52 protein-coding genes and 1 other annotated feature (1 of these 53 running past the window's edge) are annotated in these 57,671 nt (G+C 44.7%); of the genes, 21 read left to right on the top strand and 31 right to left on the bottom strand.

Features of this window, described 5'->3' with window-relative positions; translation table 11 throughout:
- A protein-coding gene (locus ACPW7N_RS19290) for a sporulation membrane protein YtrI (RefSeq protein ID WP_425652762.1) crosses the window boundary here: on the bottom strand, positions 1-453 show its 5' portion. The gene continues 33 nt to the left of window position 1, outside the view; only the first 453 of its 486 coding nucleotides appear in the window; the start codon lies at positions 451-453; its stop codon lies beyond the left edge, outside the window.
- Positions 450-782, bottom strand: a complete 333-nt coding sequence (locus ACPW7N_RS19285) for a YtrH family sporulation protein (RefSeq protein ID WP_425652760.1) — start codon at positions 780-782, stop codon at positions 450-452. The genes ACPW7N_RS19290 and ACPW7N_RS19285 overlap by 4 nt, the downstream gene beginning before the upstream one ends.
- Before the next feature lie 151 nt (positions 783-933).
- On the opposite strand from ACPW7N_RS19285, the gene ACPW7N_RS19280 reads away from it, so the two are divergent.
- Positions 934-1,083, top strand: coding sequence for a YfhD family protein (locus ACPW7N_RS19280; RefSeq protein WP_425652758.1), 150 nt, complete (start codon positions 934-936; stop codon positions 1,081-1,083).
- Positions 1,084-1,163: 80 nt separating this feature from the next.
- On the opposite strand, the gene ACPW7N_RS19275 is transcribed toward ACPW7N_RS19280, so the two are convergent.
- Together ACPW7N_RS19275 and ACPW7N_RS19270 are read right to left on the bottom strand one after the other, a co-directional pair.
- A complete protein-coding gene (locus ACPW7N_RS19275) occupies positions 1,164-2,981 on the bottom strand; it encodes a bifunctional metallophosphatase/5'-nucleotidase (RefSeq protein ID WP_425652791.1) in 1,818 nt (605 codons plus the stop codon).
- A gap of 213 nt (positions 2,982-3,194) precedes the next feature.
- Positions 3,195-3,404, bottom strand: coding sequence for a hypothetical protein (locus ACPW7N_RS19270; RefSeq protein ID WP_425652757.1), 210 nt, complete (start codon positions 3,402-3,404; stop codon positions 3,195-3,197).
- Between the two features lie 330 nt (positions 3,405-3,734).
- Here ACPW7N_RS19270 and ACPW7N_RS19265 point away from each other — a divergent pair, with 330 nt between their 5' ends.
- Both ACPW7N_RS19265 and ACPW7N_RS19260 read left to right on the top strand, forming a co-directional pair.
- On the top strand, positions 3,735-4,982 hold the full coding sequence (locus ACPW7N_RS19265; RefSeq protein ID WP_425652755.1) for an MFS transporter: 1,248 nt from the start codon (positions 3,735-3,737) through the stop codon (positions 4,980-4,982).
- Between the two features lie 271 nt (positions 4,983-5,253).
- Entirely contained in the window at positions 5,254-6,615 is a 1,362-nt protein-coding gene (locus ACPW7N_RS19260; RefSeq protein ID WP_425652753.1) for an HD domain-containing phosphohydrolase, read from the top strand.
- A 71-nt stretch (positions 6,616-6,686) separates the two neighbouring features.
- Here ACPW7N_RS19260 and ACPW7N_RS19255 read toward each other — a convergent pair whose 3' ends face one another.
- The 8 genes from ACPW7N_RS19255 to ACPW7N_RS19220 all read right to left on the bottom strand — a co-directional run bounded on the left by ACPW7N_RS19255 (position 6,687) and on the right by ACPW7N_RS19220 (position 16,360).
- The gene (locus ACPW7N_RS19255; protein WP_425652751.1) at positions 6,687-7,808 is read right to left on the bottom strand and encodes a Ger(x)C family spore germination protein; all 1,122 of its coding nucleotides are present in this window, start codon (positions 7,806-7,808) and stop codon (positions 6,687-6,689) included.
- A complete protein-coding gene (locus tag ACPW7N_RS19250; RefSeq protein WP_425652749.1) occupies positions 7,805-8,893 on the bottom strand; it encodes a GerAB/ArcD/ProY family transporter in 1,089 nt (362 codons plus the stop codon). The genes ACPW7N_RS19255 and ACPW7N_RS19250 overlap by 4 nt, the downstream gene beginning before the upstream one ends.
- A gap of 24 nt (positions 8,894-8,917) precedes the next feature.
- On the bottom strand, positions 8,918-10,369 hold the full coding sequence (locus tag ACPW7N_RS19245; RefSeq protein ID WP_425652747.1) for a spore germination protein: 1,452 nt from the start codon (positions 10,367-10,369) through the stop codon (positions 8,918-8,920).
- Between the two features lie 179 nt (positions 10,370-10,548).
- Positions 10,549-11,703, bottom strand: a complete 1,155-nt coding sequence (gene trpB, locus ACPW7N_RS19240) for a tryptophan synthase subunit beta (protein WP_425652745.1) — start codon at positions 11,701-11,703, stop codon at positions 10,549-10,551.
- 269 nt (positions 11,704-11,972) lie between these two features.
- Positions 11,973-13,142, bottom strand: a complete 1,170-nt coding sequence (locus tag ACPW7N_RS19235; protein WP_425652743.1) for a hypothetical protein — start codon at positions 13,140-13,142, stop codon at positions 11,973-11,975.
- A gap of 159 nt (positions 13,143-13,301) precedes the next feature.
- Complete coding sequence (locus ACPW7N_RS19230; protein ID WP_425652741.1) at positions 13,302-14,684, bottom strand: PstS family phosphate ABC transporter substrate-binding protein; 1,383 nt, start codon at positions 14,682-14,684, stop codon at positions 13,302-13,304.
- A 77-nt stretch (positions 14,685-14,761) separates the two neighbouring features.
- Positions 14,762-15,265 carry a hypothetical protein gene (locus ACPW7N_RS19225; protein WP_425652740.1) on the bottom strand — a complete coding sequence of 168 codons (504 nt, stop codon included), beginning with the start codon at positions 15,263-15,265 and terminating at the stop codon, positions 14,762-14,764.
- 18 nt (positions 15,266-15,283) lie between these two features.
- The gene (locus tag ACPW7N_RS19220) at positions 15,284-16,360 is read right to left on the bottom strand and encodes a M42 family metallopeptidase (RefSeq protein WP_425652738.1); all 1,077 of its coding nucleotides are present in this window, start codon (positions 16,358-16,360) and stop codon (positions 15,284-15,286) included.
- 174 nt (positions 16,361-16,534) lie between these two features.
- Here ACPW7N_RS19220 and ACPW7N_RS19215 point away from each other — a divergent pair, with 174 nt between their 5' ends.
- The gene (locus ACPW7N_RS19215) at positions 16,535-17,374 is read left to right on the top strand and encodes a GNAT family N-acetyltransferase (protein ID WP_425652736.1); all 840 of its coding nucleotides are present in this window, start codon (positions 16,535-16,537) and stop codon (positions 17,372-17,374) included.
- A 91-nt stretch (positions 17,375-17,465) separates the two neighbouring features.
- Positions 17,466-18,572: an o-succinylbenzoate synthase gene (gene menC / locus ACPW7N_RS19210; protein WP_425652734.1), complete on the top strand. Its 1,107-nt coding sequence runs from the start codon at positions 17,466-17,468 to the stop codon at positions 18,570-18,572.
- Between the two features lie 75 nt (positions 18,573-18,647).
- On the opposite strand, the gene narI is transcribed toward menC, so the two are convergent.
- Genes narI through ACPW7N_RS19190 form a run of 4 tightly spaced genes read right to left on the bottom strand, consistent with a single transcriptional unit; the run spans position 18,648 to position 25,115 of the window.
- Positions 18,648-19,352 carry a respiratory nitrate reductase subunit gamma gene (gene narI / locus ACPW7N_RS19205; RefSeq protein ID WP_425652733.1) on the bottom strand — a complete coding sequence of 235 codons (705 nt, stop codon included), beginning with the start codon at positions 19,350-19,352 and terminating at the stop codon, positions 18,648-18,650.
- A gap of 40 nt (positions 19,353-19,392) precedes the next feature.
- Positions 19,393-19,923, bottom strand: a complete 531-nt coding sequence (narJ, locus tag ACPW7N_RS19200) for a nitrate reductase molybdenum cofactor assembly chaperone (RefSeq protein ID WP_425652731.1) — start codon at positions 19,921-19,923, stop codon at positions 19,393-19,395.
- A complete protein-coding gene (narH, locus tag ACPW7N_RS19195) occupies positions 19,898-21,445 on the bottom strand; it encodes a nitrate reductase subunit beta (RefSeq protein WP_425652730.1) in 1,548 nt (515 codons plus the stop codon). Before narH ends, narJ begins: the two co-directional genes overlap by 26 nt.
- Complete coding sequence (locus tag ACPW7N_RS19190) at positions 21,435-25,115, bottom strand: nitrate reductase subunit alpha (protein ID WP_425652729.1); 3,681 nt, start codon at positions 25,113-25,115, stop codon at positions 21,435-21,437. The genes narH and ACPW7N_RS19190 overlap by 11 nt, the downstream gene beginning before the upstream one ends.
- A 263-nt stretch (positions 25,116-25,378) precedes the next feature.
- Here ACPW7N_RS19190 and ACPW7N_RS19185 point away from each other — a divergent pair, with 263 nt between their 5' ends.
- Together ACPW7N_RS19185 and ACPW7N_RS19180 are read left to right on the top strand one after the other, a co-directional pair.
- Positions 25,379-25,792 carry a hemerythrin domain-containing protein gene (locus ACPW7N_RS19185; RefSeq protein WP_425652727.1) on the top strand — a complete coding sequence of 138 codons (414 nt, stop codon included), beginning with the start codon at positions 25,379-25,381 and terminating at the stop codon, positions 25,790-25,792.
- Between the two features lie 106 nt (positions 25,793-25,898).
- On the top strand, positions 25,899-27,185 hold the full coding sequence (locus ACPW7N_RS19180; protein ID WP_425652726.1) for a BaiN/RdsA family NAD(P)/FAD-dependent oxidoreductase: 1,287 nt from the start codon (positions 25,899-25,901) through the stop codon (positions 27,183-27,185).
- Positions 27,186-27,386: 201 nt separating this feature from the next.
- Here ACPW7N_RS19180 and ACPW7N_RS19175 read toward each other — a convergent pair whose 3' ends face one another.
- Both ACPW7N_RS19175 and ACPW7N_RS19170 read right to left on the bottom strand, forming a co-directional pair.
- Entirely contained in the window at positions 27,387-27,920 is a 534-nt protein-coding gene (locus ACPW7N_RS19175) for a hypothetical protein (protein WP_425652725.1), read from the bottom strand.
- Positions 27,921-27,935: 15 nt separating this feature from the next.
- Positions 27,936-29,033 (bottom strand): MBL fold metallo-hydrolase, encoded by a 1,098-nt coding sequence (locus ACPW7N_RS19170; RefSeq protein WP_425652724.1) that lies wholly within the window; start codon positions 29,031-29,033, stop codon positions 27,936-27,938.
- Between the two features lie 220 nt (positions 29,034-29,253).
- On the opposite strand from ACPW7N_RS19170, the gene ACPW7N_RS19165 reads away from it, so the two are divergent.
- From ACPW7N_RS19165 to ACPW7N_RS19145, 5 genes are all read left to right on the top strand, one after another.
- Positions 29,254-29,937 (top strand): YjjG family noncanonical pyrimidine nucleotidase, encoded by a 684-nt coding sequence (locus ACPW7N_RS19165; RefSeq protein WP_425652722.1) that lies wholly within the window; start codon positions 29,254-29,256, stop codon positions 29,935-29,937.
- Between the two features lie 343 nt (positions 29,938-30,280).
- A complete protein-coding gene (locus ACPW7N_RS19160) occupies positions 30,281-30,493 on the top strand; it encodes a DUF3951 domain-containing protein (protein ID WP_425652721.1) in 213 nt (70 codons plus the stop codon).
- 4 nt (positions 30,494-30,497) lie between these two features.
- The gene (locus ACPW7N_RS19155; protein WP_425652719.1) at positions 30,498-30,881 is read left to right on the top strand and encodes an HIT family protein; all 384 of its coding nucleotides are present in this window, start codon (positions 30,498-30,500) and stop codon (positions 30,879-30,881) included.
- A 112-nt stretch (positions 30,882-30,993) separates the two neighbouring features.
- Positions 30,994-31,575 (top strand): RNA polymerase sigma factor, encoded by a 582-nt coding sequence (locus tag ACPW7N_RS19150; RefSeq protein ID WP_425652717.1) that lies wholly within the window; start codon positions 30,994-30,996, stop codon positions 31,573-31,575.
- Positions 31,550-32,473, top strand: coding sequence for a hypothetical protein (locus ACPW7N_RS19145; protein WP_425652715.1), 924 nt, complete (start codon positions 31,550-31,552; stop codon positions 32,471-32,473). Before ACPW7N_RS19150 ends, ACPW7N_RS19145 begins: the two co-directional genes overlap by 26 nt.
- A gap of 51 nt (positions 32,474-32,524) precedes the next feature.
- Here ACPW7N_RS19145 and ACPW7N_RS19140 read toward each other — a convergent pair whose 3' ends face one another.
- From ACPW7N_RS19140 to ACPW7N_RS19120, 5 genes are read right to left on the bottom strand one after another with little or no spacing between them, the layout of a single operon-like run.
- The gene (locus ACPW7N_RS19140) at positions 32,525-32,947 is read right to left on the bottom strand and encodes a cytidine deaminase (RefSeq protein WP_425652714.1); all 423 of its coding nucleotides are present in this window, start codon (positions 32,945-32,947) and stop codon (positions 32,525-32,527) included.
- 13 nt (positions 32,948-32,960) lie between these two features.
- Positions 32,961-33,167, bottom strand: a complete 207-nt coding sequence (locus tag ACPW7N_RS19135; protein WP_425652712.1) for a hypothetical protein — start codon at positions 33,165-33,167, stop codon at positions 32,961-32,963.
- Positions 33,167-35,686 carry a septation ring formation regulator EzrA gene (locus tag ACPW7N_RS19130; RefSeq protein WP_425652710.1) on the bottom strand — a complete coding sequence of 840 codons (2,520 nt, stop codon included), beginning with the start codon at positions 35,684-35,686 and terminating at the stop codon, positions 33,167-33,169. The genes ACPW7N_RS19135 and ACPW7N_RS19130 overlap by 1 nt, the downstream gene beginning before the upstream one ends.
- Before the next feature lie 16 nt (positions 35,687-35,702).
- A complete protein-coding gene (refZ, locus tag ACPW7N_RS19125) occupies positions 35,703-36,356 on the bottom strand; it encodes a forespore capture DNA-binding protein RefZ (protein ID WP_425652708.1) in 654 nt (217 codons plus the stop codon).
- Positions 36,328-37,050, bottom strand: a complete 723-nt coding sequence (locus ACPW7N_RS19120) for a TVP38/TMEM64 family protein (protein ID WP_425652706.1) — start codon at positions 37,048-37,050, stop codon at positions 36,328-36,330. The genes refZ and ACPW7N_RS19120 overlap by 29 nt, the downstream gene beginning before the upstream one ends.
- A gap of 158 nt (positions 37,051-37,208) precedes the next feature.
- Between ACPW7N_RS19120 and ACPW7N_RS19115 the strand changes: the two genes are divergently transcribed.
- On the top strand, positions 37,209-38,072 hold the full coding sequence (locus ACPW7N_RS19115) for an endonuclease/exonuclease/phosphatase family protein (protein WP_425652705.1): 864 nt from the start codon (positions 37,209-37,211) through the stop codon (positions 38,070-38,072).
- A 30-nt stretch (positions 38,073-38,102) separates the two neighbouring features.
- On the opposite strand, the gene ACPW7N_RS19110 is transcribed toward ACPW7N_RS19115, so the two are convergent.
- The 4 genes from ACPW7N_RS19110 to ACPW7N_RS19095 all read right to left on the bottom strand — a co-directional run bounded on the left by ACPW7N_RS19110 (position 38,103) and on the right by ACPW7N_RS19095 (position 43,105).
- Positions 38,103-38,996: a hypothetical protein gene (locus ACPW7N_RS19110; RefSeq protein ID WP_425652703.1), complete on the bottom strand. Its 894-nt coding sequence runs from the start codon at positions 38,994-38,996 to the stop codon at positions 38,103-38,105.
- 79 nt (positions 38,997-39,075) lie between these two features.
- A complete protein-coding gene (locus ACPW7N_RS19105; RefSeq protein WP_425652702.1) occupies positions 39,076-40,080 on the bottom strand; it encodes an MBL fold metallo-hydrolase in 1,005 nt (334 codons plus the stop codon).
- A 130-nt stretch (positions 40,081-40,210) separates the two neighbouring features.
- Positions 40,211-42,469, bottom strand: a complete 2,259-nt coding sequence (locus tag ACPW7N_RS19100) for a diguanylate cyclase (RefSeq protein WP_425652700.1) — start codon at positions 42,467-42,469, stop codon at positions 40,211-40,213.
- Between the two features lie 42 nt (positions 42,470-42,511).
- Complete coding sequence (locus tag ACPW7N_RS19095) at positions 42,512-43,105, bottom strand: histidine phosphatase family protein (protein ID WP_425652699.1); 594 nt, start codon at positions 43,103-43,105, stop codon at positions 42,512-42,514.
- A gap of 141 nt (positions 43,106-43,246) precedes the next feature.
- Between ACPW7N_RS19095 and ACPW7N_RS19090 the strand changes: the two genes are divergently transcribed.
- From ACPW7N_RS19090 to ACPW7N_RS19080, 3 genes are all read left to right on the top strand, one after another.
- Positions 43,247-45,508, top strand: a complete 2,262-nt coding sequence (locus ACPW7N_RS19090) for an S-layer homology domain-containing protein (RefSeq protein WP_425652698.1) — start codon at positions 43,247-43,249, stop codon at positions 45,506-45,508.
- Between the two features lie 258 nt (positions 45,509-45,766).
- On the top strand, positions 45,767-46,363 hold the full coding sequence (rpsD, locus tag ACPW7N_RS19085; RefSeq protein WP_425652697.1) for a 30S ribosomal protein S4: 597 nt from the start codon (positions 45,767-45,769) through the stop codon (positions 46,361-46,363).
- A 100-nt stretch (positions 46,364-46,463) separates the two neighbouring features.
- Complete coding sequence (locus ACPW7N_RS19080) at positions 46,464-47,375, top strand: aminoglycoside phosphotransferase family protein (protein WP_425652696.1); 912 nt, start codon at positions 46,464-46,466, stop codon at positions 47,373-47,375.
- Here ACPW7N_RS19080 and ACPW7N_RS19075 read toward each other — a convergent pair whose 3' ends face one another.
- Together ACPW7N_RS19075 and tyrS are read right to left on the bottom strand one after the other, a co-directional pair.
- Positions 47,376-48,128 (bottom strand): GNAT family N-acetyltransferase, encoded by a 753-nt coding sequence (locus tag ACPW7N_RS19075; RefSeq protein ID WP_425652695.1) that lies wholly within the window; start codon positions 48,126-48,128, stop codon positions 47,376-47,378. It abuts the gene before it with no gap.
- 254 nt (positions 48,129-48,382) lie between these two features.
- On the bottom strand, positions 48,383-49,651 hold the full coding sequence (gene tyrS / locus ACPW7N_RS19070) for a tyrosine--tRNA ligase (RefSeq protein ID WP_425652694.1): 1,269 nt from the start codon (positions 49,649-49,651) through the stop codon (positions 48,383-48,385).
- 103 nt (positions 49,652-49,754) lie between these two features.
- Positions 49,755-50,049, bottom strand: a binding site (T-box leader).
- A gap of 143 nt (positions 50,050-50,192) precedes the next feature.
- On the opposite strand from tyrS, the gene ACPW7N_RS19065 reads away from it, so the two are divergent.
- The 4 genes from ACPW7N_RS19065 to ACPW7N_RS19050 all read left to right on the top strand — a co-directional run bounded on the left by ACPW7N_RS19065 (position 50,193) and on the right by ACPW7N_RS19050 (position 55,986).
- Complete coding sequence (locus tag ACPW7N_RS19065; RefSeq protein ID WP_425652693.1) at positions 50,193-53,291, top strand: transglycosylase domain-containing protein; 3,099 nt, start codon at positions 50,193-50,195, stop codon at positions 53,289-53,291.
- Between the two features lie 244 nt (positions 53,292-53,535).
- Positions 53,536-54,168: an N-acetyltransferase gene (locus ACPW7N_RS19060; RefSeq protein ID WP_425652692.1), complete on the top strand. Its 633-nt coding sequence runs from the start codon at positions 53,536-53,538 to the stop codon at positions 54,166-54,168.
- A gap of 22 nt (positions 54,169-54,190) precedes the next feature.
- Complete coding sequence (locus ACPW7N_RS19055) at positions 54,191-54,835, top strand: CBS and ACT domain-containing protein (RefSeq protein WP_425652691.1); 645 nt, start codon at positions 54,191-54,193, stop codon at positions 54,833-54,835.
- Entirely contained in the window at positions 54,832-55,986 is a 1,155-nt protein-coding gene (locus ACPW7N_RS19050) for an acetoin utilization protein AcuC (protein ID WP_425652690.1), read from the top strand. Before ACPW7N_RS19055 ends, ACPW7N_RS19050 begins: the two co-directional genes overlap by 4 nt.
- Positions 55,987-56,039: 53 nt before the next feature.
- Here the strand turns inward: ACPW7N_RS19050 and ACPW7N_RS26795 are convergent, their stop codons facing one another.
- Positions 56,040-56,129 (bottom strand): hypothetical protein, encoded by a 90-nt coding sequence (locus ACPW7N_RS26795; protein ID WP_482758853.1) that lies wholly within the window; start codon positions 56,127-56,129, stop codon positions 56,040-56,042.
- The gene (locus ACPW7N_RS19045) at positions 56,102-56,554 is read right to left on the bottom strand and encodes a suppressor of fused domain protein (protein ID WP_425652689.1); all 453 of its coding nucleotides are present in this window, start codon (positions 56,552-56,554) and stop codon (positions 56,102-56,104) included. The genes ACPW7N_RS26795 and ACPW7N_RS19045 overlap by 28 nt, the downstream gene beginning before the upstream one ends.
- A 144-nt stretch (positions 56,555-56,698) precedes the next feature.
- Between ACPW7N_RS19045 and ACPW7N_RS19040 the strand changes: the two genes are divergently transcribed.
- Complete coding sequence (locus tag ACPW7N_RS19040; protein ID WP_425652688.1) at positions 56,699-57,472, top strand: exodeoxyribonuclease III; 774 nt, start codon at positions 56,699-56,701, stop codon at positions 57,470-57,472.
- The last annotated feature ends 199 nt before the right edge of the window (positions 57,473-57,671 follow it).

Below are 57,671 nucleotides of genomic sequence, written 5' to 3'. Positions count from 1 at the left end.
GAGGAAGAGAACTTTGGAGATGACTGCTGTTTTGAGTCTGACTTCCGTGACCTTCCCGTTAATCACGTATTCTCGCCGATATAGCATTTCATGGAGGATCAGGTGAACTTCTTTCACCTGATCTACTTTCTTCCCTTTCAACGGTGCCAAATCCTTCTCCAATAAGCGAACCACTTCTGCTTCAGTAAAAGCATCCGGTCGTGGATCAAGCAGCGTGACCTGAATCTCTTCAATTTGAATGTCCTGCTTTTTTCTTGCCACCTTTTGTGAGTGCCTTAAATTTAGCAACTCTTCTTCCAATCGTTCATTTCTTAGATCCAAATTCCGATTAATCAACATTAGGTGCTCCATCTCTCGCCCGTACAAAAAAAGAAACAGCCCACTTCCTACCAGCATGCCAAAGACAAACAGTACCAGATATCTCTTCCAGTAAGTGATCCGATCTGATTTCATGTACGTACCTGCACAAGCCAATGAATCGTAATCGTTCCCACATGAGCTCCGACAAAAGCAGCAAGGATCAGGATCAACTGTTTGAGCACAGGTGAGAAATTACCGAGAAATATTTTTTCAATTTGTAAAAACGAATCAAACGTTCCACCAAGGGCACCCACCAACCCCCAAATCTTGAGTTGGTTTGCCAGTTCCATCATCTTTACCAGTGGAGGTTGTCTTGCATCAAATGGCGGCTGATCAGCCAGAAAAGAACCAATCCCACCAAAAATGGAACCACCAATCACAATCCCGTAAGCAACAAAAAACGTGAGAACCACCTGGAACATTCGCACCGCACTCCCCCGGAAGCGTATGATTACACTTACGCAACAAGTCCGACTTTTATGAGCGCAAATACCCAAAACACACCAGTCAAGTTTCAGGTGATAACCAACCATACTAATGAATAGCTTGCATACTGATAAGGGGGTGTTGAGCATGGCCAAAACGGGCAAAATCGCTGATAAAAACATGCCGATTGGAAAAAGCGAAGATGTACAGTACAACTCAAGAATGGCAGATGCAGATGATGTAGAAGCCCAAAAGCGGGCAGATGCGGCCGACAACAGGCAAGAGATTCGCCCATAATTTCGAGAAACAATGGAAAGAAAAGCTCTTACGCTGTGATAACCTTCATGACGTAAGAGCTTTGTCTACAGTTGAAACAATTATTTTTTTACTTCAACGATACGTTTTTCCACTTGCGGTTTTACTACTTTTTGTTGGATTAACGCTTCTTCTACCACGCTGAACAGCGTCAAGCCGGTGTTGAATGCATTTGCCTTTTTCAAGGAAGTGTATCCATCTCCGCCGGAAGCAACGAAGTCATTAGTTGCCACTTTGTATGTTTTCGCAAGATCAAGTGGTTGACCCCCAACTTTCACTTCGATCACACGTTGTCCTGCTGGTTGAGCCGGGTCGTAGCTGAATGACATGCCGCTCACTTGCGGGAAGCGACCTGCGCCTTTCTCTACTTCACTTACTCCACTTTCCAACGCCTGTTTCAATTCTTCACCCGTTACTTCCACTACTGTGAGTGTATTCGGGAATGGAAGGAGCGTGTACAGACCTTTTTTGGTAATATCTCCTGCTTTCAACTGCGTGCGGATACCACCTGCATTGGTCAAAGCAACATCTGCCTCATGACCTTTGATCGTTTTCGTACGAGCAAGCATAATATCGGTAATCAGGTTTCCGACATTCGTCTCACGGGTACGAACAAGCGCACGATCTCCGTCCAAATCCACTTCAGACTTCGCAATGACCACATTCATGGAATCGTCTACTTTTTTCACGATGTCTTTAACCATTTTATCTACTTCTGGATCTGGTTGTACTTTCTCGTTGTACTCGGCAATTCCACCACTGAATGTAACCAGTTCATTTTTGTAATAGAACAAATCTGCACGTCCAATGGATTTGCCGTACTCCCAGTCTTGGACAATGTATGTACCGTTAACTAACTCAGGCTCCTTGATTTGTGTATGGGAGTGACCACCAATAATCAGATCGATTCCCGGTACGTTTTTGGCGATTTCACGGTCCACATCAACACCCACGTGAGAAAGAAGAATGACGTGGTCAGCTTCTTTTTTCAGTTCTGGTACAACTGTTTTCGCAATTTCAATTGGATTTTTGAAAGTTAAGCCTTTTACGTTATCCGGGTGAGTCAAAATTGGTGTATCCTCTGCTGTCATGCTGAAGAACACGAATTTTTTACCGTCAATTTCTACTTTGTAAGTTGGAACCAACAGTTGTTTGTTATCTTGTGTAAAGATGTTTGCAGAAAGCAATGGATATTTCAAACCATCTTTCAACTTGAGCAATTGCTGGTAACCGAAGTCAAATTCATGGTTACCTGCAGCCATTGCATTAAATCCCATGTGATTCAAGATAGGAAGGATCGATTCGCCCTTCATCTGATTGACAAAAATCGTACCCTGGAAGGTGTCACCTGCATCCAGCAACAAGAAGTTTGGATTTTCTGCACGCCATTCTTTAACCAGCGTGTTCATTTTTGCATAACCGTACTCTTTTCCACTTGCATTCTCTTCAATATGCCCATGAACATCGTTTACGTGTGCAATGGTAACTTGTGTCGTAAGTGCGTCACCCAAGGCAGTAAAGAAGTTGCCTCTCGTTACGTGTTTTGCTTCTGCCAATTCAAGAGTAACTCCGAGTTTTTTCCCAATTTCGTTTAATTCTGCTGCAGAAACAGGAGCCATCGGAGTTTTGGATTGCTTGTCCGTCAATGCACCTTTGGACACGGCCCAATTAATGTAAGGAGCTGACCAGTGTCCCCCTTTTACAGGAGTAACTGTTGCACCGTTTGCTCTAGCAAAAATGGTGATTGCTTCTGCCAGAGAAATACTTTTATCTAGTTGGTAATCACCTGTTTTGGATTCACTAATGACGCCCTTTTTAACGAGCCAGTCCACGTGATTCACAGGTGCGAGTGGTGCTGCCAAAATAGAGCCCGCCATCATGCTTGTACCAAGTACGCTGGCAAGAAGTGCAAAACCTACTTTTTGATTAAATCTGCTCACTGCTACTTTTCCCCCTTTAAGATGGAAACTAAAGATCATTGTCCTTCCAGTGGCACTTTTCAGACAACTATAACAAGTATAGCAAATTTTGGATAGAGAAACAGCCCTCAGTTGACAAGTTTCGTCAATTGAAGGCCGTTTCTTAGGAGGTTTTCATTTGTCTGATAATCTGCTTTTAATATTCGCTGCATTCAACATCAACACATCAATGAACAGATTGACCATGTTGGGGTCTTGAACCACTTCTTCAAAAACTGCCGGATTCTGCTGAAAAAACTGCTCGTTTGCCTTCACCCACTGGCGAAATCCCGGATTCTTCTTGTAGTAGTTATTCAATTGATGAATTGGTTTTCCCGCTCGCATAACATCCACTCCTGTCAATACTGGGCTTTAATCAATGTCATCATCGAAAAAGAAGATGGAAATCAGGAAGATGATCAGCAAAATCCAAATAATGATTTCGAACCCATCATTGTCAAACAGTCTGCCCATGCCCATCACCAATCCCTCCTTGCTGCGTAGTAATTGGCTTTTTCGCACATAGCTATTTGAACAGTATAGGTATATGTGAATCCTTCTGGGTTGGTCTAGACATCTGCCCTGAATCGCCTACAAAATCCGCTCTAGCCCAGATTAGGTCTGCGTGACCTTTCAACCTGCATAAAAGCTTCTCTTCTTTCCCCATACTAACGTATGACTACTTCTACCAAGCGGCTACTTACAAACCGAATCTTCCTGATCCTGATGGCAACGTCACTGTTTATGCATCTGGCTACCTATCTGGTCATTCCGCTGTTTCCCATTTTTCTGGAGAAAACCCGGCATTTCTCATTGGCAGAAGTCGGCATCATTCTCGGTGTGGGAAGTGTGGCTTTTCAAATCGGCAGTTTGTTTGGAGGCTTTTTATCTGACCGCTTTGGCCGAAGAAATGTCATGGGACTGGGAACTCTCATCCAGTTAGGTGCAATGATCGGGTACAGCAGAAGCATTACGTATGTATTTTTTATGTTGTTCGCCTTCGTCAATGGAATCGGAGTGGGTCTCTTAGCACCTACATTGAAAGCAATGATTTCCCAGGTTGTGGACGAATCACAACGTACGACTGCATTTTCATGGCGGGGCATTGCAGCCAACATCGGAATCATTGCAGCTGGCATTATTATCACGATCTTCGCCATCGGCGCAACGGAGCAGATTTTTATTTACGCCGCGATTGCACATGGCTTGCTAGCTTTGCTTACATTTTCGGTACTGCCTAATGATCGCTGCCAAGGAGAAAAATGCCGACCGATTCCGCTCAGTGAATACCGGGAAATCTTGTCTCACCGAAGCTTTCTCTTGTTCTCGGTCGTCTCCTTGTTCATTTGGGCCCTCTATGCCCAATTCGCATTTATTCTGCCGATCCGAGGGGAATATGTTTTGCACTCGGCAACCTCGATTGGACTGATTTGGACCATCAATTCTATCTGCGTAGTTTTGTTTCAGGGCCCTATATCCCGGTTTGTGCTGGAGAGAATCAATCCCTATATTGCCTTGATTGTCGGTACATTATTTCTCGGTACGGGGCTTTTTTTGCTTGGAAGAACAAGTAATTTCGTCCAACTGAGCGGATCAGCCATTCTTTTTATCACAGGAGAAATGCTATTCCTGCCGGTACTGGACAGTTTGGTTGGTCATTTCGCAAGTCCCAAATGGATGGGCGCTTACTTTGGCATTTCGAATGTGGTATCGGGAATCGGAGGAGCCATCGGCAATGTAGCAGGCGGTTCCATTATGGAGAGGTTTGGTGGTGTAGGAAGCCAGCTTCCCTGGTTCATTTACGGATTTTTTACGCTCGTTATCTGTGCAATCCTCGGTTTGTTCGCTGCTTATGCGAAACAGAAAAATCGTGAAGCGAAATCAGTTTCTACCTGGGCCACCAAAAAAGAAAAGGCGAAATAAATAACAATGAAGAAACGGAGCGATTTGGATGGCAAACGATAAGAAGCAAAAGTCATCAAAGCCTGTACCAAATGAAGAGAAACGCCCAGGGTACGGAGATAAAAAACTGGAAGGACCCAATCGCCCTGCTGAATAAGGATAATATATCTGCGCTCTCGGAACCTTTTCGAGAGCGTATGTTTTTATGGTAACAGTTGCTCGTTTCCAACATTTCGCCTATTATGAAAGAAACGACATTTTGTGACAATTCGCACGGAAAGGGAGTGAATCTTTGACAGTAACCAAATCTCGATCGATAACTTACTTGTTTATCTTTCTACTCCCTATCCTTTTTACCTTTATAGTAGTAATTGGTTACTCACAGGCGAAAGTTGAGTACCTCCGAGCTGGTATCAGGAGCATGGACAAGCAGCTTAACGTAGTCGTTCACATGATCAACCAGATCGACAAACAAGCGAAAGAGCATCACACCCCTTTAGAAGATGCCCAAAATCAATTAAAACAGCTTCTTTCCGGCCCCAAGTTGCCAAATGGCACACGTGATTTATCCAGTGTAGACATTACCCTAGGCCCTGGCGACTACTTGTTTATTACAAACTCCCAAGGCGATCTACTCATGCATCCAAAATTGGAAGGACAAAATCTGTACAAGGTACAGGGACCAGACGGAAAGTACATAATCCAACATATTATTAACCAGAAGCAGGGTGAACTGCATTATACATGGCAAAACCCTGATGATCCGGATCCTCGCAAAAAAATTGCTATCTTTCAATATTTTCCTGAATGGGACTGGTACGTTGCCATTTCCACCTACGAAGAAAATTTCTATGGACATTATAGTCAGATCAAGTATTTATTAATGTTTCTGGTTATCGGCAGTTATCTGATTACTATCATCTTGTTTACAAGTGCTCGCAGAAAAGAGCAGGATCTCCTCAAATCTACCATCGTAAGCAGGCAGCTTGCCCAAGCGAATCAAAGCATTTTGAAAACATTGGCTGTCGCTCTGGAAGAACGGGACGCCTATACACTTGGTCATTCCCAACGAGTCGCGTATTATATGAAGGTCATTGCCCGCCAAATGGGATTGGATCAAGATCTGGTTGAAACCATTTACACGGGTGGGTTACTGCATGATATCGGGAAAATCGGAATCGAAGACAGCATTCTGCTCAAGCCGGGCCGATTGACGCAAGAGGAATTTCAAATTATCAAAACTCATCCGATACGCGGGGAAGCGTTGTTGCACCGATTGTATGCCCAGTTAAATGAAAAAGAGGACAACAACATCAAGCTGATTCTGCAAATCACCCGCAATCACCACGAACGTTATGATGGACGAGGGTATCCAGATCAGTTGAAAGAGCTGGAAATTCCTTTCGTAGCTCGTATTTCAGCGGTTGCCGATTCATTTGATGCCATGACTTCCAATCGGGCTTATCGAAAGGGACTCTCTTATCAGCAAGCATGTGCCGAAATTGCTAACAACAAAGGAACGCAGTTTTGTCCAGAAGTGGTTGAAGCCTTCCATGTTGCGATTACAGAAGAAGAGTTCATGCATGCCCACCATATTACCAGAGTAGATGATCTCTTGCTTGAACGGATCGCTCCAGAAAATCAGATTGTCTAGAAATTCTTACCCTTTTTCACAAAGATGCCCCACCCTTCCGTTCGGAGAGTGGGGTTTTGTTTTTCATTTCATTATTTCTCTACTCCATAGCTCATGATTTTGACCTTCGGCGTAACCGTAACTTTTGCTTTGGAAAATGCTTTTCCCCACTCTTTTTCTACCTTTTTCCATTCTCTGTAATGAAATGCCTGTACGTACTGCCCAAGCCCCACTGGATCGATTTGGTGCTGTTGAAACTTACGAATGATCTCTTCACAATCTTTTTTCACAGCGATCTCCACCGCTTTTTTGAACTGTTTTCCCTTTTTCTCGGAATCGAATTTAAAGGGGCGCTCCGTTACGACTACGCCTATATCCAGCTTTATATCGAAATGAAAAGTACCCTGTTGAACCTTTGTCGTTATCTTTCTTTTTGCCGATCCGATATTCAAGTTAATCCGATAAACCTGTTTCTGCTTTTTGTCCTCAAGTATATCGGGAGGAAGGATGAAGGAAACAGGAATAGATCGTTGCAATTGCTTTTTCATCAGCAGAAAAAGGGAACTCTCCTTCAAACCAACGGAAGTGACATACTTCCCCTCATGGTTTAGAAAAGCCGTACCTGTTACGATGATTTCATTACTTCCAGGCTTAATTTGGGTTAAATAGGGAGTGACTCCAGGCTCAAGCATCTGACGATGGTATTGCTGCAAAGTCGTGCGAACAGTAGAACGCCCCTCATAAGAGGTTTCGACCTGTTCTTTTAACACGACACCTGGCCTTCCCTTGTCTTTCATATTCATATATACAATATCCTTGACTTCTCCATCTACGACCATCACAATCCCGTTGACCTCGTTTTTAGGGTCCCGAAAAAAGGAATCCAGATAAACAAATACGTTTTTCGTTTGAAGCAGCTTTTTCGAAATGACGATATTTTGTACCTTGCCACCAACCAGGCTGCCAATGCTCATCGCATCAAGTCTTTTCCTTGCCTGTCTGGCCGTATTCGCATACGTTCCTGTGATATTATATTTTTGACTCGCTTCCGGACTAAATACAGGGGACACCGAATAAAATCTTAGTTCATCGCCTTTTCCCACATCCAACCCAAGCAGCAGTGTCATTTGTTGTTCCTCCAAGTTGGTCTGATCACCGCAACCCGGTAACAGAAGGGCAGCCGACAGTATTAGCGAGAGATGTCTTTTCTTCATTCAGACAGTTCCTTTCTTCTAAAGATGCGAAAGATCTTCTGATAAAGGAAGAACACAACAGGGAAACCAAAAGCGAGATAAAGACCAAACTGACCCCAAAATTTCCCTATCTGAATAATCTCATCATAGGTAGGGATGAAAAAAAAGGAGGCTACGATCCACCCAAGGACAATTACCCGCAAAGAGAGTTGATTGTATTTTCCCCCAAACAGGCGGCTCGTTCCTTCAATTGCAAAGTAAGCATAGGGAATGATCGTCTTAAATAAAATGAACAGGTAAAACGAAAGAAAAATGATTTCAAATCTCTCCAAAAAAGGAAGACGAATCAATTTGAGCAGGTTAAGGGTAGGCCATACGTAAGCCTCCACTTCTAACGGACTGAAACGAAGATAGCTAATAATGGTTACCACAACAAAAACCAGCATGGACATAGTATTGGCAATCAGTATGCCTTTAACTGCTTTTTCTTTCTTGATTAGATAGGGATAGAGCAGAAAAGCAAGCTCAAAGCCTAGAAAAGAGAGTACCGTAGATTTCACTGTTTTGATAATGGGCATCCATCCCTCCTTGAGAACGGGCAGCAGATGCAACCAGTTTAGGTCTGAAAGGGTAAACAGCAGAAAGACAGGTATCCAGGGCAAAGTAAAATACGCTAACTCCGCAAATCTGGCAATTCCTTTTAACCCTTGAACCGTAATCATGTAAAGAGGGATGGAAAACAGCAGCATGAGGATGTATTGCTTGGTGTTGGGCAGTATCCACTGATTGATTACATGGAGTGTGGTGAATAGTACAACCGTAGAGCCACTCAAACCATAGAGGACCCAAATGACGATAAATAACTTGCCAATCCATTTTCCCAGGTATTTTGGCAAAAGCTCAAAAATGGTGCTTGAAGGGTCTTTTTTCATGATGGATATGACGATGATGCTGATACCCATGGATATGATCCAGCCAGGAAAGATAGCAATCCAACCGTCAGTCCCCGCTTTTTCCATCAAGTCACGAGGGAGTGACAAAATACCAATACCAACCTGAGCCATAAAGATTAACAAAACGTATTGGATATATGATATTTGTATCATTTCGTAAACCTCATTTAGGGGATTTTACGGTCTGCGTCGCTTCTGCCGAATAAGTTGTTTCGGCTTTGTTGATAACGGCCGATTAATCATGTATCGCAACGGTACACGGATCCATGTATCCTTCCAGTCAGGCGCTCTCACTGGTATGATCGGACTTCCAAATGGCACTTGCAGTGATTCCAGAGAAATAATATGAGCAATGATGATCATCAGCCCGATCGTGATACCCACCATTCCAAAAAAGGATGAAACCAGCATCATCGGGAATCGAATAAGCCGCAGAGATAGTGCCATGTCCTGATTGGGAATAATAAACGATGAAATAGCTGTGATAGCGACAACGACAACCATGATGTTACTGACAACTCCTGCCTGGACAGCAGCCTGACCGATAATGATCCCCCCAACCACCCCTATGGTTTGTCCAATCGGAGAAGGGACACGTAGACCAGCCTCTCGCAGCATTTCGATGGCCAACTCCATAATCAACGCTTCAACGATGGGGGGGAAGGGAACTCTTGCTCTTGATTCACCAACAGATATCAACAGGTCAACTGGTATTACCTCATAATGAAAAGAGATCATGGCAATGTAGGTTGCAGGCAAACAGGTAGCGATCAAAAATGCAATAAACCGTAACACTCGCAAAAAAGATGAAATCACCCAGCGTGAGCTGTAATCGTCCACACTTTGAAAAAAAGTAGCAAAACTAGCCGGAAGCACAATGGCAGAAGGAGAATGATCAACTACCAGAGTCACCCTTCCTTGTAATAATTGAGATGCCACCGCATCCGGACGTTCAGTAAGAATCACCTGGGGAAAAATACTGAACGGCCGATCCTCCAGAAACTCCGCAAGCTCACCTGTATTTAATACGGCATCTACATCAATCTGGCCCATCCGTCGTTCTAATTCCTTTAGATAATCTGAATTAACAATGTCCTCCAGGTACATCATAAATATTCTTGTCTTTCCTCTTCTGCCTATCGAGTAATTGCGGATTTTCAGCTCACGATTAGGGAGATAACGGCGAATCAACGAGATATTCTGATCGGCCGTCTCCGTAAAGCCCTGATGCCCACCTTTCAAGGAGGATTCAATTTGTGGCTCCTTAATTGCCCGCTGGGGCCAACCTTGTGTATCAAACATCAGTGCATGTGGCTGTTGATGAACAAACAGGACACTGATTCCAATAAACAGGGAATACTCGATTTCCTTCCACTCATTGGTTATGCTCATTTTCCCGATTGGCAGGTGTATTTGGTCGATCTCATCATTTTCGATTTCAAAGATCAAAGGCTTCAGCAAATGCTCGTTCACCGATAGCCGATCAACCAAACCGTCAAAATAGACAAGCGCAGCATCTGTTCCAGAACGCAGTTTGAATCGTCTGATCACAAAATCAGTCATTTTCGAAAACTGTCCCAGAAGGATTTCCGTATTCTCTTCCAGATTGTCTGAAATCGTATCGCTCATCGTTTCACCTCTGTATCATCTGGCCTGTGATCTTAGGTTTTCCTAATTTGCCCTAAACTTCCAAAAGAAAACCGTAATCTTTATATAGCAGATGAACTTTCCGATAATACAAAAAAACTCCACGTCACTTGGGGGGACTGGGATCAGTCCCCTTGGACATGGAGCCTAATTGATTCTTATTATTTCAGCATGTGATATACCTGTTCTACATCCTTGTCGCCACGGCCGGAAATGTTGATGATCACGATATCGTCCTTCGCCAAGGTTGGTGCCAGCTTCAGCGTATGGGCAACTGCATGAGCGCTTTCAAGCGCTGGAATGATCCCCTCTGTTTTCGCCAGTACCTGGAAAGCTTCCAATACTTCTTCGTTTGTAACAGTCACGTATTCGGCTCTGCCGATTTCTTTGAGATAGCTATGTTCAGGGCCGATGCCAGGATAATCCAATCCCGCTGCAATAGAATAAGTCGGTTTGGGATTCCCTTCCTCATCAAGCAGGACGAGACATTTAAATCCATGGATGACTGCAGGAACACCCTCTGTGAGTGACGGGGCCTGGTCAGGTTCTACCCCAATTAATCGGACATCGGGTTCAGCGATGTAGTGAGCAAATGCACCAATCGCATTACTGCCACCACCTGCGCAAGCAATAACTGCTGTAGGAAGGCGGCCTTCTTTCTCCAGAATTTGCTTTTTGGATTCTTCACTAATCACGGACTGGAAGTGCTTGACCATGCTGGGGAACGGATGCGGCCCCACCGCCGAGCCAAGCAAATAAAACGTATTCGCATAATTTTGCACCAGATCGCCTAATGCCTCATCGACTGCATCTTTTAGCCTGCCTTGGCCTTTGGTAACGGGAACAACCTTTGCACCAAGCAGCTCCATGCGAAATACGTTAAGTGCCTGTCTCTTGGTATCTTCTGCCCCCATGTAGATGACACAATCGATTCCAAACATGGCGCAGACTGTTGCTGTAGCCACACCGTGCTGTCCTGCTCCCGTTTCAGCGATCACTCGCTTTGCTCCCATTCGTTTGGCGAGCAGGATTTGACCAATTACATTATTAATTTTATGGGCACCTGTATGGTTCAGGTCTTCCCGTTTGAGATAGATTTTGGCACCATTCAGTTTCTCTGTCAGATGTCTGGCGAAAGTTAACGGATTTTCTCTACCAACAAACTCTCGCAAGTAGTACCGAAATTCCTCATTGAACTCCGGATCATCTTTATATTTCTCAAATTGCTCTGCCAGGTAATCAAGAACCTCTTGAAGATCGGGTGGAACAAAGCTTCCACCAAATTGTCCGAAATACCCTTTTTCTACTCTGCTCATCTCATCTAAGCCCCTTCCTTGTCTCAGCTATTTCTTCCCATTTTATTACAACACTCATGCAGGAACAATTGATTTTTTTCTGACAAATGAAAAGTTTCATGATAAATAGACACATGCTGCTGGAATACCGATGAATACCAGAGTACACAACCACACAGGTGCTTCTGTTTGGTTCAAATAGCATTTTATAAGGTTGTATTTGTGACAGGAAAAAATAAAAAAGAACAGCCCCATACAAATGAGACTGCCCTGACGTTTCTGGTGCTTTATTATTCTATTACTTTAGCTAATGCTATATCGAGAGAGGTTAACAAACTCTTATGCAATTTTTCTGCTTTTGCTTTATCGTTTGCATTGATTGCATTAACTAGTTGTGTTCCTGTTTTTACAAGAGCATTATAGCTTGTTTTCCCGAGTTTTTTTTGCAGATCTGTCTCCATGAGATTAATGAAAAGGAGTCCTTCAAGAGCAGTTATTTTGGATTTATCTTTGCCCCAGTTGGCTTCTTCAAATGAAGCGGCGAATTCACTTTTGGTAACTCCGATAAAACCACGAACCATTGCTTTGTTAATTTTATTGGAATCAATCGTTTTAGGGTCGGTAGCATTGTCAAACATACTGTTGATATAGTTTGCGTCTTCAGCCGTTTCCCCTTCTTTAACAATGTAACTATGAAGCACTTGATATGTAGCCCACGCTGCAGCTTGTTCTGCCTTTACATTGGCATCTCCCGCTTTTGCTAATTTTTCGATATCAACTGCGTATTGATTGGTATGGAGATAGAACGCCTTCATCATAGTCTTGTCGACCACTTGTCTTGCTAAGTTGTAGTTCAATGTGTTACCTTCATCAATTGCCTTTGCTAAGTCAGCAATTCCACCATTGATCTTATCTTGCAATGTAACACCAAATTTGCCGTCTGTTGTTTTTACCCAATCTTTTAAACCAGCGAAGTACTCAGTAGCACGTGTATAATCGGCTTTGGCTTTTTCTTTATCTTGCCAATCATCACTAACTTTTCTCAATTCTGCACGCATAAATGCAAATGTTTCTTTAATAAGTAACTTGTCAAAAAGCTCAGCTACATATTTTGCAGTTACTTTACCGTCTTTTCCATCTTGCAATGCTGCCATTAATAATGAATCTACTTTCTCTTTCAAAGCGGTGTCACGCTCTTGAACAAGACTTTGCAGATTCGTTTTATAGAGTTTTTCAATGCCTTTGTAGTCTAATTTATTTTGATCAGCTTTCTTTAGTAATTTTTTTATTGAATTGATTGCAGTTACAGCTTTCTTTGCTTCTGATTGGACAGCACTGACTTCAACTGAATCAGAATGCTGGTACTGTGCATGGGAATTGGCTTGGTTTGCAAATACTGGTGTTGCGGATAACAAAGAACCTACTAATGCCAGACTACTTAATACTTTTACGGATTTCACTCGGATATTCCCCCTTGATGAAATGATGAAAATGATTATCATTATTAATGAAATCGATTATCATTATCACTTCTTCTCATATCATTTGTCAATATATAAAACAGAAACATTTTCAAAATAAAACCCCTTGGCAAGTTAGCCAAGAGGTTTCTGGTAGTATTACTTGCCGTTAACGGGGATAAACCCACCTTCAACAATCGCCTTGCTTCCCTCATCACTCAAAATCCAGTTCAGCAACTGATTCGCAGGACTCTCCGCAGGCTCGCCCTCTCTTGTCACTGCGTAAAGGATAGCCGTATAGGGATAACGGTCATTTCGAATGTTTTCCTTGTTTGGCTCTACTCCATTGATCGCAAGGAATTTTACATTTTCATTTTGATGCATTTCATTGGCAAAATAGTAGAATGAATATCCGATGGCACTCTTTGAATTTTGATAATCAGCAACCGCTTCAATCAAGCCACCCATCCCTCCTGCTTTTTTGGTTTTGGGAGGGTCGGCAAGCTCCACATCCTTCATAACCTTCTTTTGCATGAAGGTTTGACTTCCTGAATTCTCTTCCCGTTGAAAAGCGATAATCGGATAGTCTTCTCCCTCAACCTCTTTCCAATTGGTGAGTTTTCCTGAATAGATGTCTTGCACTTGTGAAACCGTCAGTTGATTCACCTGGTTTTCACGGTGTACGAGAAAAATAAACGCATCCTTACCGATGGGAGTCAGTTTCAGCTTAACACCATTTTCCTCAGCCAGTTTCAACTCTTCATCCGATGGACCCGAGACAAAAATGATATCTGCCCCTTTTGTGATCAGGTTTACGTAGGCTTCATGGGACTTATTGAAACGGACGAATTGGTCAGCCTTGGGTTTGCTTACTCCAGTTAACTCACGCACCAACACCTGTCCGAAGGGAATGGCTGCCGTCGCTCCGTCTACTCTCGGATACGTCTCCAATGTATAGACTGTTCCCCGTGGCAACAACAGCGTAACAATCAAGCTGACGATCAGGACACCGTACGTGGATGCCACAGGGATGATCAGCTTATTTCTTTGTCTACTCTTCCAGTAATCTGCACTCTGTAACCCGAGATAGGTAAAAATACTAGGAACGAAAATAAGCATCAACCCGACAATCTTTACTTCATTGCTGGAAAGATAATGCTCCAACGTCTCGAAAAAGGGCATTGCCCAAAATGCAAACAGATTAAAAAACAACCACGTCAAGCTCCCTATATCTGAAGTTGCTCCAGCAACACTTCGATATGTTAGAAACCAGATGACAAACCCCACTACGACAACCGGCAGGACGACAATCAGCTTGGAAAAGCGATGTACAGGAATCTTTGCTGAATTGAAATATCCATAGAAAAAGAAAATCGTGGCAATCACACATAGATAAAGAGCAAGTGAAAGGCAAATACTTGCGTTGTTCCATTCCAGATCGAGAAAAAACGGGGAACTGCCAGCACCGAGTAATCCGCTTATGATTGTAAATGCGACATAAAAAAAGTAAAACAAGATTCCCCATAATATAGAATTTCTCACTTCGATACCTCCTCATCAAACGAAAAGCAGCCTCTAAACTGATGAGACTGCTCCGAAGTAGGTCTTTTATGTGTACTCTATTTTGTACGGATAAGTTTGTAAGGGACTTGAGCGTTAGTCAGTTCCTGATAAAAATTCTCTTCTTCTGCAAGAGGAATCTGCAACTCAAGGTATTGACTGAAGTAAAAATGGACTCTGGTCACATCCTCTTCCAAAAAGGAATAGTGCGCCAGCCTCGCCAAATCGTCAAAGTAATACAGATAACTGTACCGATCCTCTGTTAACTCCGACCGGAAAATTCGGCTTACAATGGTATCTCCGCTTCGATTCTCTCGCAGATTATCTTTGGTTGCCCCGAGTCGTTGGAGCACTTCTGCTGCCCGTTTACCCAATGTCTCTGCCACCATGAGATCATTGTACTCGACTTCGATATGTGAAAGCCTCTGCTCGACACTAGTGAGCATGGCCATATACAATTTACGGACAACCAGATTGCCGGAAGCGAACTTGTTATCGTAGAAGCTGTATGTGATGATTGCTTCACCTGCATGTTCTTTCCTTTGAAGGACTATCCCTTGCATCGTGACTTTGCCTCCCCTCTAGCGGGAACGAATGGCTTCGAGCGTAGCTGCGTCCATTTTTTTGATTACAGCGAAAAGCAGGCGTTTCGCAGCTTCATAGTCATCACGGTGCATGATTGCCGCATGACTGTGGATGTATCTCGCCGGAATTCCGATAACAGCCGACGGAACCCCTTTTCCCTGCATATGAACGGCCCCGGCATCGGTACCGCCTTGCGAGATAAAGAACTGATATTTAATTCCTTCCTGCTCACACGTCTCAATCAGGAAATCACGCAAGCCTGGCATCATAATCATCGTGCGGTCATAGATGCGCATCAAAAGGCCGTCCCCCAGCTTGCCCATTCCATCCGTTACACCTGGAATGTCACCTGCCGGGCTCGCATCAAGAGCTAGGAAAAGATCCGGTTCAATTAAGGCAGAAGCCGTCTTGGCACCACGTAAGCCCACTTCTTCCTGTACAGTGGCCCCTGCATACACGACATTCGGATGAGCAGAATTCTCGTGCAACTCTTTCAATAACTCAACTGAAAGTGAGCAACCATAGCGATTATCCCATGCTTTTGCCATAAGCTTCTTCTCATTGGCTAGTACCGTAAACGGACAAATCGGCACGACTTGCTGCCCCGGTTTAATCCCGATTTTTTCAGCATCTTCCTTGGAATCTGCACCGATATCAATGTACATGTTCTTGATATCCATCGGACGGTTGCGCACTTCGTCACTTAATACATGAGGTGGAATTGAGCTGATTACTCCTACAATCGGTCCATTGTCCGTAATGACCTGAACCCGTTGTGCCAAAAGAACCTGCCCCCACCAGCCGCCTAACGGTTGGAACGAGAGGAAACCTTTTTCGGAAATACGGGTAACCATAAATCCAACTTCATCCATATGTCCTGCAACCATAATACGTGGGCCTTCTTCATTGCCTCGTTTGATCCCGAAGATGCTGCCCAGGTTGTCAGTTACAATTTCATTGGTATATCCCGCTATGTATTCGTGCATAATTTTACGAACTTCACCTTCAAAACCTGGAGCTCCTGGCGCTTCTGTAAGGCGCTTCCACAGTTCTAACTGGAATGTTTCTGACATGTATCATTCTCTCCTTTATCAACAAAATATTGTAAATCGATCAATCCCTTTTCATTATCGTTCACTCGAAACGTGATTGCAACTTGTTAATAGCAGGAACTGCATCAGCCCAAACCGAATAGTAGAAAGAGCAACAACTAGAAAGGTTCAAGCTTTGGATATGAGGTGACCGCAATGGCCATACAACTTAAAAAACTGACTGAAAAATCAGAACTGCTGGAATTAGAAAGATTGGAAGCGGCTGTCTGGAGTGAAGCATCTGTAATTCCGTTACATATGACTTTGACAATGGCGAAATTCGGGGGACTTTTCCTCGGTGCGTACGATCAGAAAGAGATGATCGGTTTCTTGTACAGCTTCCCGGGATATACCGAGGGGGAATTCCATCTATGCTCTCATATGCTAGGATTTCTTCCCGAGTATCGCAAAATGGGACTGGGTGTCAAGATGAAGTGGCTCCAACGGGAGGAAGCACTCCAGATGGGTTATCAAAAAGTGACGTGGACTTATGATCCGCTGGAAACTGTTAACGCCTATCTCAATATTGCCAAGCTGGGCGGAATTGTCCGACGCTATCTCCCCAACTGCTATGGCGAACTGCAAGATGAGATGAATAAAGGATTGCCGACCGACCGTTTTTTGGTGGAGTGGTTCATTGCGAGTGATCGTGTGGAGCAGTACTTGCAAGGAGAAGCTTCTCAGATACTTGAATCTGAAACACCCTCGATGGTACTAGGGTATACCCTTTCTGAGCAGAACATGCCTGTTCCCGGCGATGCTTCTCTCAACCAAACAGAAGAACTGATCGGAATCAACGTTCCTGCTCATTTCCAGGAAGTGAAAAAGAGTGATATGAATCTGGCCGCCAACTGGCGCCAAATCACACGAGAGTTGTTTCAACACTACTTTGCAGCAGATTATGCAGTTGTCGATGTAAAACGCCACGAGACAGACCCGATTGTAACCTATCTGTTAAAACCCACCCGACACAAGCTATCGCTGGCGGTCGACTAATCGCAACATCCTTGTTGCATCGTCGACACTCGCACGTCCTGTGTATCGTAGCTTGGGGCCCCAAACTTATAAATAAAGGAGCTGATTTATCATGAAAATTGTGCGTATCGTATTGAGGCATCTTGCTATGAAGCTGAAAGCTCCATTCAGTACCAGCTTCGGCACGACGACAGAAAAACAGTTTCTGGTACTGGAAGCGTATGATGAAGACGGAAATGTGGGTTATGGGGAATCAACAGCGATGAGTGATCCCTTTTACAACGAAGAAACACTCAAGTCCAATCACCATATCCTGCGTGATTACCTGATTCCTCTCGTATTGCATAAAGAAATAGCTCATCCTGATGATTTGATCCCGCTGTTTCACCCGATTAAACGCAACATGATGGCCAAAGCAACGATTGAGGGTGCTGTGTGGGATTTGTACGCCAAAAGAGAACAGAAAAGTCTTTCCCATGCTATTGGCGGTGAGAAGACATCGATTCCTGTCGGGGTCAGTATCGGCATCCAATCTGACATCCCTGCCATGCTTAAACAGGTAGAAGGATTTGTGGCAGACGGATATCAGCGGATGAAAGTAAAGATCAAACCTGGTTTTGACGTGGACGTGATTGCGGCAATCAGACAGCACTTCGGTGATATTCCACTGATGGCTGATGCCAATTCTGCTTACACCCTTGCCGATATTAACCACCTCAAACAACTCGATCAATTCAACCTGATGATGATTGAACAGCCGCTCTCGCATGATGATATCGTTGACCACTGCATCCTGCAAAGACAACTTGATACACCCATCTGTCTCGATGAGAGTATCCACACAGTCGAAGATGCTCGCAAAGCGATTGAATTGGAGAGCTGCCGGATCATCAACATCAAGGTGGGGCGTGTCGGTGGGTTAAGCTTGTCCAAACAAATTCACGACTTGTGTCAGTCGCACAACATCCCTGTCTGGTGTGGTGGCATGCTTGAATCTGGCATTGGCCGTGCTCATAACGTTGCGATTACAACCCTTCCCGGATATACGCTACCGGGTGATACATCTGGTTCCAACCGCTATTGGCACGAAGACATTATCGAGCCTGAAGTGGAAGTGCACAACGGCTTCATTCACGTGCCGACTACGCCGGGACTCGGTTATCAAGTGAACCACAAGAAGCTGGACGCTGTAACGCTAGCCAGTGAAACATACAAATAGATAACACGCAGACTACCCATTCGATGGTGGTCAGTGGTCACAAGTAACGAACGAGGGAGATTTTTCCCTCGTTTATTATGTGGTCCCTTTCATTTTTTTAGGCCCAACCCTTCGATATACAATGTAATTTCTGTTCAAATAGGAGAGAGGAACACTCCATACATGAACGAGTCGGGTAAATGGCCAAATGCCAAACAACAAGAAGGCAAAAAAGACATGGATACGGAAACCGAGCGGAGCCCCAACCATTAGTTCTGTCAGTGGTTGAAAGATAAACAGGCTGCGGAACCAGGGACCGATCGCAACACGATAATCGAATTCTCCACCTGTTGCTGTGTACCCCACCGTGTTGGTAAACCCAGCTAAAATCACAATCGACAATACTGTCAGGACGAGGTAATCACTTGGGCCACTGTTTGCGATTATCCGTCTAACTGACAGGCGTCGAATGAACAACAAGACAACCCCGATAACCGTAGCTACTCCCGCAAGTCCCCCGATCCAGACTGCCCCGAAGTGATACAGCTCGTCAGATATGCCAATCGCATCATAAAAACCTTTGGGAATCAGAATTCCGGCTACATGCCCCAAAAACACAAACACAATTCCCCAATGAAACAGCATACTGGCCCACCGCAGTCGGCTTTTCTCCAGAAATTCACTTGATTTTGCAGACCAGCCGAACTGGTCTGTATTATAGCGATAGATATGTCCGACAATGAAAATCGTTATGATGATATAGGGATAGATCAACCAGAGAAATTGATCAAGAAAACTCATGGAAACCCTCCACTCACTGTGCGGTTTTTTAATCCTTTTCTTATGATGCTTTTCTGTCCTCCAAAAATGAATCAATTGCCATTGTGCACGCTTCCAGTACCCATTGATAAGGATTTCCGCTCTGTACAAGCTCTGTCAACAATTGGTCGATAGCACGCTTATGAATCAAAAATACTTTCTGCGTAAAATCGTCCCTGGCAATGGAGGCAAACTCCAGGATTAAAGGCAGAAAATCAGGCAGCTCGTCGTCTTCCAAGGGTAGATCTGCTGCATAGAATTCGTCCTTTAACTTGAGAAATGCCGACCCTCGCTCCTGATTCTCACCAAAAATCGTGTAGGTGAGATAAAGAGTCGTTTTATCGTTCAAATCAAAGGTATCCACGTAATTTTCACATATCCCTTCCATCGGTGTCTCTTTCAGGTAGGCTAGGAAATGTGAAAACTTTTCACGCACAGTGCGGTTCTCTAAAGCTTGTACTTCCCACCACAAATCCTCGTCCGCTACCCACTCTTGATCCGGATAATGCAGAAGAATTGATGCAAGCTTAAACACTCTCTGATGCTCTTCCACTCGTATCCCCCCAGTAATCATAGCCGAATTTGTAAAACTCGGTTCCGTCTTTAGGGCCTATACTGCAGCCTGAGCAGCCTTCCATAAAGTCATAGCCAACCGAGCCTTGGCCCAAATACATATTGTCTGCCTCTTCACGATGAGAAGGCGGTATGACAAAGCGATCAGAGTATTTCGCAATCGCTGCCAGCTCGTACATGTCACGTATGGTTTGCTCTGTCATCCCTACTGCATCAATCACTGCCTGATCGGGTTCTTGCCCCAGATTGACGCTGCGCATGTAACTTCTCATCGCCACCAACCGCTTCAAGACATTGCGAATAATAGTGGTGTCGCCTGCCGATAACAAATTGGCCAGGTACTCGATTGGAATGCGTAATTCATCAATCGCCGGGAAGATGACATGAGGGTCAATGGTATCCTGTTTTCCATTGAACGCCCCCATGATTGGGCTAAGCGGCGGAATATACCAGACCATTGGCAGTGTGCGATATTCTGGATGAAGAGGAAGTGCAATTTTTTGTTCTACGGCCAGCTTGTAGACCGGCGAACGTTGTGCTGCTTCAATCCAATCCTCGGCAATGCCCTGTTTTCTCGCTTCTTTGATGATTTCAGGATCATGCGGGTCAAGAAATACGCCGAGATGGGCATGATACAACTCTTTTTCATCTGAGACAGAAGCAGCCGCTTCGACTTTATCCAGATCATACAGCACAATCCCGATATAGCGGAGCCGTCCCACACAGGTTTCCGAGCATACCGTTGGGAGCCCTGCTTCAATTCGGGGGAAGCAGAAGGTGCACTTCTCTGCCTTGTTGGTTTTCCAGTTGAAGTACACCTTCTTGTAAGGACAACCCGTCATACAAAAGCGCCAGCTTCGGCAAGCATCTTGATCCACGAGGACAATGCCATCCTCTTCCCGTTTGTAGATGGCTCCAGATGGACAAGAAGAGAGGCACGATGGATTAATGCAGTGCTCGCAGATACGCGGCAGATACATCATAAAGGTTTGTTCAAATTCAAACTTCACTTTCTCTTGAATCCCCTGGATGTTGGGATCTCGCTTGCCTGTTTGATACACACCTGCCAAATCATCTTCCCAGTTGGGGCCCCACTTGATATCCATATACTCGCCCGAAAGCTGTGAAACGGGGCGAGCCACTGGTTGGTGTTCTTTTTCCGTACTCTTGATCAAATTTTCATAGGTATACGTCCATGGTTCATAGTATTCGTCAATTGGCGTCAAATCCGGGTTGTGAAAGATCTGCAACAGCTTGTTTAATCGACCGCCAGCACGAAGCTCCAGTTTACCGTTCTTGAGAATCCAGCCACCTTTATGTTTGTTCTGATTTTCCCACTCGATTGGATAGCCGACCCCTGGTTTGGTCTCAACATTGTTCCACCACATGTACTCAGCGCCTTGCCGGTTCGTCCAGGTGTTGTTACAGGTAATGCTGCATGTATGACAGCCAATACACTTGTCGAGATTCATCACCATCCCAAACTGCGCTTTAATTCTCAAGCCAATTCACCTCATCTCTGGACAAGCGACGAATGATCACCTGTTCATCGCGCTGATTGCCTGTTGGACCGTAATAATTAAAGCCAAAGCTAAGTTGCGCATAGCCACCAATCATCTGAGTTGGTTTCACATGGATCCTTGTCGGGCTGTTAAATGTACCGCCTCGCAGTTTCGTCGTTGGTGAACCCGGCACGTTGATATGCCGCTCCTGAACGTGATACATAAAAGCAATTCCCCTCGGCAGGCGATGACTGACAACGGCTCGTGCCACAACGACACCGTTACGGTTATACATTTCCAACCAATCATTGTCAGTAATCTCCGCTTCAGCTGCATCCTCATTGTTCATCCAGACGTGTGGGCCACCACGGAACATGGTCAGCATCGGCAGTGTATCACCGTATGTGCTGTGGAAGGACCATTTGTAATGCGGAGTCAGATAGCGAAGGGCAATTTCTTTTCCTCTTGCGACCGGGCGATGATCACTGGCATAAAAAGCTGCTTTGCGCAACGGCCCTTTAAACGTGGGCAGTTCTTCACCAAATTCAATCATTGTCTCATGATCCAGGTAAAAATGCTGACGACCTGTCAGGGTGCGCCAAGGGATCAGCTTTTCCACGTTGGTGGTAAAAGGTGAGTATTTGCGATTGCCTGTCTCCGTTCCGCTAAAAACGGGAGATGAGAGAACTTTTCTTGGCTGAGCAGTGATTTCGTTAAATTTCATATGTTCTTCTGCTCGTTCCTCCACAAGATCAGCCAGCTTTTGCCCCGTTATTTTCTCAAGTGCTTTCCATGCCTTGAGTGCAAGGGAACCATTGGTCGTACTGGACAAGGTCAAAATTGTCTCAGCAGCATTGCGGTCAGTGAATAGGCTGGGGCAATCTTTATAATCGGCTGTTTGTGTGGACGTACCGATTAAGGCTTTTAATTTGTTATACTCTTCCTCAGCCTTCCATCCCATTCCCTTGGAACCAATCTGTTCTTTCACCATTGGTCCAAGCGAAATGTACTTGTCGTACACTTTGGTATAATCACGCTCGACAATGTGCAATCGAGGGAAGTTCACTCCGGGTACTGGTTCGAAGGCGCCATATTTCCAGTCCATGATTGCCCCATTCGGTTGTGCTGTCTCATCTCTTGAATCATGCAGGAGCGGCGTTGCCACAATGTCTTTCACTTTCTCCGGGAAGTACTTGCCCGCCATTTCCTGGAACGTATAGGCCAGCTTTTTAAAGAAATCCCAGTCTGATCTGGCTTCCCATGGAGGTGTAATCGCCGGATTAAATGGATGGATAAACGGATGCATATCTGTGCTGCTGATGTCGTATTTCTCGTACCATGTCGCTGCTGGAAGGACAATATCGGAGTACAAGCCAGTCCCGCACATGCGGAAATCCACGTTAATCATCAGATCAAGCTTGCCTTCTGGCGAGTTCTCATCCCATTTGATCTCTGTCGTTCTCAGCTCATCATTCTGTTCGCTCAGATTGGCGTGATGCGTACCTAGCAAGTGCTTCATAAAATACTCATTGCCTTTAGCCGAGCTGCCGATCAGGTTGGCACGCCAGACAAACATCACCCTCGGAAAGTTCACCGGGTCTGAAGGATTCTCAATGGAAAAAGCCAATTTCCCTTGCTTCACCTGATCAACGACATAGGAAATCGCTTCTTCGTTCGTACCGGCCTTCGATTGCTCAAACAGCTTGGTTGAATTCTGATCAAACTGAGGATAAGAAGGCAGCCAGCCCAAACGTGCAGCCAAATAGTTGTAATCACCACTATGCTGATAGCGTGGTTTATCGATCAGTGGCGAGATTTGATCACTGATCCTCTGATCCTCGTATCGATGTTGTTCTGTTGCGAAGTAGAAAAAGGAGGTTCCGTTTTGCAGCCGTGGCGGTCCTCCCCAGTCACGAGCCATCGCTACTGTTTGCCAGCCTTCCAACGGTCTGCATTTTTCTTGGCCGACATAATGTGCCCAGCCCCCACCATTCACTCCCTGGGAACCGGTCAACAGAACGAGATTCAAGATGGCTCGATAAATCGTGTCGGAGTGGTACCAGTGATTGATTCCAGACCCCATAATAATCATCGAGCGTCCTTTGGAATCGATCGCATTTTGGGCAAACTCCCGAGCAATTTGTGCTGCAAGATGGCGATCCACTCCGGTGATTCCCTCTTGCCATGCAGGCGTATATGGCATCAGATCATCGTAGTTCGCAGGATAATCGCCGGGCAGATTGCGAGATACGCCGGTTTTGGCCAACAGGATGTCAAAGACAGTGGTAACGTAGACGGTTTCACCATTTTGCTCGATTGCTTTTACTGGAATTCCCCTCTTCAGCACCGTTCTATCTTCTAGTTCAAAATGTGGAATCTCTAATTGCACGATTGTATCTTCTTCCCCCAAAAAAGTTAACGCAGGTGTAATTTGAGCTTGGCTGTCTTCATCCTGCATGTGCAGGTTCCAGTTTCCTTTATCCTCCCAACGATGTCCGATTGTGCCATTCGGAACCGCAAAACCTTTTGCCTGACTATCCCAGACAACTGTTTTCCAATCAGCGTTGGAATGCGGCAAACCAATGTCATTGGCACGCAAAAAGCGTTCAGAAACGTAATTGTCTCCCCGTTTTTTTAACGTAATCAGAAAAGGCAGGTCCGTATATTTCTGGACGTAATTGGTGAAATACTCTACTTGCTGGTCCACATAGAATTCTTTCAAAATGACATGCGTCATCGCCATTGCCAATGCAGCATCCATTCCGGCCTGAACGGGCAACCAGTTATCCGCAAACTTGACGAATTCTGCGTAATCAGGACTTACCGCAACCACTTTTGTTCCACGATAGCGAGATTCCACCATAAAATGAGCATCTGGCGTCCTTGTTTGCGGCACATTGGACCCCCAGATCAGCAAATAACTAGAGTTAAACCAGTCAGAGCTTTCTGGCACGTCTGTTTGCTCTCCCCAAATCTGTGGAGAGGCTGGAGGAAGGTCAGCATACCAGTCATAAAAACTTAATAGAGGTGCGCCCAACAACGATAGGAATCTCCCACCGCCTGCGTAGCTCACCATTGACATGGCAGGAATCGGTGAAAAACCAAAAATCCGGTCAGGGCCATAATCTTGAATAGTTTGAATCAGCGAGGCAGAGATGAGCGTATTTACTTCTTCCCAATCTACCCTGACAAAACCGCCTTTCCCTCTTGCTTTCTTATATCGACTTGATTTCGCAGGATCAGAGATGATCTCTCTCCAGGCAGCTACCGGATCTTTCGTTTGCGCCAAAGATTCTCGCCACAACTTCAGGAGAGAACTGCGGATGTATGGATAACGAACGCGCAACGGGCTGTATGTATACCATGAAAAGGAAGCGCCTCTTGGACATCCACGCGGTTCATATTCCGGCATGTCTGGGCCAGTGGTCGGGTAATCTGTCTGCTGTGTTTCCCAAGCAATGATCCCGTCTTTTACATGGACTTTCCAACTGCAGGAACCTGTACAGTTTACACCGTGTGTAGTGCGAACGACTTTATCATGTTGCCAGCGGCGACGGTAGACTTTCTCCGAATCACGACCATAAGGAGAAAGGACACTATGATTCGTTAACGGTTCCGATTTACCGAAGTACCTTAATTTTTTCAATAAAGGAGATACTTTTTTACTCATAACAGAACTCCTTTCCACTACTTTCCTTCTAGAATTATCTTCCAAGCTAATGAGGATTATTCACCTATTAGGAAATACAGGTCTAGGAAACTTTCGATATGGCAAGGCTTGAATTACTAGATAACCCACCCGACACAAGAAGATAGCTGGCGGTCGACTAAACGCAACATCCGTGTTGCATCGTCGACACTCGCACGTCCTGTGCATCGTCGGGCGGGGCCCCAAACTTATAAATTCTGAACTATTTAGAAAGGAGAAGCGAAATGTCTGGCCCTTCGCTGCGAAAACTCCACTCCCATCGCTCGATCCACGATGGTGCTTATTCGGAAGCCCAAAATATGACGGAAATGCTCACACAATTATATAGAGATGGTCGAAGAGAACATGCTAGATTGGCGGCGGAAGCACTGCTTGAACATTGGGAAACACGCACCCTTGCCCACGCTGAAGCAGAGGAAGAAGGTTTCTATCAAGAGGTACTGACCGGGCGTCCAGAGCTCGCTGAACAAATCACCAAGCTCACTCGTGATCACGATCTCTTGCGAAAGATTGTTGCACAGACAAAAGGACTTCTCGAGGAACACGATGTAAACGAGGAGATACTGTCACGTTTCACGGCTTTGTTGTTGATTAATAGCATTCATAGTCGTGATGAGGAGAGCAGTTTGCTTGCCTAACGATGGCACAGTTGCGAAACAGCAGTCGAGTTGCTCCATCCATTGGAAAATCCCTGTCTGATTCGTTATGATGAAAAGATAGAAGATTAAAGGATGGTACTTTACAATGAAGAACAGCTCTTATGATGTCATCGTGATCGGAGGCGGCCCCGCCGGTCTGATGGCTGCCTACTCCGCTGCTTCGAATCACGCACGTGTGTGTTTGGTTGAAAAAGGAGAAAAACTGGGGCGAAAGCTCATTATCTCTGGCGGTGGACGATGCAACGTGACCAATGCCAAAGAACTAGATGAACTGATTAAAATGATGCCGGGGAACGGGCGTTTCATGCATAGCGCATTGGCTCAATTCAGCAACCAGGATATTATCTATTTCTTCGAGGAGCTCGGTGTTCCGTTAAAAGAAGAAGACAACGGGCGGATGTTTCCTGTATCTGATAAAGCAATCACTGTTGCCAATGCGCTGATCGGAGAGATTCGCAAAATGGGCGTGGAGATCAGAACTAACGCTCCGGTGGACAATGTATTGTATGAAAATGGAGAGTGTCGGGGGATACAACTGACAAGCGGTGAAAAGCTGGATGCTCCATGCGTAATCATTGCGGTAGGGGGTTGTTCGGTGCCACAGACAGGCTCGACGGGTGACGGATATGAATGGGCAAAAGCGGCCGGTCATACCATTACCGAGTTGTATCCAACCGAGGTTCCCCTTTTGTCAAACGATCCGTACATAAAAGAGAAACGACTGCAAGGGCTATCGCTTCGAGACATCAAGATGACCCTGTTGGACCCCAAAGGAAAAAAACTATCAGCCCAGACAGGCGATATGATCTTTACCCATTTTGGCATATCAGGACCAGCAGCCCTTCGAATGGGACACTATGTATCCATTGCCTTGCGAAAATATGGTCAAATCCCTTTGCGGCTGGAAATTGATTGCAGGCCAGATGATACTAGCGAGGAGCTTTTTGCGGAATCGTGGGAGAGCATGGAAGCACAACCGAAAAAATCAGTAAAAAATGTGCTAAGAGGTTTTTTACCAGAGCGATTGCTTTCGACTCTCCTTTCTCTATCATCCATTCCGGAAGAGACCACCTTCAGCAATTTGTCCAAAAAAAATTGGCAAACCTTCATTCAGTTGATAAAGGCGTTCCCTCTCACGATTACGGGAACACTCTCCATCCAGGAGGCTTTTATCACGGGAGGAGGCGTTTCTGTAAAGGAAATTGACCCTAAAACCATGCAATCCAAGCTGGTTTCTGGTCTGTTTTTTGCCGGGGAAGTAATGGATGTCCACGCTCATACAGGTGGGTACAATATTACGATTGCCTTCTCTTCTGGTTATGTGGCAGGCCGTCACAGTGCAGATGTTGCTCGGTTCGCAAAAAAATTTTAAAAAAGTAGGTTTAAAACAGGTTTAACGATGATAGAAGTGGGGAATATGATAGTATAGGTACTCTTCTCTTGAGAAGAGCGAGTTTCAGAACCCTACTCCCCCTAAAAGTAGTCGGTTGCTGATTCACACACCTCTACTCCCTTTATCTCTTGGAGCGTCGATACGGAATCGGCGCTCACTTTTTTATTTCCGGGAGATAGATCAGCGAATGGCTTTGCCTATGCGATAGAGCAGAAAACCGAATACCGCTACTGCTCCAGCCAAGTACCAGACTGCTCCCCAATGCTCTAAATTTACCTTCTCTGTGGGTACTGCCCCTTCTCCCAGATACAACAGGTCTTCTCCGGCTTTTGAGATTTCTCTTGTCCGCATGCAAACATTGGTTGATAACTTTCCTTCAAAGGGATCATAATCCCCTCCATACACGATATACTCTTTTCCTTTCTCAAACTCATATCCGCAATCTCCGCCTCCCATACCAGTCATGACGAGGACTTGTGTCTGATCGATGCCTTTCCACGTTGTTCGCACGTCGAAAAGTACTTCCATTCCCATTCTAGTTCTACGAATCTCTTTCACTGTGCCTGCAAAAACAAAATCTACGTTCTCCATCGATTTCTGTGGAGATGGTGGCGGATAGCCACAGGAGCATGCGGAAACTGACCCTTGTGATGAAAAAAGCGCCCATAAACAACTAAGAATAACGATTGTTATGAAATTTAGCTGCCTTCGCATTCGGGCTCCCCTCCTCTATCTCCACCAGGCTGAACGAGGGTATTGATCTGAATCGAGAACGATCGTTTCCCCTATTTTTGGAGTAGAAATATCTACACTTTTCTTTTTGGCTTCCTTCCAAGCACGTTCGATTGGATCCGTCCAGTCATGCAACGCCAGCGTAAAGGCTGCCCAATGTATCGGTACCAAGGTTTTTCCATTCACATCAAGATGTGCCTGTACAGTTTCCTCTGGGACCATGTGGATAGCTGACCAGCGCTCATCGTATTGTCCACACTCCATCAGGGTTAGGTCAAATGGTCCGTATTTTTCCCCGATCTCTTTAAAATGAGGGCCATAGCCACTATCCCCACTAAAGTAAATGTTGAGTTGCTCTGTGGTAATCACCCATGAACACCACAATGTAGAATTTCGGTCTGTCAAACTTCTTCCTGAAAAATGCCTTGCAGGCGTACAAACAAGTGTCAGTCCATTCCATTCAAATTCACTCCACCAGCCGTGCTCTGAAATCTTCTCCTGATCGATCCCCCATCTTTCCAGGTGTGCCCCGACACCAAGCGGGACAATGAACTGACTTACCTTATCTTTCAACTTTTTGATCGTGCTAAAGTCCAAATGGTCATAATGATCATGCGAGTAAATAACAGCATCGATTAGAGGGAGGGCATCGATTTCAAAAGGCAACTTCTCACTGTAGCGCTTTGATCCAAATATAGGAAAGGGAGAGGGCGCATTTCCAAACATCGGATCTATTAGTATTCTTTTTCCGTCAACCTCCAGCAAGAATGCCGAGTGCCCAAACCAGGTTATTTTTGATTGTTTATGATCATCAAGTAAGTTGGCAGTATTCAAGCTCACCATGGGAATTGATCGGTCTGGCTTACCTTTGGGGTTGCCTCTCAGAAAATCTTTCAGGACGGATATAGTAGTCCCTATTTTCATATCCATGATCGTCGGTATTTGATTCACAAACTTTCCTTCGGAGAAGTTCTCGTATTGGTTGAATGTATCGCTTTTCTCCCTTGATGCTTTTCCACCAAAAACAGGATAGTAGGTTATGAAAAGAAAAGCAAAGAGTATAAGTCCTGCAACAATCATTAGGAAAGCCAACATGTGTATGTACCTCTTTCGTTGTTCAAGATTTTGGTTATGTTTATCACTTTATCGTGTTTTAAAGTATAATCACTCACATCCCATAATTTTACTATATAATTTTATCCTAGGGTCTACTGAAAAACGACCACAGTCGCGATCGCTTAATTTATAGTACGATATGGACAAGCTTTAAATTTTATTATTAATAGAGAAATAGTTTCAAAACAGGGAGGTTGCCATGAGATACGAAACCATACTATTCGATGTTGATGATACATTATTCGACTTCAAAAAGTCGGAAAAAAATGCACTTCATCATGCTTTTATAGCATTCGGATTGCCTACTGGACAGGAGAATTATGGAGCCAGATACCAAGAGATTAGCAAGGGATTGTGGAGAGATTTGGAACAGGGCCTAATCACTTTATCAGAACTAGGGGTGGAGAGATTTAAGAGATTGTTCCTGGCGTGTAATCTTGGAATCAACGCAGAAGCATTCAGCAATGTTTATCTTGGATATTTGGGCAAGGAAATACATCTTATTCAAGGAGCCGTTGAATTGTGCGAAAATCTTGCCGGTTGTCGATTGGCAATTATAACAAACGGATTTGCGAATGTGCAGACATCAAGGATCGGAGGCTCCCCTCTCTCTAATACCTTTGAACATATTATTATTTCCGAGCAGGTTGGATTCCAGAAGCCTGATAGAGAGATTTTCGATTATGCGTTTACCAAGCTTCAAATTACGGATAAGGCGAAAGTGTTGATTGTAGGTGATTCTTTAACCTCTGATATCCAGGGAGGGATTAATTATGGAATCGATACCTGCTGGTTCAATCCGCATCGTAAGGATAACAACACAGGTATAAAGCCAACTTATGAAATCAGCGAACTGACAGAGCTTCTGCCTATTGTTCGGTGATTTCATCGTTGGAGTATTGCAATAATCTATCGGATTCTGATATCTATGGAGTACATTCGTTCCGAGGAGTGATGAGATAATGTTACCGATCATTAGTATCTTAATGAGCATTTGGTTATATAGAGAAGCAAAATATCGGAATGACAATAAATACTTGTGGTCACTTTTTGGACTCTTGTTTTCATTCCTGGCAATCGGTGTTTTTCATCTCAGATACCGAAATCGCATACAGGGAATTTTTGCGATCGTTTTTGGAGTTTTTATTTATTCCCTTGTCCTCTACGATTATTTTAATTGGTAATTAGTCCTAGAGGGTGAAACTATTATACTAAGGACTGATTTTATGATCGTGATGACAGGCGTAATGATCTCAATATCACTTTTAATTATCGTTACCGTAGGTGTCGCTTTATACAAGTATTTTAGCAAGAATAAAATAGTAGAGCATTACTACACCCCATTAGATCACATCTTCGGCCAGACCCAAATCGAACACCATGAAGAAAAAGTAGATAAGAAAGAAATGGACGAGGACGAATCTGATGACAAGGAGTAATCAGATGAAAAATTGCCCTTTTTGCAATACCGGATTAATCAATGATCAACGAGTTGTCTTGAGCAACGAGACCTGTCTGTTCCTGCAAACTCCACAAGAGATTCTATTTGGTTCGGGATTAATTGTTCCAAAAAAACACCGTGAGACACTATTTGATTTATCGGAAGATGAATGGAGAGATACATACAAGTTATTGTCCAGTGTGAAGGAACTATTGGATCAACAGTGTCAACCGCAGGGCTACAATGTTGGCTGGAATTGTGGGGAAGTCGGTGGACAGCACATTTTTCACGCACACCTCCATGTAATTCCCCGCTATGCAAATGAACCATTTGCAGGCAAAGGAATCAGACATTGGCTGAAGAGTGAAGCGAACAGACGTCTTTAATTCCCCCCTTCTATTTCAAACATTTTATAAATGAAAAAATTTGTTTTCGGTTGCCACCAGTCACAAAATGGATGGCTTATTTGTTATACATTGCAGAAGGAGGTGGGAAAGCTTGGATAATGATACGATGGAGCACTTGATTGAAGCTGTGAAGTCAGGTGATTTGGAGAAGTTTGGAGTTGTGATAGAAGCTCTACAACAACCGATTTTCACTTATTGTTACCATATGCTGGGGCACAAACAAGAAGCAGAAGATGCCGTTCAAGAAGTGCTGCTCAAGGTATATGAAAAAATTGACAAGTATACGAAAAGCGTTTCCTTTTCTGCCTGGGTATATAAAATAGCCTACCATCACTGCATTAATCTGATTAAGCGGAAAAAGCTTTCTCGAATCATCACTTTTTTGAGAACAGGAACACAGACCGTGAGTGAAAATGAAGGGGAAGCCAACGTAGACAGCAAGCATCTGAGCGAACCGCTGCACCGTGCTTTAGCCAATCTTTCACCAGAAGAACGAAGTCTCGTTATCTTGCGTGTACTTGAGGAAAGAGGCTATGAAGAGCTCTCGTTACTTTTTAACAAAAAACCTGCAACACTTCGAAAGCAATACGAGAGGGCAATCAAAAAATGCAAAATATACCTGGTTACGCAAAAAGGAGGGAACGTGGATGAAACCTTCTCAGCCATCCGATGAGATCAAGAAGTTATTCCAAACAACATCTGTTCCCAAAATTGATGTCAAGGATCAGGTATTGCAAAAATTGTACGGAAGGAATAGTCAAAAGGAGGCCCACCAGATGAAAAGAAAAATGGGATTGATCGTGGCTGCTTGCCTTGTGTTTGTCGTAACCTCTGCCTTTGCTGCAATAAAAGTGTATGAATTGAAGAACGACAAGGGAGAAGTTGTTGTACAGGTAAATCGAACAGAACAAAACACGGTTTCGGAACCCGTAAGTTATAATGATAAAATTAACGAGGTACGAGAGAGTTTAAAGCCAGGAACGGCTGTGGCTGTCTATGTAAAGAGCAAGGATAATCCTGAGAAAATAATACGTTTCCTGCAAAAAGCAATTGATTCTACCGATCGCTCGGAGCTCCAGTCTATGGTGGGAAATATATTCCGTTTTCCAGCAGAACTCGTGGGAGGTTACTCCTTTACAAGTGGATATATCGAACATATGGTAAATCATGAAGTTGATGAAGAAGCGATGCGTCGGGAGGCAGACGAGACAAACAAAGATGTCGTGATCAAGGAGATTCCTGTAGACAAGAAGATTCAGCGGATGAGTGCCGCCTACGCTAGAGGTACGGGAGAGATAAGGTTAAACATAGATAATCTTGAGGAAATACAGAAGATTAGCTCCGATGCTGGCCCAGACGTAACAGTAGAAAAAGTGATGATTGATCAAACAGAGGCAATCTATCATATCCTGACCATCCAAAATCAGGGTAAAGAATCACGGGTAATAAAGTATATCAAATTTCTTAACAACGACAAAAAGCAGCTTTTCGAGCTAAGAACGCGATCCGCTGATATAACTAAAGAGGATTTGGTGACTGTGGCAAAAGACCTGATAAAGCAGCAACAATAGCAAACAGGAGCAGGAAAGGATTTACAACCTTTCACTGCTCCTGTTTTTTATCTACCGTTTATACTTCAACGGCAAAAGCTCATCGATGTGACACTTGCCGATTTCTGTTTCGTCGAGAATAATGACCTGCAAATCGCCGCTCCCGTAATCGCTTAACAGCTCTCTGCACATGCCACAAGGCGAGACAACCTTGATCTCCCGATTATCATCATCTGGGTCCGGGTGCCTTACAGCAACAATTGTATCGAATTCTTTATATCCTTCTGAAATTGCTTTTCCGATCACCATGGCTTCAGCACACACCGTAATTCTGCCGACATTGGCTTCTACATGAACGGCTGAAAAGATTTCACCCGTTTTAGTTCTCAGCGCTGCACCAACATGATGACGCTCGAATTCATAGCATCTTTTGATTACTTCCTGAGCTGAGGCAATCAACTCTTCATCCTGCTTCGTCAGTTTTGACAGCTTCACATGTTCACCTGCTTTATTGAGTGGTTACTCGATATAACAAAGCTAATCCACCGAGAAAGAATGCAAAGCCGAGAAGAAAGAATGTATTTGCTCGCTGCTTCATCCGTTGTTCATTGCCACCAAAGTGAGCACGGATACGATCTTGCCAACGTTTCGTCCGGGGCTGCCACATGACAATCACACTAATTACGAGTAGGAACAATGGCAAGAATAGCTTCATTAGCGTTGCGTCTCCTTTTTCTTCTTTCTCAACAGCCAACGACTGGTCGTAACGCCTTCCTCTGGCTCTCCTTCTATAATCAATCGGGCCTCTTCAGCAAGAAGAAGGGCCTCGCTAAACCGCAACTGTCTAAAAGCTGCCTCGGCTTTCGTCAGCAAATCATTCACCTGTCTGTTTTGTCTGCGATAGCGATTGGTGTACTGAATCGCACCTTCAGCCTTTTGAGAGTAAGAGATTACTTGCGCGGCCATTTTCTCCGTTGCAATCAACGATTCGTTGGCTTCTTCCAACAGATAGGCTACTTCCTCCAGTGAATAATTATATCTCTCCATTGCGATTTGCACACGGCCTAACGCTTGTACCACCTGATCAAACAATAACTTCAAATCGCTCGGAATCCCAGGCAGATAGCTCCGCTTGATTTGTTGTCGAATCCGTACCAATGCTCCTGAGATGCGCTCCATTTCATCAAGGACATCTTCTTCCGTTTCAAGAATCAGTTCGTGCGATTCGACTGATTCAATCTCAGCCTGTTGTTCAGAAGATGCTTGCTTTGGCATGACCAATTCATACTCTTCATCGTCAACTTGTCCACGTGCATCGATCACAGGAACGTTAAATTTCACTTTTACCAGCTCATCTTGCTCTTTATCTGCTTTTTCATCATTTTGCGGGTGTGACTCTGCTTCATGCACTTGATTCAATAAGTAGTAACGCTCTTCCTGACTCATCGTTTCGGAAACCACAGGTGTATCTTCCTGGTGCTGCAATTCTTCCTGTTGCTCGTTTTCCTGAGGTAGTTCTTCCGCTTGCGGGGCTTGTTCAGCATCTACCTCAAGCGTTGTATCCTCTGCTTCAGTCTCAGTATTAGTCTCAGTATTAGTCTCAGTATTAGTCTCAGTCTTAGTCTCAGTGCTTACCTCAATCTCAGGGCTTACCTCAGTCTCCGTACTAACCTCGGCTTCCGTACTAACCCCAGCCACATCTACAGTCTCTATCGCTTCCTCAACGTTCGACGTGTCTACTGTAGTAGCTGCTGCCACCTGCTTCTTGGCTGCTAAAACCGATTCTTCCATGGCCTGATAAATATGATCTACTTGAACTTCAAATGCCTTTACATGGGTCTCAGTCAAGGCAATATCGCCTTCTTCGAGTGATGACTTGGCTGATTGCAACAACTGTCTCGTTTGCAACAAGCCAGAATCAAGTGAGCTTTCGTTCAGGTCGTATCCGTCACCCACTGCCAGCGAAATATCCTTTTCCAGTTGTTTCAGTTCTTCCGGCAGCTCTTTTTGTACCCGGACAACCAACGCTGGGATAAGTTCGAGCAGACGTGATAGCTTTTCAAGAATTTGCTGTGCTTGCAGCGTCTTGTCATAAGCTTTGACATCATCTCCAGATGCCAGATCGCTCTTTACTTCGCTTCTCAACTTATCTACATCATCGAGTTGAACTTTCAATTCATGGAACGAGAGTCCGTAATCCAGGCGATAGTTGGTCAGCTTGCGTTCTACCGTCTCTACCAGTTTGGTAATTTCCGGGATTACCTGTTTGCTCTCTTTTTTTGTATGAACTACTTTCGTCGTATCATTTTTCAGTTCTTTCAATTCTGTTTCAATTTCAGTCAGGATCTCTCTGCCTTCTGCTAAAAGACTGCGAGCCGCCTGAAAACGGAATCGGTCGCATGCATCCTCTGACTCCAGGATGATCATTTCTACATCAGGAATCCGTACCCGGAGCATGTTCTCTTTGCGGTCAGCCAGCATCGCATAGCGTTCTTCGGTTACTCCTGTAGATTTTCGCAGTGATTTCTCGAAATCGATTGTCTGGATCTTTTCAACCAGCTCGTCTTTCCAGTCCTCTACCTCATCTACTTCTGAAAAGATCGTACGACGACGGATCATGATATAGACCATGCCCACGATTGCTACAACAAACACTATCACAATCGCATACAACCACCAAGGGATGCTTGCCAGAAATGATTTCTCTTTCGGTGCTGTTGTTACGGGTGCTGCTGTTTCTCCCACAGGTGTCCTCGGTGCAGCACCGATCCGTTCCATTTCAGCATTCACTTCTTGGATAAACAGCTCAATTCCTTTAATGTATTGCTTTTGGTTGCGGTATGGCTCGTAGTATGAGGTAAGCTTGTCATGCAGCATTTCAAGCTTGGCACCTTTTTTCTGCATCCCCTCGCCTGCATACACACCCACTTGCTCAGTATCGATGTCAAGCACAATCACCATCGAATTTTCTGGTAAATTGTACTTGTCATACAATTTATGTGCATACTCATCCGCATTGGCAGCCTCTGGCTGAGTGCTCTCTACAACAACAACTTTATATTGATCGGGAAACTTTTTCATTGTTTCCGCGAATTTTTGACGATCCTCTTTTTTTACATAGTTTGCATCATCCTGAACGACTGCGTCGATTTTATCAGGAAAAGGGGCAGCTTGTACCACACTTGGTACCCACAGAAGCCCCATCAGGCAGGCTATCAAAACTGTTTTTTTCAACTTGATACAACCCCTTCTATCGATTACATGCTTGCGACTCAATGGGCACTAACAAAGAAGTAACTAATTGGATAACGGATGATATCAACCATTCACAGAATGCATCCGAATTGGGTTCAAGATAATATACTTCACGTACAGTTTGGGGATTTTGATAAGGATAAACGAGAAGGCTTGTCATCGCAAGGATAATCGGATCGATCGGACCTGTTTCGAACTCTTTGGATATCATCCCCTGTTCGATGACAGATGCAAATCCGTGCTTCCAGCGGTGAATATAAACCGTCATCACTTCTCTAGCCAGCATTGATTCCACACTAAGTTCACGCTGAACAAGACGGGTTACAGCAGCATGATCCCGTTGAAAAAAAACATACAACCGAATCATCTGCTGCAACTGCTCCAAAGCAGTAGTGTGGGCTGAGCCAGCAAACTCACCCTCCAATAGCTGGAAGAATTTCTCGTAATAGGTGGCAATCAACACTTCCAGCAAGCCTTGCTTTCCTTGAAAGTGATAAGAAATCAGAGCAAGATTCACATCGGCTGCTTCAGCAATTTGACGAACTGTCGTGCCGTCGTAGCCTTGCGCATCAAACAGCTTTACTGCGGCATTCAAGATCCGCAACCGGGTTCGTTCTGTCTTATTCCCCGTCTCTTTCTCCCATTCCATCAGGATTGTCCCTCCCCAATCTGGACTGTGACTGGGCTTCTGCTCGGCGCTCATAGGCCTTGCCTAACTTGGAGCCTCCCCACATTAACAGTCCTAACAAGCCTAACACAACAAAGAAACGGATTTTATGTTCAGAGAAGTTGAAAATATCATGTCCTACAATCGCTTCCAGTAAGGTGATCGGAAACTTCCCGATTAACGTTGCTGCAAAGAATTGCAAAAATGATACTGCGGACAGGCCCGCTGCGGCATTGATGACAGTAGATGGCAAAACTGGAATCAACCGAGCCATGAGGACGATTCGAAACCCACTTCGTTCTGCCTGTTCATTTAAACGTTGAAAGAAAGGAAGATTTCCTACTTTCCCTTGCGCCCATCCTTGAGCGACATAGCGAGCAGTGAGGAAATTCAGACTGGCGCCAACTACGGCAGCAATCCAGGTAAGCAGGAAACCTCCTACTGGTCCAAAGATAATAATATTTACTCCCGCTAAAAGAAAAAACGGTACAAAGGGAAGAAACGTTTGAACAACAATAAGTAAGAAACTGATTACAATGGAAAGTAAACCGAACGTTTTTATATATTGACTGATCTGATCCAAATCACCAGTCTGTAAAAGTGCTCCCAGTTTTGTTTGTGTAAACAGTAGTACCAGAGCAATAATTACACCAAGGACAACTGCTGCTTTTTTCACCCGGTCACCCCCGGAGCAAATATTGGTCAATCTCGTATATTATAGTATAGATCTTCTTCCAAAAAAAGCATTCTAGGTTGGTATTTTCGACAATGTTTCCCTGTATCCCTCTTCAAGGTTCGACAAGTAAAATAAGAAGAGGGGAAACGGAGGAATTCATGAAAAAATACTTGCTGATTTCTTTTCTTCTATTACTAACCTGCTCAATGTATTCTAATTTTACAGAAAGTTCTTACGTATCATCCTTTTACCCATCTACAGTACATTCTGACTCTGGCACTCTATCAGTAGCTACATATAATATCCGCGGATGTCGAAATGATGAAGGCCTCGCAGATGTAAAAGCTATTGCCGATGAAATTAGAGAGCTTGATCCTGATATCCTTGCCCTGCAGGAAGTAGACGAGGGGCTTCCCCGTTCTGGCTTTGTCGATCAGGCGAAGGAATTGTCCCGCTTGTTACAAATGAATTATGCATTTTCACCAACGATAAATTTTGTTGTAGGTGCGTACGGCAACGCTGTTCTGAGTAAATATCCCATCCAGAACGTCGAATCAATTGCTCTCCCCTCTTCAAGGGAACCTCGAGGAGTAATGAAAGTAACCGTGGATGCTAACGGTTCACCCGTTACTCTGTATACGACGCACTTCGGGCTAAAGGCATCTGAGCGAAAGCAGCAGGCGGACACGCTGTACCAACTGCTACAAAAGGAGCAAAATACAGAACCAACGATTTTGTTGGGGGACTTCAATGTTGACCAGTCCGATCCACTGCTTGCCCCCTTTCGAAAGTTGCTTGATGACCCGCTTGCGAAGTCCAAGACTAAATTTGTGACCATTGACGGGAACAGCCTAAAGCAGATTGATCATATATTCATATCGGACGAACTGGCACTATCCTACGCAAAATCATCGACAAACAATCGGTCTGATCACTCGCCTGTCTTTTTTGAGTTGCATTTTGCTACAGAAACTGCATATGAGTCTGCCAACTACACGAAAGAGCGCCGCCCTTCTTTTTAGGGAACGCTCTTTCTTTTTGAATGGATTTACTTAAGGAGACGGAATCCGAGCCTTTGTACCATAGTCTCGAATAAAGGTCTCTATCTCAGAGTGTTCAACAACATTTTGGTTTCCGTGTACATACTGCGAACGAATTGCCATGGTTAACTTGGTCGGGAGCAGATTTTTCCGATCGTAATGAATGGTATACTCAGCTTCGAGCTCCATATTATCGATCATGTTGTCGAGTTCACTATTTGATTGATTTGCCTGAATGGTTGCCGTTCCCTGTCTGCCTATTCCTTCATCCAAACTCAGCATCATTTTCAGCTTAGGTGTATGAATGGCTGTAGTCCGCATCCCATTAGATTGTATCCCCAGAGTTTGTGACCTCTGTTGACTACGCACCTGTTCCCGCAACCAATTCTTTAATTTGTTCGAGTCCAGCAAAACTCGAACTGCCCCGAAGTCGTCTTCTCTATTGCCGTCTCGCAACGGCAACACTCTTGCCTTCAACTGATCCATCTGATATACGTTTGCGATCGGATTCCAGTTTTCAAATTCCTGCCGAACCGAGAAATCCTGACCTGCAACCGGGGACCAATCACTTTGCTTGCTTGACTTTACAAATAACTCGGGCCCTCTTGATACGAGAGACATCATGGTTGCACTCTTCTCTGCAGGATTTGATAATCGCAGATCAAGGTACACGTCTTTTCCCTGTACAACTCCAGAATAATTGACAAGATTGCTGTTGGTTGTACTACCTGTGACCAACTTGGTACGCCCGTAGAATGAATATGCACTCTGCGCAAGAAATTGATCCCGAATGGCGTTGTACTTCACACTGGCATCTGCTTTATTCTCATTTGCATTGCATCCAGTCATACTGACGAGCAAAGACAGGATAAGAGCAGACAATAAGCCTCTCCGTATCGGTATCATTGCGATTCCCTCCTTTTCCTCTTCTATGTAGAACTTCCTTTAGTAGGGTTTCCGAGGAAGGAGGCAACTATTCTAAAGGCTATAACGAATAGGTTAATATTCCATTCTTCTCACTGACGTCGACCTGATGCAGGATTCGCAACAGATCCAGATGCCCTAGTGTTTCAGATAGCGTGAGCGGCAGCTCCTTTTTGTAAAGCGTCGGGAACAATAGCATGGTCAACTCGAAAGCGGTTTTGGCTCCATCTCGCAAAAACCCTTTCAAAATGTCGGATCGTTCCCAGTTCTTTTGTAAACGGGTAGAAATCAGTTCCCGATGGTTAGTCACGACTTCCCCATGGCCCGATAAAATTAAATCGATGTCCATGTCAGCACACATTTGCAATGCCGTCCGATACTGAACGAGCGTAAGCGGACGGTCTTGTGTTTGATTTCGCGGTGGCTCGATGAAGGCGTTGGAAGAGATGTGCTTGATAATATGATCACCAGCAACCATCACTCTGTCGGCTTCCCGATATAAAGAAAGATGACTTTGCGAATGACCTGGAGTGTAAAAAACCCTCCATTCTGGCAAGCCGGGAACCTGCTCCTGATGCTTCAAGAGCCCATCAATCTGGCTTTGCTCTGAAAAAGTAAGCATCAGCTTATGGAATTTCTGGATCACAGACAGCATCGATTCAGGAACGCCACTCTGTCTGTAGTGGGTCAGGAAAAACTGATCGTGAAAAACCATAAACCCGGGGTCCAATTCGACATACGGCACGGCAAGCGGATGAGCATAGGTTTTGGCTCCTGTTTCCATGCGTGCCTTCTCTAATAGCCCACAATGATCGACGTGGTGGTGAGTAAGAATAATTTGCTCTATATCTCGCATTTGAAAACCAATCCGATTGACTCCCTCCACAAGTGCATTCCATGATTCAGGTATGAGCGGCCCCACATCCACCAGTGTTAATTTCTCACCTTCAATCAGGTAGACATTCACTGGACCAACAGAAAAAGGGGTTGGAATCTCAATCTGGTATACTCCTCGTGCAATCTCATCCGTCTTGCGGATTGTTTCATCGTTAGAATACAGGCTCATATCAGTTCCTCCCTCAAACGGATCATTTTCTAAAGTCTACCATACCGAAAGTATTTAGTTAAACAAAGAAAAAGCCAAAGCTCTTCCTTCAGAGCCTTGGCTTCTCGCTGCATTTCTTTCTTTTATCAACCTATTTTGCCAATACCACACGATTTCTTCCGCTGTTTTTGGCTTCGTACAAGGCGACGTCCGCGAGGTTGAACAGTGTCTCAACACTCATATCGGCTGACGTCTTCTTCTCCCATTTGGCTACTCCCACGGAAATCGTCACGCTTGGATTGGTTTCCCGCTCCACAAGCATCCGAATTCTGTCCGCTATGTTCATGGCTGAGTGGAAGTCAACCTTTGGCAAGTATACAGCCAGTTCTTCACCGCCCCAGCGAGCTGCAATATCGGAATCACGGATACTTTGCTTGATGAGGGATGACACCTGTATCAGGACTTCATCGCCCACCTGATGTCCGTAGGTATCGTTTACTTTTTTGAAGAAGTCGATATCGATCAAAATCAGAGAGCCAAACCCATCCCGATCCAGTGAATATTTGACTTTTTCGTTCAAGTACCGGCGAGCAAACAAACCGGTCAGGTTATCCGTAATGACCATTCTCTCCACTTCGTTATGGAGCATGGCATTCGTAATCGCCAGGCTGGTATGCTGGGCAAAAATTTCTAACAGCTTGAAGTCATCAAAGCTGAAATAATGTCGCCTGGAATCAGCAACCATCAGAATGCCCGTCACTTCAGACTCTCGCAGGAGAGGCACCCCCATGAAGGAAGCAAACGAAACGAGTGAGAACGGCATAGTGTCCGTACTCGAGTGAGCCAGAATGACTGCCTGCTTATCGCTCAAAATATCGGCAATTGGCCTTTCAGACGAATTAACCAGTTTACCGATATGTGTCTTGTCAGACGATGAAATGACAGTCAACGAATTTTCATCCAGTTTTTTCTGGATAATCGCACAATACTCTGCTTCGAACGTTTGTAAGAGCATATTGGTAACAAATTGAAGGATGTCTTCCAGATTCAAGCTTCGATTTAATTGCTGTGCCATCTCATTAATCAGACGAAGCTCCCGAATCAGATTGCGGGATTGCTGATAAAGCTGTGCATTTTCGAATGCTGTACCTGCCGTCTCAGCCAAGATGGAGATATAATCGGTCTCGTTTGCCGTGATGCTAACCATATCTCTCGCTGTCAGCTCCAACACACCATAGATCCCTTGTTTGCCAAGCAATGGTGCTGCCACAACCGTAACCATGCGCTCAGCCATCTGTTGCTTGCCTACCACAAGCTTTCCTTCCAGATAGGCTCTGCTGCTGAATTCATTCTCACCTGGCTGAAAAGAAAGCTGTTTGACAGGCAAAGAAGTGTTCGTATCAACCGTCAAGTAAAGATCAACTTCAAAGTACGAATACAATTGCTTGATACTTTTAATGATTTCAGCAAGAACGTCATTCACATCTATAGAAGCCTGAATCTTTTTGGTCAACTCGTATAGCAAATCTTTTTTGGTCGCTTCCAGTTTGATATCATCCGAAATCGTCGCTCGATAGATAGCGTAACTAACCTTCTCACCGACTTCCTGGAGAAAAGCGATGTCCCGTTCGTCATAAAAAATTTCAGAAGAAGGCTCTATCACATGCAAAAAAATAGCAACGAGCGGCCTGTCTTCACAGTAAATGGGATAGACAATGAGTTTGCTGTCATCCAGGGTTGCAGGCGTAATACGTTCTTGTGGAAACCGGCGAATCACTTCTGCTATGCGCTCTCTTGTTGTTTGATTCATTTGGGTTGCGACCTTATCCTGAGGAACCAGTTTTCCTTCCTCATCCAGGCGAACAGCATAGCATATGCCTTTATTGACAATACCATTGATCTGGTCAATGACACTTTTCACTACGAATTTGGCTCGTTCGTGCTTGTTGGCATTCATTACGATTTCACTGGCTGCATGTTGAATGTAAGCGTCATACCCCATGTAAATCAGTGGAAGCAAGCCTTTCGTGTAGGAGTACATATCAAAATCAATGACATCACTAGGTACTACCAAACCAATTGTTGCACGCAGCTTGCCATCTCGTTCCTTTAACGGGATGATACCCCAGGTACGTGCTTCTACTACCTCTTTATCTTCCCGAACGGTAATTTCACCCGTCTCAATGGTCTGAAGTACAAAAGGATTCGTTGCGCTTGCCAAACTGCCTTCAATGGAAGCAGGCGACCAAGCTTGTCCTCCTTGCAACGGGAACAACTTCAAGAGTGTCCCTTCAGCATCAGTCAAAAAAAGGATTCCCGGGCGATCTACTGGCCATGAGGATAAAAAAAAGTGGGCCATATACATGAAAACAGTCTCTAACTTCCCCAACATCTGCCTATTGGTCGCCACAAAACTCCCTCTTCTCTTTCTGATGTAATAGATCGTGATCGCTCATTCAATCAAATGAGTAGTGTCATTCACATGTAGTACTTCCCACGAATTGGTTTGAAAACGAAAAACAGAGACACTTGTATTATCTATCCGAGTAATACCCGTTCCTTGTTCGCCACCAGTCACATAATGCAAGAAAGCGTTAATCAACCCACCGTGACTAACGACTGCAATCATTTCATTAGGATGTTTTTGTGCCAGCTTTGTTAAACATTCATTTGCTCGGATCTGCATGGCTTCAAATGCTTCAATCCCATATACCTTTTCATCGGAAACAGGTTCCGTAAATTTTGCACGAATTTCTTCATAAGTTAGACCTTCCCATTCGCCGTAACAACGTTCCCGCAGCTCCTGGAATGTCTGGTGCGGAAGTGGTCTTCCTGTCTGTTGCACGATTTTTTGTGCTGTCGTATGAGCTCGTTTGAGATCGCTAGAATAAACGGCAGCAAACGGATGGTTAGCCAGATGAGCAGCAAGTTTCTCTGCTTGGGCAGTACCAAGTGCATTCAGATCAATATCGCTATGCCCTTGAATGCGGCGGAGCTTGTTCCATTCAGTCTCGCCGTGTCGAATGAAATAAAGGATTGTGTCCATTTGTTGCCCCTTTCGACCTCTTTCAGAACCATTCCTCAATTCCTATTATAAAGGAAATAGAAATTTCTTGCTACACTTTGAAACAAAGCTTCATTTGCTTCGTCATATTTGATAGTTAGCACAACGAAGGGGGCTTCACTTATGAAACGAATCATTTCTGGTTCTTGCCTTTTGGTATTATCGGCATCTTTGGTCTTCCCGTTTACTCCTGCACTTGCCAGCTCTTACTCAACATCGCCTGTAGCAAAAGCAATCGCCGTTGCTCCGAGTGATGTGAAGCTATCAAAAGAACAAGCCATTGCTCAAGCCAAAAAGTATGTTTCCATACCAGAAGGCTATCAGTTGGATAACACATCATTTCGAGCGGGAGACACCTGGAGGCCATTCCCTGAATGGTCGTTTAACTGGGTAAAGAAAACACCCAATTCTGATTATGGTTTTCCATCTATCAGCGTTTCCGTACATGCGGATACTGGTGAATTGACTTCTTACTCAACTTATAACCCGACTCAAGCTGCTCCTGTGAAATCGACAATTTCACGTACCAATGCAACCAAAGTAGCGGAAGACTTCATTTCTAGAGTTTCACCGCAGAAAATGGAATCTGTGAAGCTTTACACCAAAGACTTGCCAACGCCAAAGCCGCCACTTGGTACTACGATTGTGCATTACTTCCGTTTCGCCCGAATGGTAGATAATATTCCTTTTTTAGAGAATAGTATCGATGTCTCCGTCGATGGCAACGGCCAAATCATCAGCTACCAATTGAACTGGAACGACAAGCTCACTTTTGAAGACAATAAAAGAATCATTGAGCAAAAAGAAGCGTTGGAAACGTTCCGCAAGAATGCCAATGTCACATTAAGCTATATCATGCCATGGGAGAGAATGCAGCAAAACGATAAATTCTCACCCATTCTTGCCTACACGAACCCATTTTCCAACCTCTATTTGGACGCAACGAACGGAAAACCGATGTCCATTTCATTAGTTGAGCTCAAAAAAGAGAAAGATCCCGAACCAGTAACAGATAAGCCACTTTCTCCGCTCCACTCCGGTGCACAACTGGATCAGGATGGTGCAGTCAAGCTGGCGGTGAAGCTGTTCTCTCTCTCCAAGTACGAGCTGAAGGGTGCAAACTACAACGAAAATGACTATCGTGGTGGCCGTGGCGTATGGGATCTGCAATTTGAGAATAACGATACGTCCAAAGAAAGACGCTTTGCCTACGTTGCTTTGGATGCATCAACAGGAGATGTGCTTTCTTTCTCTAACGATTACTACGATCCGGCTGCTCAGAAGGAAAAACCGAAATACACAGAAGAGCAAGGAAAAGCCAAAGCGGTGGAATTTATCCGCAAAAACACTCCAACGTTGGCTGCCAATCTGTACATGATTGACAACCAAATGAACCCTGACTATAAATATCAATTGAATCAAGGCCGTCTGTACTTTGGATTCAAACGTTTTGTGAATGATGTTCCTGCCGCAACTGGAGATGCAAACGTAACCTTTGATATGAAAACTGGAGAAATTCTCCATTATTATATTAATGTTGGAAAAGAAGTCTACCCAACAGCGCTTCCTGAACACAAATCAAAAGAAGATGCGTTGGAAGCCTATTTGAACGAAAGTGAAGTAGATTTGGTCTATGTTCTGCCTCCAATTGCTGATCCGATGGCTGAAAAAATGGGCGAAATTCCTAACCGGACAGCCAAGCTGGTCTATCGAATGACTTCCACTCCTTTCGAACAACCATATGTATTTGATGCGGTAAGTGGCGAATGGAAGAGTCAGTCTTCCGGAAAAACCGTCGTCTTGCATCGTCAAGTACCAGACGATCTGAAAAATCATCCAGCGGCAACCGCATTAAACCTGATGTATGAATATGATGCGATTTCTCTGGTGGATGGCAAAATTATGCCTGACAAGAAGATCACTCGTGGAGAAATGATCGATATGCTTGTTATTACATTGAATCAGGGACGTTTTTACCCTGAATGGCTTTCTTCTCGCAAAGCTTCCTTTGCAGACGTAGCCTCAGGCTCCCGTTACTTCGCTTCAGTTGAAACGGCCGTAAACCTCGGTATTCTCGACAAAGCGAGCGGAACATTGAACCCGGACGAAGAAATTACCAAGGAAGAGTTGGCTGACATGCTAGTTCGTGCATTGGGCTACAAGAAGCTCGCTTCCTACAACAATTTGTTCGATTCAAAACTCACCGATATTGCCAATTCGAAACATCGTGGCTCCATCGCGATTGTTACAGCCCTAGGTATCATGTCGTCTGAGAAAAATCAGTTCCAGCCACAGACCAAAGTATCCAGAGCAGATGCTGCTGTCTCCTTCTACAACTTCCTGGAGAAAAGAAGAGAGCTTGTAGAATCCAGATTCCCGCAATAGCATCGCCCAATTTTCTCTTGACTTTCATAGTCTCCGAATTATAATATTGAATGTATGTGTGCAGGGTAGCATTGATTGTAGGTAAAAACGAAAGATTAACCTTCTTAGTCCCACCCTTGTAGAGTTGCGGCTGATTACACTCTACGATGGAGCACGATGCGGAAACGCTACCGTCCGAAGTTCGTGTAGGTAAAGATGAGACTGGTCTTTCGGAAGTAAACACCTGCGAATCCCAAATTAAAGGAGACTGAATTACACATGGCACGTTACACAGGACCTCGCCACAAATTGGCACGCCGTCTCGGTATCTCTTTGGACGGTACTGGAAAAGACATTAAACGCAACTTCCCACCGGGACAACATGGACAAAGCCGTCGCAAATTGAGCGAATACGGTGTTCAGTTGCAAGAAAAACAAAAACTTCGTCATATGTTCGGAGTTAACGAAAAACAATTCCGCCGTACGTTCGACCAAGCATCCAAAATGCAAGGCGTATTGGGCGAAAACTTCATGAAATTGCTCGAATCCCGTTTGGATAACGTAGTATACCGCTTGGGCTTCGCTCCAACTCGCCCAGCTGCTCGTCAATTGGTTAACCATGGTCACTTCCTCGTAAACGGTAAGCGTGTAGACATTCCTTCTTACCGCGTACAACCAGGTGATGTGATCTCCTTGCGTGAAAAATCCCGCAACCTTTCCCTCGTGAAAGAATCTGTGGAAGCTCGCAACTACCTTCCAAACTACCTCACTTTCAACGATGCAGCGCTTGAAGGTACTTTCACTCGCTTGCCTGATCGTGAAGAAATGCCTGCTGAAATCAACGAAGTTCTTATCGTTGAGTTCTACAGCCGTTAATCATTTGCTACAATCAAGACATCTGCCAACCAGCAGATGTCTTTTTCTTTTTAGTTTGCCAGGGTTTGCTTTGCTTTTTTGAAGGGAGATGAAAAAACAAATGGAGCATTTACGAAACATGATTCCTTTTCTTCAAACGTCCACTCGGATAGATCCTATCACAAAGGGATTTTCGACAGATAAGAAATACCTTGTCAGTTTTGCAAATAGATCACGTCTCATCCTCAAAACAGCTTCAATTGATCAATGGGAACGAAAGCAAACGGAGTGCGCTATTTTGCGTGAGCTTCAATCCCACCACGTAAAAGCATCCATTCCCGTTGATAGCGGGACACTTGAAGATCAGCATCTTTGTTATGTTTTATTTTCCTATCTCGATGGAAATGATGCGAGTGAAATGTTGCCAGCCTATTCGGAGGATGAACAGTATGCAATTGGATTCACGGCAGGTCAGGAACTCGCAAAAATGCACAGGCTCTCCGCTCCCCCGGCAATTCAGCCCTGGAATATGCGGGCTTCGCAAAAACATCAGAAATATGCTGCTGCTTACCAGAATTGCGGTATTCGTTTGAAAAATGACAGCAACATTCTCGATTTTATTGAATCTGCATCACCTTTGATGAAGGCCCGTCCCAATACTTTTCAACATGATGACTTTCATGTCGGGAATTTGATTGTGAAAGAGAAAGAATACGTAGGTGCGATTGATTTTAACCGATTTGACTGGGGCGATCCGATTCATGATTTTTACAAGCTTGGATTATTTAGCAGAGAAGTAAGCATTCCATTTTGTATCGGGCAACTGCATGGCTATTTCAATCAACAGAACCCTCCAGATACCTTTTGGAAGCTCTATAACTTGTATATGGCAATGAGTCTTTTCTCGGGCCTGGTTTGGTCCATCCGGGTTACACCACACCTCGTTGATCAGATGACTGAACGGATATATTCGATTCTGGAAGATCACCAGTATTTCGAATCGGAGAAGCCCCTGTGGTATCGGTGTGATTAGCTACTCTCGACTCAGGAGCTTCAAAAGATCACGTTTGGTTACAGGATGGTAGGTTAATACCCTGCCGTTGTACAGCACGGTAAAAACTCCGTATGCAGACGGGGAGCTTTGAGCATCCTGATAAGTATTTATCTCGATGACTTTTGTCGGAATTCCCAGTTCACTGGCAGTGTCAGTGATTACTTCAACAGACTGATCGATATACGGGCATTGATCAGAGCGAAGGATCGTTATCCCTTCACTGTACTGTTCAGCTCTTGCTTCCCAATCCGTTGGAAAGCTTGGTGTCTGACATTCTTTGAATTTTTTCACAACCAGTTGAAAATTCGGCGGTGCCTCATCAACGATGGTGAAGCCATACTTCAGGAACAAGCGACTATCGGCTACCCACGTTTTTTGACTGGTGACCATTGCGATCCCTGATTTGTTTTGCGCTTCTCCTTCTCGAATGCACGCTTCCAGCAATTGTGCGCCATATCCTTTTCCTTTCCCTTGACCAACAATCCACAGACAATGAATCATCAGGAAGTTGTCGGCATGTACCGCTCGCCAGGCAGATTCACTCGGGACAAACTCGATAAATCCTCTCGGATAACCATCTTCGAGCAGCAGTTTGATTTGCATTCCTTCTGCCAATCTGTCTTTAAGCCAGTTGAGCTTTCGCTTGTAGCCTGTTGATTTCGGTTTGCTTCTCATACAAAAAAATCCGGTCTGATCCATATTTTCTTCATTTACATCGATTATGCTGATCATACATTCACATCCTCTTTCCATAACGAAAGCAGCCATTGACTCAACAGCGAGACTAGTCACATCCGCTGCTCTCATTAAATGATCAATAGAATTCAAAACAATCCATCTAATACATCATTTTACAACTAATCCCATTATTTTTATTTAAAAAAATGAACCAGATTTATGAAAAACAGCAGAACAAAAAAGGCGAGTAGACACCGTCGCCAGTGCACTCGCCTTTCTTTTCCGTGATTCGTGATTTAGTTAATTGGTTACCTGGAAATCTTCGCAAACTTACGCTTACCTACCTGAACAACGGTGCCTTCTTCCAATTTTACAGAAGCGTTAATATCCGTAATTTTTTCCTCGTTCACTTTTACTGCTCCCTGTTGCACACTGCGACGAGCTTCTCCTTTGGAATCAGCCAGTTTCAAATCAAACACGAGATTGACGATGTTGGCTTCTTCGTTTTCGTATGCGGAGAAATCGAGTGTAACCTCAGGAATATCCGTTGGCAATGCTCGTTGCTGGAACACCGTCTTGAAGTGGTTCTCTGCTTCTTCTGCTGCCTGTTCTCCGTGGAACATACGGACAAACGTCTTCGCAAGGTTCATCTTGGCGTCACGTGGATGGACCGAACCATTAGCTAGACCAGCACGCAGTTGTTCCAATTCTTCCAAAGAAATGTCGGTTGCCAACTCGTAGTATTTCAGCATCAACTCGTCAGGTACCGACATGGTTTTTCCGTAAATCTCGTTCGCAGGCTCATTTACACCAATATAGTTTCCAAGACTCTTGGACATTTTCTGTACTCCATCAAGTCCTTCGATAATTGGCATCGTAAGAATGACCTGCTGCTCTTGTCCAAACTCTTTTTGCAAGGTACGTCCCATTAACAGGTTGAACTTCTGATCCGTTCCGCCCAACTCGACGTCACTTTGCAGAGCTACCGAATCATAGCCTTGCATTAACGGGTAGAAGAATTCATGAATGGAGATTGGTTGGTTGTTGCTGTAGCGTTTCTCGAAGTCATCACGTTCGAGCATGCGTGCAACAGTCGTTTTGGCAGCGAGTTCAACCACATCAGCAAAGGTCATCGGAGCAAGCCAGGTGGAATTGTAATTGACTTCCATTTTGCTTGCATCCAGTACTTTTCCGAACTGCTCCACATAACTTTGGGCATTTGCTTTGACCTGCTCTTCTGTCAACTGCTTGCGTGTTTCTGATTTGCCTGTCGGATCACCAATGCGACCAGTAAAGTCACCGATGACAAGCTGAATGGTATGGCCAAGCTCCTGGAACTGGCGCATTTTTTGGAGGACTACAGTATGCCCTACATGAATGTCAGGAGCCGATGGGTCAAGCCCCAGCTTCACACGTAGCGGAATACCTTGTGTCACAAAACGCTCCAATTTCTTGCGCAATTCTTCTTCCGGTACAATCTCTGCTACGCCACGTTGAATAATCGCTAACTGACGCTCTACTTCCTGCTTTTGTTCCACTGTTAAAACAACCTTTTCCACAACTTGATCCTGTGACATGTAAATTAACTCTCCTTTTTATACCCGCACGACACTAGCATTCCCTCGTTTTGGGCATCCGTTAAATGAAAACCTGTTAAAATAACAAAAAAATCCCGCCCCACATAGGGACGAGATTTGCTCGCGGTACCACCCTAGTTGGAAGAGAGATGTCCTCGTCTTCCCACTCTTTCGATAACGGCTCATCACCGTTCGGCTGTCAAAAACGGCCATGGCCGTTTTTGCTGACCGCAAGCGGTCACATCCACTTTAATGAAAAACGTCGAGACGTTTTTCACAGAAAAAGCCGACATGCTCCAGATGTGTAATTCGCATCAGGCAGACTACTGGTTCGCACCAACCACCAGTTCTCTTCAAAAGTCCAATCCCTCGCTACTTTCATCCTTCAACGCACTATTTCCATATAGCAGTTACTATAAAAATATACTTACCACATCCTGACGCTGAATGTCAATGCAGCGGCTACGCTTGTCATAATTTGTACTACCTGCTGAAACGTTATGGTATAATTGGTGTGATATTCTAGGGGGGACGTATATATATGGAGAACGAATTCACCTCGTCGGATAAAAAAGCAAAACGCAAACGACGTCGAGGAAAGAAAAACATCGCCCTTACCATACTCCAGTTATTTCTGCTATTTGGTTTTATGGGAGCGTTATTAGCTGGTGGCGCTGTTGCTGGATATGTAGCCGCACTTGTAAAGGACGAGCCTGTTCGCAGCTATGATGAAATTCAGAATAAAATATTCAGTAATTATTTAACTGGCTTTGCTTACTTTAACGATGGTTCTCTCATCGGCCAGCTTCGGGCTGAAGATGGTGATCGTCGGTTGGTTAAAAAAAGTGAAGTCTCACCTTATTTGATCAACGCCATTATTGCAACAGAGGACAAGTATTTTTTCGAACATAACGGTATCGTATTCCAATCCACACTTCGTGGAGCCTTCCAGGATTTGACGAATGCGCCAGTTGTTACGGGAGGAAGTACGCTTACCCAGCAGTTGATCAAGAATACCATTCTCTCACCTGAAGTTAGTCATAAGCGTAAAGCAAAGGAAATCTTCTATGCACTCCGAATTGAGCGTATGTTCTCGAAAGACCAGATTCTTGAAGCGTATATGAATGAGATTTACCTGGGCAAAAACGCCAACGGCTCCAACATCTACGGAGTACAAGCTGCTGCCAAGGGAATATTTGATAAAGACGTTAAGGATCTCAATCTATCAGAAGCTTCTTACATTGCTGGATTGATCCAAAATCCGGGCAACTACTCTCCCTTCTCTCAAGTGGGGTACCGCCGAGGCAAAGAGAGACAAAAAATGGTGCTCGAACGTATGGTGGAGAACCAGTATATCAACCAGGAGCAATTCGATGAAGCCTTCAATTCTGACTTGAAAGTTGTCCTTGCCAAACCGCAAAAACGCGCCTTTGACATGCATCCGTATCTCATGACCGAGATTGAAGAGCGTGCGGCACAAGTGCTCTTGGATCAACAGTTGCAAGAAGAAGGACGAGACAAGTCCACCATCGGACGCAACGAATATCATCAGTTGATTCAGGATAAGAGCCGCCAAATCTTGCGGAATGGGTATCACATCTACACAACCGTCAACAAAGATGTGGATCGGATTATGCAAGATATTGCCTCCAATCCAAAAAACTTTGGCAAAAACATCTCTTATAATATCAAACGGGCCAATGGGAAAACCGAACGGATCGAAAACGCCTTGGAAGAAGTCGGCGGCATGCTGATTCATAACAAAACAGGTGCCATCCTCGGTATGATCGGCGGACGAGATTTCAACGTTGAACAAACCAACCACGCTACGGTTCCACGTCAGCCAGGTTCCGCGATGAAACCACTTGCTGCCTATGGACCTGCATTTGAGCTAGGTATACTTCAACCAGGTTCTCCGATCGATGATTCACCACTCACGCTGGCAGACGGTGTGAAAGGTACCCACCAGCCAATGAACTGGGATAACAAATACCACGGCATGATGAGTGCACGTGAAGCGCTGCGGCAGTCCTGGAACGTGCCTGCAATCAAGACCTATTTGAAAGTGGGAATTCCAACCGCTCTCGAATACGTGAAAAAAATGGGAGTCACCACATTGGAAGACGCTGACAACCATGCAGCTACTGGAGTAATCGGCGGCCTTACGTATGGCCTCACTGTAGAAGAGATCACCAATGCGTATGCAACCTTTGCCAATCACGGCAGTTTCATTGATGCCTACCTCATTGATCGCATCGAAGACAGTCAAGGAAAAGTGATCTACAAGCATCAAGTCCAGCCACAACCGGTATTCAGTGAACAAACGGCCTATCTGATCACTGACATGATGCGCTCAGTAGTCAACTCGGGAACAGGTGCTTCGATTCGTAAATATGTACCGAGAAGCATTGATGTTGCCGGCAAGACTGGTACGACCAACAGTTCAAATGACCTGTGGTTTGTCGGTTACACACCTGAATTGTCACTTGGCGTCTGGTCAGGATATGATGATCCGCATCCTCTTGCCTCCAAGACTCGTCCGATGGATATCTGGGGCAAAGTGATGAAAGAAGTTTTGAAGCTGGAACCTTCGTTATCACCGAAGACAGCAGCCTTCGATAAACCAGGTGGAATTATTAGTGTGACCATCGACAGCAAATCAGGGCTCTTGCCAAGTGAGCTGTCCAAGGAAGCGGGGCATTTGATTACCGATTTGTTCAATAAGGAATTTGTCCCAACGAAAAAAGATGACACACACCAGAAAGTAAAAGTAGTTGAGTTTAATAAAGTTCGCTATCTTGCCAAAGCGGGCACTCCTGACGATTTTGTCACGGAAGGCATTTTCTTTAAAAGCCCTGAGCCTTTGAATTTAACAGCAGATGACTCAACTGACAAAAACAAAAAATCGACTGCTCGACCACCGGATTGGGATCAGCGTTTGCCAGAAAAGGAAGACCCTCGTACAGATGTGAGTGGCACTCCCGCTGTCCCTGGCAATGTTACACTCAGTAAGACAAACAATCAGCTAACACTTGGCTGGGCCTCTGCCAATGAAGCTGACTTGCTGGGATATCGCATTTACCGGGCCGGAACAGATGGCCAGTTCGTCAAGCTTACAACGGTAAAAGATCCCAGTACACTTACGTTAGCTGACACAATCTCAGGACACGCCGGATACTATGTGACGAGTGTGGATATTGCAGGGAATGAATCCGCCCCTTCGCCCATTGCGTCAACAACAATGGATGTTGAATGGCAGACACCAACTGATCCGACCAATCCACCTATTGACACGGGTACAATCGATCCGAATCAGCCGACAGAACCTGGTGGAACGGATACACAAGGGCCAGACAGTCAAGTGGGAAATCCAAGTGCGCCAGCCAACCTCTCTATTAACAAAGTGTCAACTGGCCTAAAACTGTCGTGGGCAGAAAACCCTGATTCCGAACAGGTTATTTTGTACAATGTGTACTATACATCAGATCCAGTAAATGGGTTTACTTTACTCGACACAGTTGCCAGTACCTCTTACACGCATAAAACGACGAAAGAAGACGGTTGGTACTACGTCACAGCAGTAAACAGCTATGGAGAATCCGTTCATTCGGACAATGTGAGCGGTTTGCGTGCTCAGTAATCAAATTGCTTATATGAATGATTCGAACAAGTCATAATGGTAATAGAGACAAAGGAGATGGAGTGGTTCCGTCTCCTTTTCTTTTTACGCGGCAAACGTGACAGCTTCTTGAACCTTCCATTTCATGAAGTACCTTGTTATGCTTATCATGTATAATAAAATAAATAGAAAACCAGCCAAAAGCAGGTATTTTTTGCCGTGTATGGTCTGCCAATTCACAGAAGATGGAGGTGAATCAAAACGAATGATTCACACCAAACAATTCTTTTCACGCAGCATGGTTGCCAACGGACATCAGCTTGTTATCGAAGGCCCAGTCGAATCAGAAAAACTTGCTGCCATGCGTTTTGATGAAGGATTAAAAGCGTTCCGAGTTCCTGAAGAACAGCAACAGGCCCTTGTAGAAATCGCCGCACTCCCGGAAGGACGGATTATTGTTGCTAGGGAAGGCGATCTTGTGCTCGGCTATGTTACCTATCTCCACCCTGACCCGCTCGAGCGTTGGTCCCAAGCAAAATTGGACGATTTGTTGGAGCTGGGAGCCATCGAAGTCAGTGACAAGGTCAGAGCAAGCGGTGTTGGCAAGGAAATGCTTCGGGTCTCCTTTATGGACGATGCGATGGAAGATTATATTGTCATTACCACCGAATACTACTGGCACTGGGATTTAAAAGGAACCGGACTGGATGTATGGGAATATCGCAAAGCAATGGAAAAATTGATGGTGACTGTCGGGATGGTCTGGATGGCAACGGACGATCCAGAAATCTGCTCACATCCTGCCAATTGCTTGATGGCCCGCATCGGAAAAAGAGTACCGCATGAAAGCGTCGTTGCCTTCGACGGCATGCGTTTCCAAAATCGATTTTTATACTAACTAAGGGAGGCATTTGGTTTCTATGCGTATCGAAGAAATCATGAGAAGACGTGTTGTTACAGTAACGCCTTCAACAACGATAAAAGAGGCATTATCCTTACTTCGAGGCAATCGGATCCGTCATCTTCCGGTGGTTGAAAATGATAAACTGGTCGGAATCGTTTCTGATCGAGACATGAGAGACGCACTCCCTTCCAATCTATGTGAGCATGATGACGATGAGCTAGTGCTGCAAAAGCCGATTGAGGAAATCATGCATCGCAATGTCATTACCGCTCATCCTCTCGATTTTGTCGAGGATGCAGCCAGTACCGTATACGACTTCAAGGTAGGTTCTCTACCCGTGGTCGAAGCAGATCGGGTCGTAGGAATCATCACTGAATCTGATATTTTGAATTGCCTTGTTGAACTGTTCGGTGTAAACAAGCCGAGCTCTCATATTGAACTTGAAGTAGACGATCGAGCGGGCATGTTAGCGGATGTCAGTCAGGTATTCAAGGATGCCAACGTGAATGTAAACAGCGTGATCGTTTACCCAGGTGATAACCCTGGCAAGAAAAAGATCGTATTCCGAGTCACCACTATCGATCCTCGTCACGTGATCGAATTGCTGCATGAGAAAGGATTTATCGTGAATCACCCCATCAAAGGGGGAATTCGCCCTTGAGTCGCAGCTCGAAATTTATCTATTCTGCTGACTTCACAACTTATTACTTTCATGAAGACCACCCCTTTAACCAACGGCGACTCATACTCACACACGATCTGATGAAGTCACTCAGTTTATTGTCTGACGATCAGATTGCACAGCCACGCTTTGCGACTGATGAGGAGATCGCTTTAATCCATGACCCACGGTATATTGAAACGGTACGCACACAGGGACATTCACAAGAAGAGCTTCCCCGATCAGCCAGTTTTGGTCTGGGGACAGAAGATGTTCCTATATTTCAAAATATGCATGAAGCTACTTCATTAATTGTTGGAGGTACACTTCAAGCGACAGACCTCGTAATGAATGGCGCTGCAGATCACGCATTCAATCCTGCTGGTGGGCTTCACCATGCTTTTCGAGGGCGTGCTTCCGGTTTCTGTGTTTACAACGATTGCTCGGTGGCAATCGCCTATTTACGGAAACATTGGGATGCGAAAGTATTATACGTCGATACAGATGCTCATCATGGGGACGGTGTCCAGTGGGCATTTTACGATGACCCTAATGTTCTGACTATTTCGATACATGAGACTGGCAAGTATCTTTTCCCTGGTACAGGCAACATAACCGAACGTGGGGAAGGCAACGGATACGGGTACTCTGTGAATATTCCTTTGGAAGCGTTTACAGAGGACGAGTCTTTCTTGTCTGTCTATCATGATCTCCTCCCGAAAGTGATGCGTGGATTCAAACCGGATGTCATCGTCACCCAGAATGGCTGTGACGCTCATACATACGATCCTCTCACCCATCTGTCTTGCACGATGAATATCTATCAGGAGATTCCACGGCTTGCTCACCAGCTTGCTCATGAGCTCTGTGGAGGCAAGTGGATTGCTGTTGGTGGAGGCGGATACGATATTTGGCGAGTCGTCCCCCGTGCCTGGACACTGTTGTGGAGTGAGATGACTGACCAACCACTTGCAAACCAACCACTTCCCGAAGAATGGCTGAATCAGTGGAAAAAGGAAAGTCCTTTGCCCCTTCCTACCCACTTGTTCGATGATGTTACTCAGTTCCCCGCCATTCCTCGCAGGACAGAAATAACTGAGAAAAACAAGATCACCTTGGAACGAGCAATGATGTATGTTCCCCAAGGGTAAAAAACAAAAGCCCGGTCGATTGACTGGGCTGTTTTACGTTCATAATCTAATTGCTATTTCCAAAAGAAGAATCGGGACTTACACACATTTTTGCGATTGATATCGATGAGTTCAGTTATCTCGAACTGATCGAATTTATCCAGTAACTGCTCGCTTCCATGTTGCAGCTTGAACTCCATCTCTTCTTCTTAAAGAGGTACGATCGAGTAAAAATGGACAACGTCTCATATTCATGGGGGAAACGGGCCAGCATTTTCAACCAGCGAATGGGCCAATAATATTTGTTGTCGCGTAATGCTTCATCCGAAATCGGCCAGTCTGGTGGTAAACAAACCACGAGCTCTGCGTATTGATATTCCTCTAATCTTTCAGGAGTGCTCATCGGCAGATAGCTCATTCCCGTAGTAAACAGAGTATGGTAATTGTGTTTTTCGGAAGGTTTTATATAATGGACATCAACATGTATCAGATCGGATAGGATTTCATGGAAGACGGAATGAATCGGACCGATGTATTTCGCAAAATGCTCTTCAAAGGTAAACGGGATCACCGGATTCCGTGTATTCATCTGGCTTTTTCATAGATTCTCCTCCTTTTATTGATAGAAACAATGTCTCGATAGTTGCAGCAATCTGTACAAAACCCCAACTCATGTAAGTAAGATAGTATACTGGACAGTAGGCAGTGAAACATGACAAGGAGATTGAAGACGATGAAATTGGTGTCGTGGAATGTAAACGGATTACGAGCTTGTGTGAATAAAGGGTTTTACGAATACTTTGCGAAAACTGACGCAGATATTTTCTGTGTGCAGGAAACCAAGTTACAAGAAGGGCAAATATGCATGGATTTTGAAGCCGAATATGATCAGTATTGGAATTATGCTGTCAAAAAAGGCTATTCCGGCACGGCCGTATTTACAAAAATGAAACCGCTGTCTGTACGTTATGGATTGGAAGAAGAACATGAGTATGAAGGTCGAATAATCACTTTGGAGTTCGAACATTTCTACCTGGTTACTGTGTACACCCCGAATGCCAAGCGTGATCTGTCAAGGCTGGATTACAGGCTGGAATGGGAAGATCGCTTCCGAAATTATCTGTTGAGACTGGACCAGCATAAGCCGGTTATTGTTTGTGGCGACCTGAATGTGGCTCATCAAGAAATTGATATCAAAAATGCGAAATCCAACCGAAACAATTCCGGATTTACCCCAGAAGAACGTGAAAAGATGACGCAGCTATTTAACGCCGGATTTATCGACACCTTCAGGCATTTCTATCCTGACCGGACCGATGCCTACACCTGGTGGTCGAATATGCCTAAGGTAAGGGAGCGGAATGTCGGATGGCGAATTGATTATTTCCTCGCTTCCACAAGACTCGCACCCGCCTTGCATGATGCACAAATTGATGCCCATATTACAGGCAGCGACCATTGCCCGGTCGTCCTGGAATTGTCGGAGAGTCAGATGGCTGAATTATAAAACTCTATGGCAAAGTACCTCTGGGTCACACAGGCATTTGCTTTGGTAAAAATGATTGGTCGTTTTTCACAGAAAAAAGGCGTGTTCGAACTGCTTGAAGTGAAGTGCACCCCTTATAGTGGACATTGGAAAAACACCACGTGTTTTTATCCGATGGATACACTATAGGGGGTGTTTTTCGTTATGGCCAAAATGGGAC

The organism is Brevibacillus nigriterrae (assembly GCF_049846925.1).
Taxonomy (GTDB): Bacteria; Bacillota; Bacilli; order Brevibacillales; family Brevibacillaceae; genus Brevibacillus_H.
Note: the sequence above shows the minus strand (reverse complement) of the source record. Positions and strands in the feature narration are given on the sequence as shown.

Coding starts and splice junctions, on each gene's coding strand:
- ACPW7N_RS19110 (WP_425652703.1), bottom strand. CDS start 38,996: ATGATACCGATACGGAGAGGCTTATTGTCTGCTCTTATCCTGTCTTTG.
- ACPW7N_RS19275 (WP_425652791.1), bottom strand. CDS start 2,981: ATGATGGCGGGCTCTATTTTGGCAGCACCACTCGCACCTGTGAATCAC.
- ACPW7N_RS19220 (WP_425652738.1), bottom strand. CDS start 16,360: ATGTCAGAAACATTCCAGTTAGAACTGTGGAAGCGCCTTACAGAAGCG.
- ACPW7N_RS19145 (WP_425652715.1), top strand. CDS start 31,550: ATGAAACCTTCTCAGCCATCCGATGAGATCAAGAAGTTATTCCAAACA.
- ACPW7N_RS19190 (WP_425652729.1), bottom strand. CDS start 25,115: ATGAGTAAAAAAGTATCTCCTTTATTGAAAAAATTAAGGTACTTCGGT.
- ACPW7N_RS19080 (WP_425652696.1), top strand. CDS start 46,464: ATGGAGCATTTACGAAACATGATTCCTTTTCTTCAAACGTCCACTCGG.
- ACPW7N_RS19135 (WP_425652712.1), bottom strand. CDS start 33,167: ATGAAGCTATTCTTGCCATTGTTCCTACTCGTAATTAGTGTGATTGTC.
- ACPW7N_RS19160 (WP_425652721.1), top strand. CDS start 30,281: ATGATCGTGATGACAGGCGTAATGATCTCAATATCACTTTTAATTATC.
- ACPW7N_RS19065 (WP_425652693.1), top strand. CDS start 50,193: ATGGAGAACGAATTCACCTCGTCGGATAAAAAAGCAAAACGCAAACGA.
- ACPW7N_RS19245 (WP_425652747.1), bottom strand. CDS start 10,369: ATGAGCGATACGATTTCAGACAATCTGGAAGAGAATACGGAAATCCTT.
- ACPW7N_RS19115 (WP_425652705.1), top strand. CDS start 37,209: ATGAAAAAATACTTGCTGATTTCTTTTCTTCTATTACTAACCTGCTCA.
- ACPW7N_RS19055 (WP_425652691.1), top strand. CDS start 54,191: ATGCGTATCGAAGAAATCATGAGAAGACGTGTTGTTACAGTAACGCCT.
- ACPW7N_RS19175 (WP_425652725.1), bottom strand. CDS start 27,920: ATGCGAAGGCAGCTAAATTTCATAACAATCGTTATTCTTAGTTGTTTA.
- ACPW7N_RS19060 (WP_425652692.1), top strand. CDS start 53,536: ATGATTCACACCAAACAATTCTTTTCACGCAGCATGGTTGCCAACGGA.
- ACPW7N_RS19090 (WP_425652698.1), top strand. CDS start 43,247: ATGAAACGAATCATTTCTGGTTCTTGCCTTTTGGTATTATCGGCATCT.
- ACPW7N_RS19185 (WP_425652727.1), top strand. CDS start 25,379: ATGTCTGGCCCTTCGCTGCGAAAACTCCACTCCCATCGCTCGATCCAC.
- ACPW7N_RS19170 (WP_425652724.1), bottom strand. CDS start 29,033: ATGTTGGCTTTCCTAATGATTGTTGCAGGACTTATACTCTTTGCTTTT.
- ACPW7N_RS19095 (WP_425652699.1), bottom strand. CDS start 43,105: ATGGACACAATCCTTTATTTCATTCGACACGGCGAGACTGAATGGAAC.
- ACPW7N_RS19165 (WP_425652722.1), top strand. CDS start 29,254: ATGAGATACGAAACCATACTATTCGATGTTGATGATACATTATTCGAC.
- ACPW7N_RS19265 (WP_425652755.1), top strand. CDS start 3,735: ATGACTACTTCTACCAAGCGGCTACTTACAAACCGAATCTTCCTGATC.
- trpB (WP_425652745.1), bottom strand. CDS start 11,703: ATGAGCAGAGTAGAAAAAGGGTATTTCGGACAATTTGGTGGAAGCTTT.
- ACPW7N_RS19040 (WP_425652688.1), top strand. CDS start 56,699: ATGAAATTGGTGTCGTGGAATGTAAACGGATTACGAGCTTGTGTGAAT.
- tyrS (WP_425652694.1), bottom strand. CDS start 49,651: ATGTCACAGGATCAAGTTGTGGAAAAGGTTGTTTTAACAGTGGAACAA.
- ACPW7N_RS19105 (WP_425652702.1), bottom strand. CDS start 40,080: ATGAGCCTGTATTCTAACGATGAAACAATCCGCAAGACGGATGAGATT.
- ACPW7N_RS19270 (WP_425652757.1), bottom strand. CDS start 3,404: ATGCGAGCGGGAAAACCAATTCATCAATTGAATAACTACTACAAGAAG.
- ACPW7N_RS19180 (WP_425652726.1), top strand. CDS start 25,899: ATGAAGAACAGCTCTTATGATGTCATCGTGATCGGAGGCGGCCCCGCC.
- ACPW7N_RS19045 (WP_425652689.1), bottom strand. CDS start 56,554: ATGAATACACGGAATCCGGTGATCCCGTTTACCTTTGAAGAGCATTTT.
- ACPW7N_RS19215 (WP_425652736.1), top strand. CDS start 16,535: ATGGCCATACAACTTAAAAAACTGACTGAAAAATCAGAACTGCTGGAA.
- ACPW7N_RS19285 (WP_425652760.1), bottom strand. CDS start 782: ATGTTCCAGGTGGTTCTCACGTTTTTTGTTGCTTACGGGATTGTGATT.
- menC (WP_425652734.1), top strand. CDS start 17,466: ATGAAAATTGTGCGTATCGTATTGAGGCATCTTGCTATGAAGCTGAAA.
- rpsD (WP_425652697.1), top strand. CDS start 45,767: ATGGCACGTTACACAGGACCTCGCCACAAATTGGCACGCCGTCTCGGT.
- ACPW7N_RS19250 (WP_425652749.1), bottom strand. CDS start 8,893: ATGATACAAATATCATATATCCAATACGTTTTGTTAATCTTTATGGCT.
- refZ (WP_425652708.1), bottom strand. CDS start 36,356: ATGGAATGGGAGAAAGAGACGGGGAATAAGACAGAACGAACCCGGTTG.
- ACPW7N_RS19225 (WP_425652740.1), bottom strand. CDS start 15,265: ATGCAAGGGATAGTCCTTCAAAGGAAAGAACATGCAGGTGAAGCAATC.
- ACPW7N_RS19155 (WP_425652719.1), top strand. CDS start 30,498: ATGAAAAATTGCCCTTTTTGCAATACCGGATTAATCAATGATCAACGA.
- ACPW7N_RS19255 (WP_425652751.1), bottom strand. CDS start 7,808: ATGAAGAAAAGACATCTCTCGCTAATACTGTCGGCTGCCCTTCTGTTA.
- ACPW7N_RS19075 (WP_425652695.1), bottom strand. CDS start 48,128: ATGATCAGCATAATCGATGTAAATGAAGAAAATATGGATCAGACCGGA.
- narI (WP_425652733.1), bottom strand. CDS start 19,352: ATGAGTTTTCTTGATCAATTTCTCTGGTTGATCTATCCCTATATCATC.
- ACPW7N_RS19280 (WP_425652758.1), top strand. CDS start 934: ATGGCCAAAACGGGCAAAATCGCTGATAAAAACATGCCGATTGGAAAA.